General features: G+C 45.8%; 40 protein-coding genes (1 of these 40 running past the window's edge). 18 read left to right on the top strand and 22 right to left on the bottom strand.

Features of this window, described 5'->3' with window-relative positions; translation table 11 throughout:
• The first annotated feature begins 354 nt into the window (after positions 1-354).
• The 3 genes from HQ39_RS08490 to HQ39_RS08480 all read left to right on the top strand — a co-directional run bounded on the left by HQ39_RS08490 (position 355) and on the right by HQ39_RS08480 (position 1,867).
• Positions 355-582 carry a hypothetical protein gene (locus tag HQ39_RS08490; protein WP_152565548.1) on the top strand — a complete coding sequence of 76 codons (228 nt, stop codon included), beginning with the start codon at positions 355-357 and terminating at the stop codon, positions 580-582.
• A 242-nt stretch (positions 583-824) separates the two neighbouring features.
• Positions 825-1,172 carry a hypothetical protein gene (locus HQ39_RS08485; RefSeq protein ID WP_036865406.1) on the top strand — a complete coding sequence of 116 codons (348 nt, stop codon included), beginning with the start codon at positions 825-827 and terminating at the stop codon, positions 1,170-1,172.
• 131 nt (positions 1,173-1,303) lie between these two features.
• Entirely contained in the window at positions 1,304-1,867 is a 564-nt protein-coding gene (locus HQ39_RS08480) for an NADPH-dependent FMN reductase (protein ID WP_200879172.1), read from the top strand.
• 454 nt (positions 1,868-2,321) lie between these two features.
• On the opposite strand, the gene HQ39_RS08475 is transcribed toward HQ39_RS08480, so the two are convergent.
• Positions 2,322-3,206: a pirin family protein gene (locus HQ39_RS08475; protein ID WP_036788141.1), complete on the bottom strand. Its 885-nt coding sequence runs from the start codon at positions 3,204-3,206 to the stop codon at positions 2,322-2,324.
• Positions 3,207-3,316: 110 nt separating this feature from the next.
• A complete protein-coding gene (locus HQ39_RS08470) occupies positions 3,317-3,901 on the bottom strand; it encodes a Crp/Fnr family transcriptional regulator (RefSeq protein ID WP_036788143.1) in 585 nt (194 codons plus the stop codon).
• A gap of 721 nt (positions 3,902-4,622) precedes the next feature.
• Between HQ39_RS08470 and HQ39_RS08465 the strand changes: the two genes are divergently transcribed.
• On the top strand, positions 4,623-5,027 hold the full coding sequence (locus HQ39_RS08465) for a hypothetical protein (protein WP_036865404.1): 405 nt from the start codon (positions 4,623-4,625) through the stop codon (positions 5,025-5,027).
• 546 nt (positions 5,028-5,573) lie between these two features.
• Here HQ39_RS08465 and recA read toward each other — a convergent pair.
• From recA to HQ39_RS08440, 5 genes are read right to left on the bottom strand one after another with little or no spacing between them, the layout of a single operon-like run.
• Positions 5,574-6,638: a recombinase RecA gene (gene recA, locus HQ39_RS08460; protein WP_036788147.1), complete on the bottom strand. Its 1,065-nt coding sequence runs from the start codon at positions 6,636-6,638 to the stop codon at positions 5,574-5,576.
• 20 nt (positions 6,639-6,658) lie between these two features.
• The gene (gene bcp, locus HQ39_RS08455; RefSeq protein WP_036865403.1) at positions 6,659-7,126 is read right to left on the bottom strand and encodes a thioredoxin-dependent thiol peroxidase; all 468 of its coding nucleotides are present in this window, start codon (positions 7,124-7,126) and stop codon (positions 6,659-6,661) included.
• A complete protein-coding gene (locus HQ39_RS08450; RefSeq protein WP_036788151.1) occupies positions 7,123-8,319 on the bottom strand; it encodes a saccharopine dehydrogenase family protein in 1,197 nt (398 codons plus the stop codon). Before HQ39_RS08450 ends, bcp begins: the two co-directional genes overlap by 4 nt.
• A gap of 55 nt (positions 8,320-8,374) precedes the next feature.
• Entirely contained in the window at positions 8,375-9,319 is a 945-nt protein-coding gene (locus HQ39_RS08445; RefSeq protein WP_081965425.1) for a DUF4249 domain-containing protein, read from the bottom strand.
• 6 nt (positions 9,320-9,325) lie between these two features.
• The gene (locus HQ39_RS08440; protein WP_052079563.1) at positions 9,326-11,800 is read right to left on the bottom strand and encodes a TonB-dependent receptor plug domain-containing protein; all 2,475 of its coding nucleotides are present in this window, start codon (positions 11,798-11,800) and stop codon (positions 9,326-9,328) included.
• 346 nt (positions 11,801-12,146) lie between these two features.
• On the opposite strand from HQ39_RS08440, the gene HQ39_RS08435 reads away from it, so the two are divergent.
• Positions 12,147-13,418 carry a transglutaminase domain-containing protein gene (locus HQ39_RS08435; RefSeq protein WP_160216121.1) on the top strand — a complete coding sequence of 424 codons (1,272 nt, stop codon included), beginning with the start codon at positions 12,147-12,149 and terminating at the stop codon, positions 13,416-13,418.
• 669 nt (positions 13,419-14,087) lie between these two features.
• Here HQ39_RS08435 and crcB read toward each other — a convergent pair.
• From crcB to nrfH, 5 genes are all read right to left on the bottom strand, one after another.
• The gene (gene crcB, locus HQ39_RS08430) at positions 14,088-14,465 is read right to left on the bottom strand and encodes a fluoride efflux transporter CrcB (RefSeq protein ID WP_036865440.1); all 378 of its coding nucleotides are present in this window, start codon (positions 14,463-14,465) and stop codon (positions 14,088-14,090) included.
• A 29-nt stretch (positions 14,466-14,494) separates the two neighbouring features.
• On the bottom strand, positions 14,495-15,292 hold the full coding sequence (locus tag HQ39_RS08425; protein WP_036865398.1) for a cytochrome c biogenesis protein: 798 nt from the start codon (positions 15,290-15,292) through the stop codon (positions 14,495-14,497).
• Positions 15,289-16,587, bottom strand: a complete 1,299-nt coding sequence (locus tag HQ39_RS08420; protein ID WP_036865396.1) for a cytochrome c biogenesis protein ResB — start codon at positions 16,585-16,587, stop codon at positions 15,289-15,291. Before HQ39_RS08420 ends, HQ39_RS08425 begins: the two co-directional genes overlap by 4 nt.
• 140 nt (positions 16,588-16,727) lie before the next feature.
• Complete coding sequence (gene nrfA, locus HQ39_RS08415; RefSeq protein ID WP_036865395.1) at positions 16,728-18,209, bottom strand: ammonia-forming cytochrome c nitrite reductase; 1,482 nt, start codon at positions 18,207-18,209, stop codon at positions 16,728-16,730.
• 36 nt (positions 18,210-18,245) lie between these two features.
• Positions 18,246-18,875, bottom strand: coding sequence for a cytochrome c nitrite reductase small subunit (gene nrfH, locus HQ39_RS08410; RefSeq protein ID WP_036865394.1), 630 nt, complete (start codon positions 18,873-18,875; stop codon positions 18,246-18,248).
• Between the two features lie 542 nt (positions 18,876-19,417).
• On the opposite strand from nrfH, the gene HQ39_RS08405 reads away from it, so the two are divergent.
• On the top strand, positions 19,418-19,828 hold the full coding sequence (locus HQ39_RS08405) for a DUF4332 domain-containing protein (protein WP_036847514.1): 411 nt from the start codon (positions 19,418-19,420) through the stop codon (positions 19,826-19,828).
• 149 nt (positions 19,829-19,977) lie between these two features.
• Here HQ39_RS08405 and HQ39_RS09305 read toward each other — a convergent pair whose 3' ends face one another.
• A complete protein-coding gene (locus tag HQ39_RS09305) occupies positions 19,978-21,528 on the bottom strand; it encodes an Ig-like domain-containing protein (RefSeq protein WP_052079562.1) in 1,551 nt (516 codons plus the stop codon).
• A gap of 520 nt (positions 21,529-22,048) precedes the next feature.
• On the opposite strand from HQ39_RS09305, the gene HQ39_RS08395 reads away from it, so the two are divergent.
• Both HQ39_RS08395 and nrdG read left to right on the top strand, forming a co-directional pair.
• Complete coding sequence (locus HQ39_RS08395; protein WP_410524600.1) at positions 22,049-24,484, top strand: anaerobic ribonucleoside triphosphate reductase; 2,436 nt, start codon at positions 22,049-22,051, stop codon at positions 24,482-24,484.
• Positions 24,485-24,500: 16 nt separating this feature from the next.
• A complete protein-coding gene (nrdG, locus tag HQ39_RS08390) occupies positions 24,501-24,989 on the top strand; it encodes an anaerobic ribonucleoside-triphosphate reductase activating protein (protein ID WP_036865393.1) in 489 nt (162 codons plus the stop codon).
• A gap of 132 nt (positions 24,990-25,121) precedes the next feature.
• Here the strand turns inward: nrdG and HQ39_RS08385 are convergent, their stop codons facing one another.
• The 3 genes from HQ39_RS08385 to HQ39_RS09625 form a co-directional block, all read right to left on the bottom strand.
• Positions 25,122-26,828, bottom strand: coding sequence for a tetratricopeptide repeat protein (locus tag HQ39_RS08385; RefSeq protein WP_036865391.1), 1,707 nt, complete (start codon positions 26,826-26,828; stop codon positions 25,122-25,124).
• A 177-nt stretch (positions 26,829-27,005) separates the two neighbouring features.
• Positions 27,006-29,165: an elongation factor G gene (locus HQ39_RS08380; protein ID WP_036865389.1), complete on the bottom strand. Its 2,160-nt coding sequence runs from the start codon at positions 29,163-29,165 to the stop codon at positions 27,006-27,008.
• A gap of 534 nt (positions 29,166-29,699) precedes the next feature.
• The gene (locus HQ39_RS09625) at positions 29,700-29,843 is read right to left on the bottom strand and encodes a hypothetical protein (protein WP_160216120.1); all 144 of its coding nucleotides are present in this window, start codon (positions 29,841-29,843) and stop codon (positions 29,700-29,702) included.
• Between HQ39_RS09625 and HQ39_RS08375 the strand changes: the two genes are divergently transcribed.
• The 10 genes from HQ39_RS08375 (at position 29,835) to HQ39_RS08330 (ending at position 38,932) form a co-directional block, all read left to right on the top strand.
• Positions 29,835-32,168, top strand: a complete 2,334-nt coding sequence (locus tag HQ39_RS08375; RefSeq protein ID WP_036865387.1) for a GH92 family glycosyl hydrolase — start codon at positions 29,835-29,837, stop codon at positions 32,166-32,168. The genes HQ39_RS09625 and HQ39_RS08375 overlap by 9 nt on opposite strands.
• A 55-nt stretch (positions 32,169-32,223) precedes the next feature.
• Positions 32,224-32,838, top strand: a complete 615-nt coding sequence (locus HQ39_RS08370; protein WP_036788179.1) for an SIS domain-containing protein — start codon at positions 32,224-32,226, stop codon at positions 32,836-32,838.
• 15 nt (positions 32,839-32,853) lie between these two features.
• Positions 32,854-34,038: a glycosyltransferase gene (locus tag HQ39_RS08365; protein ID WP_036865385.1), complete on the top strand. Its 1,185-nt coding sequence runs from the start codon at positions 32,854-32,856 to the stop codon at positions 34,036-34,038.
• Between the two features lie 73 nt (positions 34,039-34,111).
• Positions 34,112-35,359, top strand: coding sequence for a uracil-xanthine permease family protein (locus tag HQ39_RS08360; RefSeq protein WP_052079561.1), 1,248 nt, complete (start codon positions 34,112-34,114; stop codon positions 35,357-35,359).
• A gap of 4 nt (positions 35,360-35,363) precedes the next feature.
• Positions 35,364-36,116, top strand: coding sequence for a tRNA pseudouridine(38-40) synthase TruA (truA, locus tag HQ39_RS08355; RefSeq protein WP_152565547.1), 753 nt, complete (start codon positions 35,364-35,366; stop codon positions 36,114-36,116).
• Positions 36,117-36,125: 9 nt separating this feature from the next.
• Positions 36,126-36,602 (top strand): pantetheine-phosphate adenylyltransferase, encoded by a 477-nt coding sequence (gene coaD / locus HQ39_RS08350; protein WP_036865384.1) that lies wholly within the window; start codon positions 36,126-36,128, stop codon positions 36,600-36,602.
• Positions 36,603-36,701: 99 nt separating this feature from the next.
• Complete coding sequence (locus tag HQ39_RS08345) at positions 36,702-37,064, top strand: hypothetical protein (protein WP_036865382.1); 363 nt, start codon at positions 36,702-36,704, stop codon at positions 37,062-37,064.
• Positions 37,065-37,100: 36 nt separating this feature from the next.
• Positions 37,101-37,481: a hypothetical protein gene (locus HQ39_RS08340; RefSeq protein WP_036788190.1), complete on the top strand. Its 381-nt coding sequence runs from the start codon at positions 37,101-37,103 to the stop codon at positions 37,479-37,481.
• 24 nt (positions 37,482-37,505) lie between these two features.
• Positions 37,506-37,694, top strand: coding sequence for a hypothetical protein (locus HQ39_RS08335; RefSeq protein ID WP_036788192.1), 189 nt, complete (start codon positions 37,506-37,508; stop codon positions 37,692-37,694).
• Between the two features lie 671 nt (positions 37,695-38,365).
• A complete protein-coding gene (locus HQ39_RS08330; protein WP_036865380.1) occupies positions 38,366-38,932 on the top strand; it encodes a DUF4924 family protein in 567 nt (188 codons plus the stop codon).
• On the opposite strand, the gene HQ39_RS08325 is transcribed toward HQ39_RS08330, so the two are convergent.
• The 6 genes in view from HQ39_RS08325 to HQ39_RS08300 are tightly spaced (at most 60 nt apart) and all read right to left on the bottom strand, a layout consistent with a single transcriptional unit that may run on beyond the window.
• Positions 38,919-40,427: a TolC family protein gene (locus HQ39_RS08325; RefSeq protein ID WP_052079560.1), complete on the bottom strand. Its 1,509-nt coding sequence runs from the start codon at positions 40,425-40,427 to the stop codon at positions 38,919-38,921. The genes HQ39_RS08330 and HQ39_RS08325 overlap by 14 nt on opposite strands.
• 23 nt (positions 40,428-40,450) lie before the next feature.
• Entirely contained in the window at positions 40,451-41,713 is a 1,263-nt protein-coding gene (locus HQ39_RS08320; RefSeq protein WP_036865378.1) for an FtsX-like permease family protein, read from the bottom strand.
• Positions 41,714-41,715: 2 nt separating this feature from the next.
• Positions 41,716-43,005 carry an ABC transporter permease gene (locus HQ39_RS08315; protein ID WP_036865376.1) on the bottom strand — a complete coding sequence of 430 codons (1,290 nt, stop codon included), beginning with the start codon at positions 43,003-43,005 and terminating at the stop codon, positions 41,716-41,718.
• Between the two features lie 24 nt (positions 43,006-43,029).
• The gene (locus HQ39_RS08310; protein WP_036788401.1) at positions 43,030-43,698 is read right to left on the bottom strand and encodes an ABC transporter ATP-binding protein; all 669 of its coding nucleotides are present in this window, start codon (positions 43,696-43,698) and stop codon (positions 43,030-43,032) included.
• A gap of 60 nt (positions 43,699-43,758) precedes the next feature.
• Positions 43,759-45,030 (bottom strand): ABC transporter permease, encoded by a 1,272-nt coding sequence (locus HQ39_RS08305; RefSeq protein WP_036865374.1) that lies wholly within the window; start codon positions 45,028-45,030, stop codon positions 43,759-43,761.
• A 15-nt stretch (positions 45,031-45,045) separates the two neighbouring features.
• Positions 45,046-45,931, bottom strand: partial view of an ABC transporter permease gene (locus HQ39_RS08300; RefSeq protein ID WP_036865373.1) — the 3' portion only. 389 nt of this gene lie beyond the right edge of the window; the window shows 886 of its 1,275 coding nt (coding positions 390-1,275); its start codon lies beyond the right edge, outside the window — the gene reads right to left on this strand; its stop codon occupies positions 45,046-45,048.

Here is a 45,931-nt window from a genome sequence, read left to right as displayed (position 1 = left end):
TTTCGCAGCTTATCACGTCCTTCATCGCCTCTTAGAGCCAAGGCATCCACCGTCTGCCCTTCTTTTGCTTATATTTTTTTGCTCTCGCATATCATACCAATTACGGTACAATACGGCTATTGTAGTTTTATATCATCCCATACTTGAGTACAGGACAATCCTACTATATTCTTCTCTTCCGATATGTCTATGATCTCGTATTCCTCACAGGAGATCTGCTCTCCCGTTTCGTGGGTGCAAAGTTAGAAAGAGTTTTTCATTCTACCAAACTTTACTAACAAAAGATACAGAATTGATTCTTTCAGCGTGGGAGTATCAAGCACCCTTATATCATCAGCATTGTGGTTGCATCGGTTGAAACGATTACAACTGGGGGGGGATCTTCTTTCGATGAATCCTGCGACACCTCATATCGACCTCATTACTACCGATGGTTATCTTTATCTGAATGCTGAGTTCAAAAGTTTGAATCTTATGGCATCCCTTTTCATAATAGCTTCCCCAAAAGTTACCATACTGTTCGTCTCTCCAGCTCCTTTCCTGCTGTCAAAGTGGCACATCAAGCTGTTATTAAAGCCCTAACACACGGCATTCCAAGACTCGAACTCTTTCTTCACACGCTATGTCGATCTCTTAGAGGAAGAAGCTCGCTATCTCTTCCGGGGCTGACTTTCCATACATTCATCTCTTAGCATTTCCTAAAATCGGTATAATATCCGCCCATTACGTTCGTCAAAGAAGAATTCATCTTCTTATCATAGATCAATGTACACCTTTGGGCAGTACCGTATCTTTGCATCACAATAACAAGAAAGGGAAAAATTATGATGAAATTTGACGTTCTACTTGTAGGAGAAGATTTTAAAGCCCATATTAGTCTTTTGGAGCGTATCACAGAGGTCAGGTATACTGTTGCTTCAACCGCCGAAGAAGCTGTGGAAAAGATGCAGGGCATCCTCTTTGACATCGTTGTCATAGATCCAGATATCAATAATTCTGATCGTGCACTCATCCGAAAAATGCTCGAGATCCAACAGCCCGAAGCTCTTCTCTTGGATGTGGATACGATAGAGCCGGATGCTCTCGGCTCCCTACTCAGCAACCATATCAAAAGCCTCAAATCTCAACTGAAAGCAACTTATGTCGTCAAAGACGATGTCTTTTCGTTTTAAGAACAGCCTCTTTCTATGACTCCAATGATGTTGTGGGAAAGGACTTCGGGGATAGACCATGTGTAAGCTCGTAGAGCAAAATATCACTTTCCTCTCTATAATCAGTTCAAACACAAAAAAAAGATTTTATTATGAATGAAGTATCTACAAAAAGACCGATTAAGATTGTTGCATTTTCCGGCAGCACTTCAAGCACTTCAATCAACCGACATCTCGTTACATCTGTATTGAATCAGATGTTCGGACACGAAGTCCGGTTTCTCGATCTCAACGATTATGAGATGCCGATCTTCTCTGAAGACAGAGAAAAAGCCGGCTATCCTCCTCAAATAAAAGCATTTCTCGAAGCCATGGATGAAGCTGATGCCATAGTATGCTCATTGGCTGAACACAACGGCTCATATAGTGCTGCTTTCAAGAATATATTCGACTGGTCTTCTCGCGTTCGTCGTGAGGTATTTGCACAGAAACCCATGCTCCTCATGAGTACCTCACCCGGTCGACTTGGCGGAGCAAATGTCCTTGCTGCTGCCAAAAGTACATTTCCTCTCTACGGAGCAGATGTCGTTGCTACTTTTTCGCTTCCGAGTTTCGGGCACAACTTCGACATCGAGAGTCTCAGCATCACGGACCATACCCTAAAGGCTCAATGCTCCGAAGCTGTCAGTACACTTCTGGCACGTTTGGAAAAATAATAAAGTCCAATAAAAAAAGAGGGTGTGTCAAAACTTTCATTTTGACACACCCTCTTTTCATGTACACTAATACATCCGATGGAGCAGAGCGGAAGTTTTGTATCGGACACCGTAGTTTACTTACTTCTCATTGGATTTTCTCCAACAAAGCCTGAGAAGAACTTTCCGAAAAAGAATTCTAAATACGAGTAATAGGAATCGTTGTTATCATCCGAATTTAAGAAGAAGCCAGACATCTCTCCATATCGTTACAATAAGTTTATTGGGGGGGGACCTCACGACACAAACGTTCAAAACAACACAAGATAGAGTTCAAAACTGATAACTTTGGCTCTCATTATATAGGAGAGTAAGCTATGCCATTAAACAACCAAAGACTAAAAAAAACAGCCCACTTGGAGTATATCCTCCGAGTGAGCTGTCAGAAATTGGCAAAAGTGTGTGTACAGGAAAATTATCGTTTAGTGTCAAGGTGTCCGAAGCGACCGTTGTTAAAGTCCTCGAAAGCCTGTAAAAGCTCAGCCTTGGAATTCATCACAAATGGCCCATAGGCTGCTATCGGTTCTCGAAGAGGTTCGCCGCTCATCAAGAGAACCACCGTATCGGGGCGAGTAGCCTTGATGGCGAAATCCTCTCCATTGTGAGCGAACTTGATAAAGGTATCTGTGTCTATATCTCGATCTCCTATGCGGATAGCTCCACGGATCACAAGAAGTGCCGTATTATGAGAAGCCGGGAAGGAAAAGTCCGCCCGACCACCTTCTCTAAGTTTGGCATTCATAAGATATATAGGGGAGTGGGTAGTTGCAGGTCCTACTGTCCCTTGATATTCGCCGGCGATCACTTCGACCATCCCGGCATCATCGGGAAGGATATGCTTACCCATAGATGCGTTGGTTATGGACTGATACTTGGGAGGAGACATTTTGTCTTTGGCAGGAAGGTTTGTCCAAAGCTGCACCATCTGAAACGGTCCACCCTTTTTCGCCCATTCCGTACCGTGAAACTCTCGATGCAAGACTCCCTTGGCAGCTGTCATCCACTGTACATCTCCACGCCCTATGAGCCCACCGTGTCCCGCACTATCAGCGTGTTCAACTTCACCTTCATAGGCAATGGTTACCGTCTCAAATCCTCTATGCGGATGGACATCCACTCCCCCGGGTAGATCTGTTGGAGCAACCTCACGAAGGGCATTATAGTCAAGGAGGATGAAAGGATCCATCTCCTGCATGGAGAGTCCTTTGACAGAAGGGATAAAGTTGTGGACAAAGAAGCCGTCGCCTACCCAGTGTGAAGATTGCGGCGTTGTCACAAGTGCAATATCTTTCGTTCTCATAATTTTAGTCCTTTCTTTGCTATTGTTACTATCAACTTTATTTTACATCGCAAAGTTAGTCCCTGTTGATCTCTCCGACATTGACCTATGTTAAGAAGCAATGGAGACCCTTATCTCCCTTTTGCGATTGCTCTTCGGACACGGCTCAGGCTCTCCGGAGTGATCCCCAGATATGATGCAATCATTGTCTGAGGCACCCTCATAGGGATTTCGGGGAAATCCTTGATGAACCGCAAGTAACGCTCCTCCGCTGAAGCACTCTGAAGAAGCGTGATACGTCGATGAAGCATCTGTATATGCTCGTATAGCAACTGTCTGTCAAGCTCTGCGAAAGCAGGATCCTCACGGACGAGCTTTTGGAGTTGATTTTCATTGATCAAGAGCAGTCGGGTCGGCTCTATGGCTTGGATAAAGTGATTAGACGGCTGGTTGAAAAACACACTGTCTACATTCATCAAAAACCATCCCTCGACAGCAAAAAACAGCAAGTGTTCCTTTCCTTTGGGGTCTATCGAATACTCTCGTATCGCTCCTCTTTCGATAAAAAATCGATGGACACAAGTCTCCCCGGCATTCAGGATAAAGTCTCCTCGATCGTACTCTTTCACCATACTGTGCTTGAAGAGCATACTCCTCTGCTCATCGGTTAGTGGGACATTAGAGCGAAGAAAGTCATCAAAGAAATATTCTCTCATACTACATTCTTTTTTAAAAGGCAGACCATTATATATTCAAAGATATACATATTTGAAGAAAACACCCTGAAAAGATGCTCCGAAACAAGATTTAATGCACTTATTATCAGCCCCCAAAAAAGGATATGCATTTTATCAAAAAGCTCTCTGCTTTCTCCTAATGGTTCTTGTCCATGTATACTAATAATGCATCCCTACTTTCAGTCGGACTCACTTCGGCAGAAAAAGTCATTTTTATATATTCCATACCAATATTTCCGGCTTAACGTGTTTAATTTTTCAATGAACACGTTTACCGATTTCATTAAACACGTTTACCGGATTCGATTAACGTGTTTAGCCAAAATCATTAAAATACTAACAACCAAACATATACATGTTTTTGCCCTAAAATGCACCCCAAAAGGCAAATTTCTTTATTAGGAAACATTTACAGGTAAAGGTGTTAAATTTCACACCTATTAACGCAAAAAAGCCCCATCAAACGGACTGAGAAAATTTTTTCTCCGAATTTCGCCTGATTTTTAATCCGCTTATATACAGCAAGTTGAGATTATCATCCTTTTTCTTACTCAAAGAAAAAAGTTTCCGGAGGGCTTTTAAGGGGCAATTTTGGGAAGATCGTTTTTGTATAAAAATCCTGCTCTAAGTGGTACTTTTCCTATTTTCTCTGCTTTCTTTTGAGGAAGAAAATAGGTAATTTTGCAGCTCAAAAAAAAGAATGAACATGCAAGAAAATCATCGAAATCTGCTTCGAGTTGTATCCTATCCACTATTTTACGCCATCACTTTTACGGCATGCCTTTTCTTGTTTTCGGACAGAAAAAGCCATTACATCTGTATGGGAGTTCTTTTAGCCGTGATGCTTATGGCCGCTCTCATTGAGCACTTTCTAAAGAAGAAGGTTGAAAAAGAGGAGAAGAAGAGGGTGAGCAAAGAGATACAGAAGCTGAAAAAGAGTCATTTGCTGTACAGGATACCTTTCTTTTACTCTGTTCTGCTGAGCTTTTACATCATTTCAACGTGGAGCAATGACACTGTTTTCTCTTATGTTATCGTTTCTCTCGTAATAGCCATAGCTGTTCCCGTCTTCGAGAGAATATGGAACAGAATAAAGAGAGCATAAGATTTTTCCGTCCGCTTGAAGTATAATTCCGACAAAAATTTCCCGAACAAAGAAAGAGGAAAGGCACACTCCCCCCACCTTAAAGCAGCCCCTCAGCAGGGGTTTCCCAAGCAGTAGAGATAGAAGGAGGTCCCGTCCAATCTCTTAAAGCACACCTTTAAAGAAGTTTACCGGAAAGATAACTCAGAAAGAAAGACAGATCGCCCGGCTCTTAAAGCAGATCACCGAGAAGCGTTTCCCGGATGGGGAAATATGAAGAATCATCTTACCTTATTATCTAAAAACATGCCTCAATAAAAGTTTTCCGAAAAGAGTATAAAAAAAATAACGCAGGCCGTGCTCTCGCACAGCCTACGTTCAACTATTGTCGTATGTTCCACAAAAGATTTAGATATGAGGTAAGAAAGATTGATTAGGTTCTACTTTCTAATGCAAATTTCGTCCATTTTACCTCTTGAAGCAATTTAGTATATATGTCGTACGTCATATTTTTAACCGCTATATCCTTAATCTTTTAAAGTCTCAATACCTGAAAGCGCCCAAATTTTACTTATCAGTGCCATTTATGGCCTCTAATACTGCAACTTCTATCGCTTCTCGCAGATCCGGGTCATTCTTGAGTGTCTCTTTCGTTGCATCTCTTCCCTGTCCGATGTTGGTACCTTCGTACTTGAACCATGAACCTGCTTTTGCAATGATGTTATGCTCTACACCGAGGTCGATGAGCTCGCCCACGCGGTCTATTCCTTCGCCAAAGATGACATCGAACTCCGCTTTGCGGAATGGAGGAGCCACTTTGTTCTTGGCAACCTTTACCTTTAGAGGATAACCATAAACCTCTTCCCCATCTTTATATGGTGTGCCTTTGCGTATCTCCAAACGTACGGAAGCATAGTACTTCAAAGCATTACCTCCGGTTGTGGTCTCGCTTGGTCCGTAAACCACGCCAATCTTATCTCGAAGCTGATTGATGAAAATACAGCAGGTACGGCTCTTAGAGATTGCTCCCGTAAGTTTTCTCAGCGCCTGAGACATAAGTCTGGCATGAAGCCCCATCTTGGCATCACCCATTGCTCCGTCTATTTCGGCTTTAGGGGTAAGTGCCGCTACGGAGTCGATGACAACAATGTCTACCGCAGAAGAGCGGATGAGCTGCTCTGCTATCTGGAGTGCTTGCTCGCCGTTGTCGGGTTGAGAGATCCAGAGGTTGTTGATGTCAACGCCCAGTTTTTCGGCATAAAATCTGTCGAAAGCGTGTTCGGCGTCAATGATGGCTGCCAGTCCGCCCTGCTTTTGAGCCTCAGCAATGGCATAGATGGCAAGGGTCGTTTTACCGGAAGACTCCGGTCCGTAGATTTCCACTATACGTCCACGAGGATAGCCACCAATACCGAGAGCCAAGTCGAGAGTAAGAGAACCGGAAGGGATAGCCTCGACATCGTCCACGACATCCTCAGCCATGTTCATGATGGCTCCCTTACCGAAGTCTTTCTGTATCTTTTCCATGGCAGCGAGCAGGGCTTTTCTCTTGTTGGCTTCAAGAGTTGCTTTTTCGTCCGATTTCTGTCCTGCTTCTACCGTTGGGTCATTTATATCGCTTTTTTTTGCCATGTTTTTAGAAGTTTTGAGTGTTAATTGTTCTTGAGTATCTCCAATATTTGGTCTGCATGATCCTTTGTGCGTACCTCTTTACCGGATATGATGTGTGTTACCTTGCCCTCTGCATCTATGATGAAAGAGGTGCGTTGGGTACCCATGTACTTTCTACCATACATGCTTTTCTCGACCCAAACGCCGAATGTCTCTTGCAGAACATGTTCGGTATCTGCTATGAGGGTGAAAGGGAGATCGTACTTTTCGATGAAAGATTTATGGCTCTTGGCAGAGTCTTTGCTGATCCCGATAACCCGGATACCTACTCTCTTCAGCTCTTCGATGCCGTCTCTCAAGCTGCATGCCTGTGCTGTACAGCCGGAAGTATTGTCTTTAGGGTAGAAATAGAGAAGAGAAGGCTGCCCCAATAGGTCGGCAGCCTTGATCTCTTTTCCGTCTTGATCCAATCCGAGAGACTCGGGTATTTTATCTCCGACAGCTATCATAGTTCCAAGTCAATATCAAATTGTTCATGCCATGGCAAGCCTTGTTTGTTGAGCTCTTCCATGAACGGATCCGGATCAAACTCTTCCACGTTATATACACCCGGTTTACGCCAGATGCCTTTGAAGAACATCATCGCACCTATTGTCGCAGGTACTCCGGTGGTATAGCTTACTCCTTGTGCTCCGGTTTCCTTATATGCTGCTTCGTGGCTACAGTTGTTGTACACGTAGTAAGTGCGTTCCTTACCATCCTTTATACCTCTTATGCGACAGCCGATAGAGGTCTGTCCGGTATAGTTTTCACCCAACTCTTTCGGGTCAGGAAGCACTGCTTTAAGGAATTGAATCGGAACGATTTCACGACCTTCGTACATGATGGGTTCGATGCTCGCCATTCCGATGTTTTGGATAACGCGAAGGTGTGTGAGATATTCCTGCCCGAAAGTCATCCAGAAACGTGCTCGCTTAATGGTCGGGAAGTTTTTAGTAAGAGACTCCAGCTCTTCATGGTAAAGAAGATAAGACTCTCTCGGACCCACTTCAGGGTAAGTGATAGGCTGATGAATCTCTTGCGGTTCGGTCTCTACCCACTGACCATTCTCCCAATATTTACCTTTCTGAGTGATTTCGCGAATGTTGATCTCCGGGTTGAAATTGGTTGCAAAGGGTCGTTTGTGATCTCCGGCATTGCAGTCAACAATATCGAGGTAATGGATTTCATCGAAATGATGCTTGGCTGCATACGCTGTGAATACGCCGGTAACACCCGGATCGAAACCGCAACCAAGTATCGCAGTAAGCCCTGCTTGCTCAAATCTCTCTTTGTATGCCCATTGCCAATGGTACTCGAACTTCGCTTCGTCTATCGGCTCATAGTTTGCAGTGTCGAGATAGTTCACGCCACACTCAAGACATGCATCCATAATGGTGAGATCCTGATAAGGAAGAGCAACATTGATGACAAGCTCCGGCTGGAATTCCTTAAACAGCTTTACCAACTCCTCTACGCTATCCGCATCTACCTGAGCCGTTTTGATCTTTGCTTCTTTAATGTTTGCAGCGATGGCATCACACTTCGATTTTGTGCGACTTGCCAGCATAATGTCCGTAAAGACATCGCTGTTCATTGCTACTTTCTTGGCGACAACGGTACCGACACCGCCTGCACCTATAATGAGAACACGTCCTTTCATTCGTTCTATTTCTTTTAATGTTTTTGATGGATGATATAGATACCAAAGATACGCATTATTTTTTTGAAAACTGAATGCGTTCGGTGGCAACCCCTGCTACATATCCCTTTCCCCCTTTAACGTTGCTGGGCAATATGATAGGTGTGGTGAGCCCTTCGATGAAATCGTCCGACTCCAACGTATTTATAGCTCTAAGATAGAAGTAGAATCCTTCGGTGATAGAGGATAGAAGCACATAATATTCTGCTTCGGGTCTGATCTGTGCCACTCTTACTCCGGACTTTAGAGTGTATGTACCATTCAGCCATTTATCGTAAAACACACCCATGTTATTGTTTGGAGAGCTAAAGTAAGAGTCTTCATCACTTGTGGTTGTGGTGCTCTTCCCGTCATTCATGACCGGTTCTTGCGAATGGTTCAGACTTAAAATCCTTCGATAAGGCTTGTCTTCAAAGACTCCCTCTTCGGCAAAACGCAGCTGATAGAAGTTTTTCTCGTCTTTAGGATCCGTCATTGTAGTGTACAGCGTACCGTATTGCTTGCCTACTACCGGCTCTTCCCAGCTTATCTTATCTATGCCGACGCTTTTCGGGATGGCGGTTTCCGCCACAGTCTGATGCTTTCCATCCTTTGTTGCTACCTCCAATCTGATACGATCTCCCGGCTTAAACTTTTCTGTACTTAGGAAACAAGGGCGATATGCCTGCTTATGATACACGCGGTAAGCCGTGTGTGGCACCGGGTCTTTTACTTGGACATCGTTAATGAACAGCTTTACATCTGCTTCTTTTTCCGGGATTGGATTCAAAAGTCCCGTACGAGATACATATATATAGTGGTTGCTCAAAGAAGTATCGAATATGGCATTTACTATCAGCTCTTCCTTATAACCGGAAATATCCATAGGGACTTCATCCACGCATCTGCTGAATAGCACTACTGAAAGAAGGATTAGAGCCGCAACTTTGAGCTTATTGAAATGATAATATATACTTTTCATGACGAATTAGAATTTATACGTATAAGATATGGATGGAAGAATTGGCAGAATGGAGACTCTCTTTAACATCGGAACCGCAGTCTTTTCTCTCTCTATTCTTCCTGCTCCTGTCTGGAGCAATAAAAAGGTTGGATTGCGTCTATTATAGACATTGTACACAGAGAAATTCCACTGACTCTTGCCTCTCTTATGCTTAACGTAGTAGTTGAGCGAAAGGTTCAACAGGTGAGTCGAAGGCATTTGATAGTTGTTTCTTGATGTTACCAGAGGTGTTTGGCTAATACGACTTCCCCCGTTATCCATGTGATTTATATAGTACTCCCCATAATGTCCGGTCGATTGATTCGCTATATATTCCGTCATTCCTATACCTACCGTAGCTCTTCCGCCGGATCTATACTCCCATGTAGCCGTTAAGTCCAGAGCTTTCGAGAAAGCATACGTTGCAACGATATTGAAATTGTGTCTGCGGTCAAACTGCACCGGGAACCAGGCTCCCTGGTTTATTCCATTGGGACTGAATCTTCTTTCACTCTTGGCATAAGTGTAGCTTGCCCAGCCTGTAAGATTTCCTTCTGTCTTTTGTGCCATCACCTCTACACCATAAGAGCGTCCTTCGCCTTGCTCTACCTTCTCTTGCCAACCCGAAGAGAAGCCCATGAACATTGCTCCATCCTTGTACTCTATTGCATTGTCGATGGTCTTGTAATACCCTTCGGCGGATAGTCTCCATCCGTTTATCGCATCGGAGTAGAGTCCCAACGCATATTGATTTGCACTCATCGGACTTATCCGTTCCGTTGCAGGCACCCAGAGATCCGTAGGCATGCTGAGACCGAAAGAGCTTAGCAGGTGAATGTTCTGGCTCATCTTCGTATAAGAGAGCTTGACATCGAATATATCCGTCGGTGCTATCCTTACGGAAGCGCGAGGTTCTAAGGAGTGATAAAGCTTTCCGTTCACTCCAAACATAGAGTAACGCACGCCCACATTACCGTCCAACCATGGCAGCAGCCTCATCTCATCCTCTGCATAGAAAGACACATCGTGCGCTTGTATAGGCTTTGCACTCTGATTAAGAGCTTTCAAAACATCGGCATCTTCCGGGTCTTGTTGCTTTACGGGGTCAAACGACAACGCCTCCGGTTTGAAAGTATGATAGATATACTCCCCTCCAAACTTAATGGTGTGGTTATGCACGGGGTAATACTCCATATCCATACGGGCAGAAAGGTCCTCTATACCCGAAGTAAACTGCAGATGATATCCGTTGGTCAGCTCAGATTTCCCATCTGTTATCACATACTCATTCTCTTTATTTGACGTCCTGAGTTTGTATCTGGAGTAGGCTATTGTGGTATTGGAGAAGAGTCGGGAAGAGAATATATGATTCCATCTAAGCGAAGAGACGATATTTCCCCAAGACATTTCACTGTCTGACTTCGACTGATACCTGTTCATGCTATGCTCGAAGTGTGTATAGAGATTATCGTCTCCGCCGTACAGACTCAGGAATAGTCTGTCTCTGTCTCCGAATCTATGGTTCAGCTTCAACGTGAAGTCCTGGAAGTAGTATCCGCCTTTCTCGTCTTGAGTCATGAATGGACGTGCCAAAATATCCGCATAAGTCCGGCGATAAGAAGCATGAATAGAGGTTTTATCTTTAACGATAGGCCCTTCAAAATGCAGCTTGGAGGAGATCAGTCCGATGCTTGCCGTACCGTGATACTCTCTCATATTCCCATCATTTGTTCTGATGTCCACAACGCTCGAAAGCCTTCCCCCGAATCTCGAAGGGAAGCTACCCTTGTAGAGATCCACTCTCTTGATCGCTTCCGGAGTGAATACGGAGAAGAATCCAAGCAGGTGATTTACATTGTAAAGCGGCACTCCGTCAAGCAAAAAAAGGTTTTCGTCCTGACCGCCACCACGTACAAAGATGCCGGCACTACCGTCTATCCCGGCTTGTACACCCGGTAGAAGCTGTATAGTTTTCAGGGGATCCGCCTCTCCGAGAAGCGCAGGAGCTCTGCGGATAATCTCAAGAGGCACTTCCATGCTTCCCATTCGTGAGCCGGTCAGCTCGGAGTCGTTTTTTCTTCCGACCACCACAACCTCATCCAGCTCTTGTGGTGCGAGATAGACGTTGATGACGGTATCTTTTCCCGTCAGTCGGATCGTCTGAGGCTGACAGCCGGCAGAATAAACCTCTACTTCTTGAGAACTGCAAGGGAGTTCCAGGCTGAAAAAACCATACGAATTGGTCAATGTTCCGGTCTTTAGCTGTGGTTCTTTTATTCTTGCCCTGATGATGATCTCTTGCGAGCCCTTTTCATAAACATAACCGCTTATCCTCTGTTTGCAGTTTTTACTCTGTGCCGCGATGGGTTCAAAGCAACACAGAGATAGAAGAAACAGACTTAGAGAAAAGAGTATGCCTCTCTTACCGAAAGCCGTTCCGAGAAAGTGTCGATGCTTCATGCCAACATGGAGATTTAAGATCCGAAGATCTGTGAATAATATTTTACTTCAATGTTAATAGATTCAGACTTTTGCAAAAGGTTAACTTTTGACTCCGATCGCCAAAGATATGAAATAAATCTATTAAAGAAGAGTGTATTACGGCTTGCTTTTGCTCTCAAACTTCTCTCTTTAAGCATTGTTGTGTCCCGAATGATATTCTTGTGTGTATGAACTATAATTTTTATTTTCGCACCCGATATTATTCTTGTCTTTTTCTACAACACACATGATTGAAGAAGACAAGACTTTAACAATATATAAAGAACTGTTCCTCAAAAAGATAAATAAAAATAATATGACATTTATGCACAAAACAAGACTACTTTTACTCCTGATACTGGGCACACTTGTTGTTACAGCCTGCCGGAAAGATCCCCTTCGCCCGAACGAGAAGAAGGATCCGGAAGTAGAGCAACCGGAAAAACCGAAAGAGAATGACCCTCCGGCGCAGACAGATCTCTTCCCAAAACCGGATGGTTCACGCATTCTTACGGGTTCTCCGGCGGAGAGAGTTTTTGCTCTGCTCTCAAATATGACATTCGATGAGCCTCTTCCTCTCGGAGAGACCCGGATTACAGAGGCTCAGCTGAACGAGATAAAGGCTTTTGCCGATAAGCTCGTGGCAGAAAAGCAACCTAAAAACCAAAGAGAAATGCACGATCTTCTGTTTGGCTGGATTCGGAAAAACGTCAAGTATGGCAATACTTTCGATCCCTCCATACCGGACTACAATAGTGCCTATACGACATTCAAGCACAAAGTGGCTATCTGTCAGGGATACTCCAATCTCCTTAAAGTGTTCTGCCATACTCAGAAGATCTCCGCTCCCATAGTGAACGGGCTGGCACGCTTCAACACTCTCGGAAATCCATTGGGGCATGCGTGGAACTATGTCTTGCTTGATGGCAAATGGTTTGTATCAGATGCAACCAATGGCATTTTCTACGATGCAAACGATCCCAAAAGGTTCGACTTTCTTTTACCGGAACGCTTGGACTTTCCTCTCTTCCGGGATGAGAAGTTCGTGTGTACCTATGAAAAAAGGGAGCTTACTATAAGTAGCGTTCAAGATTCATTTACGGGAGAAAAACTTGTTGTGCCCTATGGCGTGGGAGGATTTCAGATAGGAAGTTTCAATCCGACCCATCTGCCGAAATCTGTAAAAGAGATCTACCTTGGTCGCAACATCAAAATGCTCGGCACCTCAGACCAACTCAATCTCAAGGAGTCCGGCAAAAATGTAGAGAAGATACTCGTAGATCCGGAAAACCCTCACCTTGAGGAGTATAAAGGCACTATTTATATCAAAGGAGACAAGTCCAATCTGCCTTTTTTCATTCCGGATCGTCTGAAAGTGGTTAAGATGAAACCCATGAAGAGTGTCGGTAAAAACGTTATCTTCGGACACGAAGGAATGGAAGAGCTATACTTTGAAGAGGGAACGGAAACTATCGAAGACTATGCGGTGGAAGCGTGTCCCAATCTCCGTAAGGTCTACCTTCCCAAGTCTGTCAAGAGTGTTGCCGACCGGGCTTTCTTCCGATGCCATTCCGAACTAAAAGTCGTACGTCTGTAGACCGGTTGGGTTTGGCAAAATTGTTTTAGAAAAAAGGCAGAAGACCGATGTGTTTTTAGAGGAGCACATCGGTCTTTTTATATAAAAATGGAGAGCTGGAAATCGAGAGCAAGAGAGAAGATTTTTGGCGTAGAGAGGGTAAATTCGCCAAGTCGTTTTAGAGTAAAACGCTAAGAATAAAAGCGATACGATAAAATCTCATTCTCGGAGAAAAAATTTTATCAGTGCTTTTCATGGGCTGTTTTCGCGTTAATAGGCGTAAATTTTAACACCCTTCTCTGTAAACAATCCCTAATAGAGAAATTAGCCTTTTCAGGTGCATTTTAGGACAAAAACACATAGTCTGCTGATTTTGAGGGTTTTAATGGTTTCAGCTAAACACGTTAAGCGAATCCGGTAAACGTGTTTAATGAAATCGGTAAACGTGTTCACTGAAAAATTAAACACGTTAAGCTGAAACAATATGCTCGTTTACCATTTTTGCTGAACAGGCATCAAAATTTACGTTAATAAAACGGGCTGATTTAACAAATCCGGTACCCCTCTAAAAACACTTCCTCCGATCAAAATAGAGAGCCGAAAAAAAGTGAGCATTTTTGGGGATGGAATATATAAAATCAAGAACGAGAAGAGAAGGGTAACGGGTAGACAAAAGTCGCTCTTGCCATTTCAAAACTGCCTTATAAGAGTATAGCCCAAAAAGAAAAGCAGGACACCTCCTACCACACTCACGGCAAGATAGCCAAGTAAAGGAAGAAGACTCTCCCACTTTAGCAGCATAAAACCATCCATGGCAAAGGTCGAAAATGTGGTGAAACCGCCACACACTCCCACCGTAAGGAAGAGGCGAAGATTCTCATCGCCTATATTCCCTCGCTCCATCGTGCCGTAGAGCAGTCCCATCAGGAGACATCCTATAAGATTGACAGCCAGCGTTCCCCAAGGGAAAGTTCCGGCGATGCCATCCTGCACATATCGGGAAAGAAGAAAGCGCATCACTCCCCCGATGAAGCTGCCACAGCCGATATAAAGAATTGTCTTAAGCATTGTGCATTCCGTATCGCATAAACCTCTCATCACCCATAGGTGTGAATACTTATGCCTTGTGCCGATGGAAGAAAATTGACTCCATACCAGCAGATCTGCAAACACAAGAAAGAGAAAAGCAGTAGCCACAGCGCGGTAGCCACCTTACGAGGTCTGCTAAGCCGGTAATGGATATAGAGCAGATAGGCAAGCATCGTTATGGCAGCCCATGTCTCTTTCGGATCCCAACTCCAATAGTGTCCCCATGCAAGCTTTGCCCAAAAAGCTCCTAACAGAAGACCGATCATCAGAAAGGCAAGCCCGGTGTAAGCCAACCCGTCCGATACGGACATCAGTCGGAGTGCGTGATCCGCTTCTCCTTTTTTCTTCTCTATCCATAAGGCATAGAGAGCAACCAGAAGTCCCGCCCCCAGCATGCCGTAAGAGAACATATAGGAGATGACATGTGGTACAAAGAACGGACTTTCCAGTGCCGGCATCATACTCTTGTTGTGGATCTCCGGACGCACCAGATTGATCACAATAAAAACAGAAGCAAGAATGGTGGAAAATCCCAATATCCACTTGTAGTGCCATCGCAGGTAAACGATAACGCCGGCAAGCAATGCGAAGAACGAATACCACAGACGCGTCTCCCCCATGGTACGCATAGGCGGACGTTCAAGAGAGTGCCACATGAGTCCGATATAGGCTCCGAACAGCATGAGAGCCAGTATGGAGAGGGCTACCGATCCGTTTCTTTTCTCCTTAAAAGCCATCCACGCACCGCAGGCAGCCAGCAACACGGTTGGGAGAGCGTAGTATATCATATCGTTCCAAGTAGTCATAGCTCGTTCTCTTTAGATGAAGGTACATAAGTGGGCTGGGGCAGGATGAAGAGACATACCGCTCCGAGCAGCATCAATAGCAGTCCGACATAGACGAAAGGCATCCACGGATCTTTTACAAGCTCGAATACAGAGACATTGCTCCACCTTCCCATCTCTTGATCATAGCTTAGCTGATAGATGTGCCAGCCTTCAAACTTTATGGGATGATTCACTGAAATCTCGCCTTTGACATATCCGCCTCCGGGGCTGTAAATAGAGACTTTGGAGCGGAACTGCTTTGGCTCCGGATCCGGCATAACGATACTCAAGCTGTCCGGCAGGGATAGCCCTCTGAACGGAATGAGATAACTGCCGGACGTAACCCATCCGTTCACCTCCTCACCCGTGCTGCTGTTCGTTGCGCGTACTTTAACGCCATGCACCGCTCCCGTACTGCCAAACTCCACAAAGTGAATACTGTCTTTCGAGACCACGGGTGAGCTGTAAGGGAGATACTCCAACGCTTCCACCTTCCACGCTCCCATTCTTCCGGAAGATGGTGTCTCCTCTACCGACAGATGCCATGGATGACCCGAGGGAAGTGTCTCTCCGGTTCTGCTGTCTATGATCATCAGCTTGGGAGGATACTCTTCCAGCTCGAAAGATTCCAGCTCAATCGCCAGAGGAAGCTCGTAAAGCTCGGAAGAGAAATCTTTTGTTCCTCTCCATTCGGGCATATTGGTCGAAGCATCCACCTGCATTCGGAATCTTTTCAGATCATGAGCACCTAACACTCCGGCAAAGAGCGCAATGTAGAGTCCTAAGTGATTCAGCAGGAAAGAGACGTATCTGCGCCATGTCATATTCCTTTTCCGCCCTCGAAACAGAAACGCAAAGGTTGCACCGCCAAGCAGTATCAGCAGAAGCAGATAGCTTACCAGGAAGTACCACGTAGAGAGTATATGGCTGAAGCCGAGAGTGTGTACCAGCATCTTCAAATCCTCTCCGGAGGCTGCCGAAAGCTCTATCTGCCTCGTCAGACCCATGATGATAGAGACTGCCATGAGGGTTGCAATGGCGGCAATAGACATTTTATATCCGGTCAGAAACGTGGCTATCCGAACCTTTTTACGTGCAAGAACGGCAAGAAGAACGGAGAGGAAAAAGACCCAGATGCCTCCTATCAGATTGAAAGGATAGGCAAAGCCTTGAGCAGGTATAGGTCCGAGTATGAAATGAAACAGCACACCGATGACAACAAGAGCCACAGAAATAGCAAATGCTTCACGATATCCCCAAGGTTGTTTCCACATAATATTATATATATAGGTATCCGTGTGTAACACTAACAGATAGAGACCGCATAGAAGATGCTACATCTGCCATACGATCTCTACTCTATACTTTTTGTAAACAGATCTTGCTCTTGCGAGAGAGAGGATCTGTCTTATTTTCAGATGCGTTTTTGCTGCTTCGCTTTCTCTATCCACTCAGGAACCACAACGTCCAAGAACTTCTTCTTATTGGCATGAAGCTCTTCAGGATTAAGCCCTATATAACGCTGTGCTTTCTCTTTGGTAGAGATGTCAGGCATAGGAACGTCTCCGGTAAAGCCGAGATTGGCAAGCACTTTGGAGATTGCGAGCCTTGCTTGAAGCGCTCTCTCCAATCCGTTGGACAATATACGGGTTACCTCTTGAGGCGCATGGAACGAAGCACCATGCGAAGCCACACCATAGTCCCAACGCCATTGCGCCTGACGGATATACTGCAACACCGGTTTCATGATCTCTTCGGTTGCTCCCTTATCCCAGGCAAACTTCGCCTCTATATGAGCTGCGGCAAGCTCTTTTTCGAGCTTATTCCGGATTTCGTTTGCCATACGCTGACGATCGTAGACATTTTGGCGAAGCACCTCTTCGCTTTCACGATGGCAGGTCTGACACGTTCTGTCTATATAGTTGAGCGGACTCTGTATGTGGTGGTCGCTGAACTTCACACCACCCTGACTCATATACGGCATATGACAGTCGGCACAAGCCACACCTCTTTGAGCGTGTATGCCGAGCTGCGCTATCTCATAGTCGGGGTGCTGAGCCTTCAAGATAGGAGCTTTACTTATGGCATGGATGTAGTCGTAGTACTCTATTTCGTCGAAATACTTCTCTACATCTTCCATTGTTGTGCCTTTATCCCAAGGGAAAGTGAGGTATTTGTTCTCCTTGTAGAAGTAGTATTCCACGTGGCACTGTGCGCATACCAAAGAGCGCATCTCCTGATGAGTGGCTTTGGTAATATCTTTTCCCATTCTCTCGAAAGCCTCTATGAGTGCAGGGCGAGAGATACGAAGATCCATTGTTTCGGTATCATGACAGTCGGCACAGCCTATCGGATTGACGATTTCACTGCCCATCTCGCTCCACTTCTTCTGGTAAAACTCCCCGATGCCTATCGCTTGCATCATTCTCGGAACATCAGGACTTTTACATACCCAGCAGGTCGACGGCTGTATATCATCCATTCCGTTCACTCCCGGACTGCCTGTACGCAACGTGTGGAGCATATCATGGATGGCATAGTAGTGCCCTCGCGGACTCCCGTACTCCCTTGAAAATGCGTATCCTGCCCAAAATACCACCATCTCCGGACGTTGTGCCAGCACATCCACAAACTTATTTCCGTTGAACTCGGAAACAAACGATGTATCTGCTGTCTGCAACCATGTTTCGTACTCACGAGGATAGTTGGATTGGAAGAGTGCATTCCGAGCTTCCATCGGAGCGATCTCCACTTTCTTATTGGCAAAGATCGACCGGACCTCTGCACGACGTTCCGTAATGGATGCAGCCAATAAACCTAAACAGAAAACCGCAACCATGGCAGATATAAACAGAACCCAACCCTGCCAGCTTTTCAGTCTTTTTCTTTCTTTCATGGGTGTATCTTTTTTTCTTATTCTATCCGTTTGTTATTATCTCTTGTTTTTCTCTTCGTCCATCTTGCTTCTCAACCACTCCGGAACAGGAGATTCCGGATAAGGTACAAGGGCTGAAGGGGTAGATGAAAGACTGTTCTTCCCTCCGTGAGGCACGTCTCTATGACAGTCCCAACAAGCTCTGCCATCGCCATGGTTCAGCTCTTTACGGGTCATCCGTCCGGTCTTGACAAACTCCTGGTTGAGCTGCATGTGACAGCGGATACAGTTGTCATATATCACTTCACGGCTTGCGGTGATGGCTTGCATAGCTTGCGGCTCTTGTCTCATAGTGAACACGTAAGAGTGCCTCAAGCCATCTTTCGCCTTGAAATAGTACTTGTTCAGAATGTTGTTATGGGGGACATGGCAGTCGTTACACGTAGCCACAAGCATGTGCGAAGAGTGTTGCCATGTAGCATAATAGGGGCCCATGACGTGGCAGTTGACGCACACCTTCGGGTCGTCTAAGAGGTAGCTGTAAGCTTTGGAAGCATAAACCAGGTATGCTCCCAACCCAAACGTTACGCCAAGAAGGAGTATTGCCACCACCTTGGAGCCATAAGCAGGAAGTAAACTCTGTATCAGAGAGCGTACTCGGTAAGATAGAGATTGCTTGCTGCACATAAGCCGTTAAGTTTTTTGAACCACAAATAGTAGTGATTAAATGAAGTAAATTTTATGATTAAACCATACAATATCACTACCTAATACCACAAAATTATATATTAGATTTATTATTTCCAAATCCAAGATGATTTTAGATCATAAAATGAACACGTTAACAACTTAGGTTTAACACTATCTTTTTTCTCGCTGAACAGATTCACAACTCAAAATCGAGGTTGGAATGGCACTGTTCAAGCCTTGATTGTTGCATTTCAAGCCTTGATTTGCACGGATCGAGGCTTGATTTTTAATATTATAAAGGTTAAGATACTCTTCTGTTACCGATAAACTCTTTTAGTGAATACGTATAAATGAGTTTTGATACTCTATCCGGCATTTCATTCAAAGATGAGAGGATAATGCTCATAACCAAACATTTCTCAACGAGTTAGTTTCCTATAATTTGAGAAAGAAGAGAAAATAATAGTTTGAATATTGACAAGTAGTAGTTATATTTGTAATCCCTTGAATATTAACAAATCAAAAAAGAACCGCATCCTATGGTAAACTACAAGTTGGAACAGATTAAAGCCATAGAGCCTGCTTGTAAACAGAAACTGATCAAGGCAGGCATCGAAAATACTATGGCTCTCTCCAGGGCGAGTAAAACCAGAGTAATGAGAAAAAAGCTCTCGGAACAGACCAAAATAGATGAGAGACGCATCCTTAAATGGGCGAACATGGTGGATCTCCTACGCGTGAACGGCATAGGAGCAGACTATGTTTCTATTTTAGTCATAATAGGCATCGGTTCCATGAAAAACCTAAGCTGTGCAGATCCGGAATATATCGTGCAGAAGATGGCAGAGGTAAACGACAAAAAAAATATCGTCAAACGCACTCCTCTTGTTACCGTTGTGAACAAATGGATAGAGCAGGCAAAGGTGTTGCCCAGAGGATTGGAGCCTTAGTACGAAAGGAGAGTAAAAGGAAAAGAAAATCGGCAGAAGATCCATTCCGGAGATCTTCCGCCGATTCTCTTTTTATATTTCTTTCCAATCAGGACAACTATTATTAAAAGTGTTCTTACCTGAAAAGAGAGATTAAATTCTGTTTGTCATTAGAAGGCAAAGATAGGACGAGCCTTAAGAAGAGCATCCTTTGCAGGCCCCTGCAAGGAAGAGTTGTAGAACAATACGCCTTGAGAAATATTGTTATTGCGTTCTGCGCTGGAACGATAAGTATTCTCTGTAAGTTTTTGAACTCCCACTGCTCCAATTTTATCAAGAGCTGCATTGATCTTCTTCATTACTTCTTTGTCTTTATTGGCCAAGAACCTGATATTTCCACTGAATGGACCGTGACACATCAGAGTAAGCTCTTTAGGAGATGGAAGATACCATCCTGTTGTAGTTGCAGGAACAGGATTTGCCGCAGCAAATTCTTTGAGCCTAACAATTGCTGTTACAGGCCATGCAGAATTTTCCGGAGCATTGTTGAATGCTTCCAAAGCTTTAGAGTTATTGTACCCAACAGTCTTATTAAGATTGGTCGAAACATCGTCTTCTGCTGTCACGGGAGTTTCATATTGCTTGGCATTTGCTTCGACCCAAGCCCCCACAGTATTGTTATAGGTCTTGTAATTCTCTTGCCATTGACATTGTAGTATTTCTGTTAGGGATACAACCAACCCGTTGGTACACTTAGGGAAGTCTCTCTTCATCGCTTTATCTTGCTTGGTAGCATCACCAATCCAGAATACAATGCCGATAATCTTCTTGGCATTATCTATCTGATCGGATGTAGAGCCGTCTTCATAGTAAAAGTCTCCCACTCTTGGAGGTCTTACCGGAAGCTCTACGATAACGATACACTTGGCTGTCTTGCCTCCGGCTGCTGCTGTAATCTCTGCAGTACCAGCTGCCACTGCGGTCACAAGACCTGCTTCTGTAACGGTAGCAACACTCTTATTGGAAGAAGTCCAAGTAACTGTCTTGTGCGTTGCATTCTCCGGTAGGACCGTTGCACTAAGTTTCAATCTTTCTCCTACAACCAACTCTAGAGAGGTCTTACTGATAGTAACGCTCTCCACTAAGATAGGATTGACCTTGACTCTGCACTGAGCACTCTTATCGCCGGTCTTTGCTGTAATAGTGGCTTCTCCTTCTCCTTTTGCAACCACTTTACCATTGTTATCCACGGTAGCCACCGCCTTGTCGGAAGAATCCCATGTTACGGTTTTGTCTTCTGCGTTATCCGGAGTCACGGTAGCCTTAAGCACCACCTCCTCACCAATAGTCATCTCGTGATTTTCCTTATCCAAGGTAATACCCGATACAGGCACTGCTGCCACAACGACCTTACATATCGCAAACTTTCCACCTGCTGTTGCTTTCACTTCTGCCTCACCCAATCCAATGGCTGTTACCTTACCGGTCTTGTCCACAGATACGATATCCGTTTTTGAAGATGTCCATGTAAGCTCCTTGTTTTCTGCATCCGCAGGAGTGATGGTTGCAGTAAGCTGTTCCGTGTCTCCCTTAAAGAGCTGGAGAGATGTCTTGTTCAACGCAACATTGGTAACCAAAATCGGATCTTTCTTACATGATGTAAGAGCAAAAATCGACAAAAAAACCAAAGTCAACAGACCATTGATGTGAATTCTTTTCATAGCTTTCTTTGTTGTCATGAATAAAAAAGGTTAAACATTAATATTTATAATCGCGTTTTCAAACTTAAGGATATGTGTGGTCGCCGGCCCCAAAATTAAAGATTTATTCCGGATAGACAAATATTTATTTCACAATTAACCAACTAAAATCCTCTTCTCTACTCTTTCCTCTAAAGATTTTAGAAAAATCACAACCCTTTTATGCTTTTCCGGCGAAAGAGAAAAGACCGAAAATAATCCTGCTTTCATCTTTCCGCATATCTATAAAAAGGGAAATAATCCATATAAAAGCAGCTATAAATAGAAGTAGATATTTTTATACCAGAGCCATAATGCCGGTATTTCTGATAACGGCTCAGAAAAGGAATTTTTATCCTTACTTACGGCTTGTTTTCCTCTAATATTTTTTCTAAATTTGGAAAGCCTTCAGAAAGAATAAATCCGAAGGCTGAGGGCAAAACCTTTATAACGAAAGAGACAAAATTATCACATACACCAAAAAGAGCGTCCGTGCATTTATATGAACGGCTCTCTCATTAAATCACGTACTTATACCCAATATAACATGGCATCTGCAACATTGTTCATCACTAAGAGAGATGGAAAGAAGGAACCCTTTTCACCACAAAAGATAGAGGAGGCTATCGTAAAGGCTTACCGTGCATGCGGCCTCTGCGAAAACAGAGATCTTATCCGTAATATAGTGGATCAGGTCTGTATGAAAATCACTAAAGAGGATCCGGGAGTAGAAGAGATACAAGACCTTGTAGAGCATGAGCTGATGGTGCATAACCCTTTCGTGGCTAAGAAATATATCATCTACCGAGAGTGGAGAAACGTCGAGCGCGATAAACGAACCGGAATGAAGCAAATCATGGACGGCATTGTTAAGATTGAGAAGAACGATATCAATCTGAGCAATGCGAATATGTCCGCTCATACACCCGCAGGTCAGATGATGACTTTTGCTTCTGAGGTTACCAAAGATTATACCAACAAATATCTGTTGGGCGTGAAATATGCACGCGCTCACAGGAATGGAGACATTCATATTCACGACTTGGACTACTACCCGACCAAGACCACAACATGCTTGCAGTACGACTTGGAGGATCTCTATGAGAGAGGATTCCGAACCAAAAACGGCAGTATCCGAACTCCACAAAGCATCCAAAGCTATGCGACACTCGCAACGATCATCTTCCAAACCAATCAAAACGAACAACATGGAGGGCAATCCATCCCGGCTTTTGACTATTTCATGGCACCAGGAGTACGGAAGTCTTTCCAAAAGCATCTTGCAGAGACATTGAAGCTGATAGTCTCTTTGGAAAGTGGGAAGGAGATCGAACGCAAAGAGATACAGCAAAAGCTTGCAGAACAGCACATTTCCGTTCAGGAGAAGAAAGAGGAGCAAGAGAAAGCTATTGCCTCCATACTTTCCATGATTGAGGGTATAGACGAAAAAGGAGTAAGGAAAGCGTGGCAACATGCCATGGATAAGACCATACGTGAAACCCATCAAGCGATGGAGGCATTCATACATAACCTTAACACGATGCATTCTCGTGGAGGAAATCAAGTGGTCTTCAGCTCCATCAACTACGGCACAGACACCTCTCCGGAAGCGCGTTTGCTGATGAGAGAACTGCTCTCCGCAACAATGGAAGGGCTTGGACATGGAGAGGTACCGATATTCCCGATACAGATCTTTAAGGTTAAAGATGGTGTCTCTTACTCTGAAAAAGACTGCGCGAAGGCTTTGGCTGACTTTCCAAAAGCTCTCAGCGGAGAAATGGAGTTTGAAGCTCCGAACTTTGACCTGCTTATTGAGGCATGTCGTACTACTTCAAAGGCTCTCTTCCCTAACTTCGTATTCTTGGATGCTCCGTTTAATAAACATGAGAAGTGGAATGCCGATGATCCCAAACGCTATCTCTACGAGGTGGCAACAATGGGATGTAGAACAAGAGTATTTGAAAATCTCCATGGAGAGAAGAGTTCCGTCGGACGCGGGAACCTATCTTTTACTTCTCTCAATATGCCTCGTTTGGCAATAGAGGCGATAAGGGAAGCGGAAGAAAATAATCCGGGAGCGGATAAACACACCATCCGCAGAGAGGCAAAAGAGATATTCCTCGAAGGAGTACGAAAGACTTCCGAAATGATAGCCGAACAGCTGTACGACAGATATAAATATCAGAAAAGCTCATTGGCAAGACAGTATCCGTTCATGATGGGTAATGATGTCTGGAAAGGCGGTGGCAGCTTAGATCCTAACGATGAAGTGGGAGAAGTAATAAAGAGCGGTACTCTCGGTATAGGGTTCATTGGCGGACACAATGCCATGATCGCAATATATGGAGAGGGGCATGCGCACAATCAGGAGGCTTGGCAGACTCTATATGATGCTGTCTTGGTGATGAATGAAGTGGTAGAAGAGTACAAAAAGAAGTATGGACTCAACTATTCTGTACTGGCTACTCCGGCAGAAGGACTCTCCGGTAGATTTACTCGTATGGATAAAAAGAAATATGGAGTAATAGCCGGAGTAAATGACAGAGACTATTACGTGAACTCTTTCCACATAGATGTCAAAGAGCCTGTAACCATCTTTGAAAAGATAAAGAAAGAAGCACCTTTCCATGCCATCACGAGAGGAGGACACATTACTTACGTAGAGCTCGACGGCGAAGCAAAGAAAAACATTTCCGGCATCCTTAAAATCGTCAAGGCAATGCACGATGAGGGTATCGGCTATGGCTCTATCAACCACCCGGTGGATACATGTAACAAGTGCGGCTATAAGGGTGTGATATATGCAAAATGCCCTGTATGCAGTGGCGAGAACATTTCAAGACTAAGACGCATCACGGGATATCTTACCGGATCATTGGATAGCTGGAACTCTGCTAAGCAGGCAGAAGAACATGACAGAGTGAAACACTCCAAATAAGCATAAGCCTGAAGAGATGCCTTGTCCGATAGAAGAATACAACCTTCACCTTCTGAATAGATACAAAGAGACTATTTCAGATGGTGAAGGTATTCGTTTTTCTATCTATTTGGCTGGCTGCTCTCACCGCTGTAAAGGCTGCCACAATCCGGCGAGCTGGGATCCCAACAATGGGGTACTGCTTACAGACTCCATTCTTACCGATATTATTGCAGAGATCAAAGAGAATCCTCTCCTTGACGGTATCACTATAAGCGGAGGAGATCCGTTCCATAATCCGGTCGGATTGGAGGCTCTCCTGTCCCGTCTGAAAGAGGAGACAGGAATGAATATCTGGGTTTACACCGGATATACATTGGAACAGCTCTCCAATGATCCTCTGCTATCACTTCCATTAAAATACATAGATATACTAGTGGATGGACCTTTTGTCCAAGAGGAGTTCGATCCCACGTTGCGTTTTAGGGGAAGCAAGAATCAACGCATCATTTACCTTAAGAAATAAAACCTGTACGAGAAGTACATTTTTCCTTAACACCAACATTGAGAAAAGCAAATAAAAATCGCCCCGATGTATCTAACGAATACATCGGGGCGATTCTGTATATCAAGAAATCTGTTTCCCTATCTTGTTCTATTATCTGAGAATGGACTTGAAGAACGGATTAGCCGCATATTTAGAGAACTCACGATCCATTGCGATTGTCTTCACGATGGAAGGATCAAGCTTAACAGCTTCCTTTAGAGCCTCTTCCACAACAGAAGCATTATCTGTACGAGCAGCAACAAGAGCTTTCAAGTAGAAAGTCTTCGCATCCGGATTGGAAATCTTAGCGATAAGTTCGGCAGCCTTATTGTAGTCGTTTGCAAGGATTTGAGCTACCACTGCATTGTTTGTAGCGTATCCCGAAAGTGTTTTGGCAGCTTCGGCATATTTACCTTGACGGATCTGCATCAATCCCATCACTTCTGCCATTTCCGGTACATTGGTTGCCGCGCTGAACAAGCTGTTTGCCTGATCCACGTTTCCGCTTCTCAAAGCAAGAAGACCGGTATTAAGCTGAGCTTCTGCAAGATCTTTTCCATTCACTTTAGCCACTGCCAATGCTCTGTTGAAGTATTCCGCAGCATTTGCATACTCTTTAGAAGCATACAGGATAGTACCTATATTATTCCATGCACGAGCATCATTAGGGAAAAGTTCAGTAGCTTTTTTGTAGATATTCATCTTTTCTGCAGCAGTCGGAACAAGAGTAGCAGAGTAAAGCAACTCTTCCACATTCAAAGCAGCCGGATTCTTTTGAGAAAGAGAAAGGATCTCCTCATCGCTCTTTCCGATAATCTCAACATTCGCTATCAAGCGAGAACGGCGAAGTTGAGGCAGGATATCGTCTGCAAGTTGGCGGAACACAGCAGAAATATTCTTGATTTCCTGTTCGCGCTGGATAGGGTCTGTGTACATGGAAAGAACACGAAGGACAAGATCTTTATCCTGAATTTCGCTCTTCTCTACAAGTTCCTTAAAGCCTTCCCAGTCTTCAGCCGTATAGTGAGCAGCTACCGGAGCATTGATGCGTTGCTTCTTCAACTCTCTGTTAAGGTAGTTGGTCGTATTTTTCTCACGTTGACCCGCAAGTCTTTCGTTCAAATCGAAAGCTCCATCAGGAGAAGCGTAAGCACGTACCTCTACATTTACATTCTTGTTTGCTGCATCATTGGCATTCTTTACGATGCTCTTCCACTCCTTCATTTCCGCTTTTGCCAACTCCGTAGGACGAAGACCGGCTTGTTGGATAAGGAAGAGGATGTTTGCATTATGTGCTTCCTTGATGATGCGTTGGAATCCATCGGGAGCGATGGCAGGAGTAACATACTCCGTAGAAGCCAATGCTTCTGTTGCTATAACGCCTTCGCCCACTTTTACATCCGGAAGACGCACCTCTTTCTTGCCTACCTTTGCACGGAATGTAAGGAAAAGATCACTCTTTTGCATCTCCGGCTTGTAGTCAAATTCCATATGAAACACCACTCTTTCCGCAGAAGCGTAAGGCACTACGGTAGCATTGCCACGCACCTTTTCACCTTGATAGGTTACGGGAGCCGCCGCCATCTCTCCTCCTTGATACCTTAATACAGGAATGATGCTCACTTGTGCTTTCTTCGCAAACCATTTCTTTGGGAAAGAGATATTAACCTGAGCAGGTACCTTTCCGGCTGTCAGTTCCAGTGGTTGTGGATCCACATTGACGTACTGAGCTTGAAGAGGCTTTAGCTTCGCACACGATGAAGCCAAAAGAGATACTACGGCAAGAGTAGTAACAGATAGAATAATTCTTTTTGTCATATCAATTTACTGTGTTAGATAAATTTCGATCATGGTACTGCTGTATTCCGATAGGAACGAACACAACAAGACAAAGATAGCGTATTTTTATGATTTTCTTTACATTCACTTTGGCAAACAAAGAAAGAGCTGCTCTTGTCAGAGCAGCTCCCTCTCAAAAATCATAGCAAACTTCTATTATTCGTCTTTTTCCTTCTCTGCAGCATAATCTGCAAGAAGTTTTTCTTGTACATCTGTCGGAACAAGCTCATATCCGGCAAACTTCATTGTGAAGCTTGCACGTCCTCCGGTTATGGAGCTTAACGATGTCGAATAGCTGGAAAGCTCTTTAAGAGGAACTTTCGCTTGGATCTTTTCATATCCGGCAGCACTGTTCATACCCATGATAATGGCTCTCCGAGTCTGAAGATCACTCATAACATCTCCCATATAGTCTGCAGGAACAGAGACCGTAACGTCATAGATCGGCTCCAATACCTTCGGGTTGGCATTGCGGAACGCTTCACTGAATGCGTTACGTCCTGCAAGCATAAAGGATATTTCATTACTGTCCACCGGGTGCATCTTACCATCATATACCACGACCCTTACATCGCGGGCGTAAGAACCGGTAAGAGGACCTTGCTCCAAGCGAGACATAATACCCTTTAATATGGCAGGAAGGAATCGGGCATCTATGGCTCCACCAACGATCGAGTTCACAAAGACGAGCTTTCCACCCCAATCCAAAGAGATCTCTTGAGTATCTCTTGCTGTGATCTTAAACTCTTGACCGCCGAACTTATAGCTTTGAGGCAGAGGAGATCCCTCTTCGTATGGCTCTACGATAAGATGCACTTCGCCAAACTGACCTGCTCCACCCGACTGTTTCTTGTGTCTGTAGTCTGCGCGAGCGGCTTTGGTGATGGTTTCTCTGTATGGAATCTTTGGTTCATAAAACTCCACAGGAATTTTGTCGTTGTTTTCGAGTCTCCACTTCAATGTTCTCAAGTGGAACTCTCCCTGTCCGTGCACGATAAGTTGCTTCAACTCTTTGGACTGTTCCACTATCCATGTCGGATCTTCAGAGTGCATACGGGTGAGCGCTTCCGAAAGTTTTTCCGCATCGCTGCTGTTCACAGCCTTGATTGCTCTGCGATACTTCGGCTCCGGATACTGAACTTCGGGATAAGTGTAAGAGCAGCCCTTTTCGTTCAAGCTGTGTCCCACTTTCACGTCTTTCAGTTTAACGGTAGCGCCAATATCTCCGGCTTTCATCTCTGCCACTTTCTCACGAGTTGCTCCCGCTGCCACATAAAGTTGAGTGATGCGTTCTTTGCTCTCTTTATTTGCGTTAATGAGGTCATCGCCCTCTTTCACCGTACCACTCATAACCTTGAAGTAGTCCACTTCTCCAATATGAGGCTCTATGGCACTCTTGAAAAAGAGAAGGCTTACAGGACCTGCAGAGTCGGCTTTTACCTCTTCACCCTCATTGGTAAGGGCAGGTTCCATCTTATCTGTACATGGAACGATATTTCCAAGAAACTCCAAAGTACGTCTCACGCACATATCTTTAAGAGCACTTACGCAGAATATCGGGAAGATGCTGCGAGACACAAGACCCAATCTGATACCTTCTCTCATCTCCTCTTCCGATAATGTGCCTTGATCAAAAAACTTCTCCATCAACGCATCATCGTTTTCTGCTGCTGCTTCCACCAATGCCTGGTGATAAGCCATAGCCTTTTCCTGCTCCTGTTCGGGTATGTCGAGCACATCGGGTACACCGCCTTCCGGTTTCCAGCGGTACATTTTCATCTTAAGGACGTCCACGATCTCGTTAAAGCCTGTACCCACGGTTACCGGATATTGTACCGGAACGGCTTTGGAACCGTATCTTTCTTGCAGCTGGGCTACGCTGTTATCAAAGTCGGCTTTTTCATGATCAAGCTGATTGATGATGAAGATCACCGGTTTCTTAAACTGCTCTGTATAACGGAACTGATTGATCAGCCCCACTTCTATACCGTACTGAGCATTTACGACCATCAGAGCCGTATCTGTAACACTAAGAGAAGAAACCGCTGCACCTACGAAGTCATCGGATCCGGGGCAGTCGAGAAAGTTGAGCTTTCTACCTTGCCATTCTACTGAAAACAGCGTAGAGAACACAGAGTATCCATAGTCTTTTTCTACCGGGAAGTAGTCCGAAACAGTATTTCCTGCTTCCACTGTTCCTCTACGCTTAATGACACCGCCTTCAAATAGCATTGCTTCCGCAAGCGTGGTTTTACCTGAGCCTGAACTGCCCAGTATAGAGATATTTTTAATCTCTTCGGTTTGGTACACTTTCATAACGTCCTTATGTAAGATGGTTTGAAATTATAATAGCTTATTTTATATGTCTCAGAGCCAAAATGCCCTCTTCTGTCGGGCAAAACTCTGCGACTTTCTCCGAAAATTAGTACTAATATTTCAGAAAAACAACATTTTGTCCGTTTTTGTACCGATGGAGAGATTATTGCTTCGTATCAAAGAGACAGACTCCTCTATTACAATAAGTTAGAGAGACATACCTGCTTTTCGGTAATTCTCTTGCTCCACTCCGCCAGAAGCCTTCCGGAAAGAAAGCGATAGCCCGAAAGAGCCACGAAAAGACGGATAAAACTCTTTTGATAAAGCCGTCCAAAAGTTCTCCCAAACCTGTTTGTTTCTTTCTCCAAACGCATTAAAATTTACAAATCAGGAGCTGAATATTGAAAGTCAAACCTTGAGAAGCAGGACTCAAGTTTTGATTTGCAAACATCAAGCCTTGATTTCAAAATTTATAAAGCATCAACCCTCTTTTTTAACACGATAAAAAGAACTATCGAACAGCTTAAAAGCAAATCACATACACGCCCTTACACATGAAAAGAGGGCATAAGCCGTTGTAACCTGTTCACTTACAGAAGAGTTGGAGAGAACTCCGATGTTGCTTTTTTCGTCAAACTCCTCTACCTTTAGGGGAGATATTTTACAGACATGAAGCATTCCAAAGCGTTTTTTGCCACTCTGGCACTTCTCCTTTTCCACATAGCCGGTTACGATCTTTCGGCACAATCTCCCGTAGACTATGTATCTCCCCTCATCGGGACACAGAGTAGTTTTGAACTCAGTTCGGGGAACACCTATCCGGTTATAGGCAGACCTTGGGGCATGAACAGCTGGACACCGATGACCGGAAAGCCCGGAGACGGCTGGCAGTACACCTATACGGCTCACAAGATAAGAGGCTTCAAACAGACCCATCAACCCAGTCCCTGGATCAACGACTACGGGCAGTTTTTCATCATGCCCCTGATGGCTCCTCCTGCTCCACACGGAGAGAGTGCGGAAGATATGAAGAAGTGGTACTCGCTTTTCGATACCGAGCATTCCGCCTCATGGTTTTCGCACAAGGCAGAGAGCGTTACACCCTATTATTATAGCGTATATCTTGCCTCCCATGACACCTTTGTGGAACTGACCCCAACGGAACGAGCCGTGATATTCAGAGTAGCTTATCCGAAAAAGAGCAGGGCAGAACAGCTCCGTTGGTTGCTGCTGGATGCTTTCGACTCCGGCTCTCTCATAGAGCAGAAAGATGCTTACACGCTGCAAGGGATCTCACGAAAAAACAGCGGAGGCGTGCCCGAAAATTTTGCCTGCTACTTTACCCTGAAGTTTTCCACACCGATAAAGAGCATTCGCAAGATAGAGCCGGATGTCGCGGGACACGCCAGAGTGGCTGTGGAGATAAAGTCTCCGGAGGTGGAGATCAGGATAGCCTCCTCGTTCATCAGCGCACGACAGGCAGAGCAGAACCTTTTGGAGGTGGCAGACAAGAGCTTCGAGCAGGTGCGAGACAGTGGCAGAGCGGAGTGGAACAGGTTATTGGGCCGCATAGAGATAGAGGGCGGCAGCACCGACCAACGGCGCACATTTTACTCCGCACTCTACCGCTCTCTCCTCTTTCCGCGAAGATTTTACGAGATAGACCCGAAAGGAAAGATCGTCCATTACAGTCCGTTCAACGGACAGGTGCTTCCGGGCTATCTCTACACCGATACCGGCTTTTGGGATACATTCCGCTCTCTCTTTCCGCTACTTAATCTCCTCTATCCGGAAGAGAATATCAAGATACAGGAAGGTCTGCTCAACAGCTACCGCGAAAGCGGATTCTTTCCGGAGTGGTCAAGTCCCGGACATAGAGACTGCATGGTGGGCAACAACTCTGCATCCGTTCTTGCCGATGCTTATCTCAAAGGAGTCATGGTGAAAGATACCGCCACACTCCGAGCCGGACTGCTACACGGAGCCAACGCTGTGCATCCGTCTGTGTCGTCCACAGGTCGCAAAGGTTGGGAAGCATACAATGAGCTGGGATACGTTCCGTGCGATATTGGGATAAAGGAGAGTGCCGCACGCACGCTGGAATATGCGTACAATGACTGGTGTATATGGCAGCTGGGAAGAAAACTAAAGTGGGAAGCGTCTCTTCTGAACACGTTTGCACAGAGAGCCATGAACTATCGCAATCTGTTCGACCCCGAAACATCCCTTATGAGAGGCAGGAAAAGCGATGGCACTTTTCAGACACCGTTCTCCCCTTTGAAGTGGGGAGACGCTTTCACGGAAGGGAATGCGTGGCACTATACATGGTCTGTATTTCACGACCCGAAAGGTCTCGCTTCTCTGATGGGCGGAGACAGAAATATGAGTCTTATGCTCGACTCCGTGTTCTCTACGCCTCCCGTCTTCGATGAGAGCTATTATGGCTTTGTGATTCATGAGATTCGGGAGATGCAGATAGCCAATATGGGCAACTATGCGCACGGTAATCAGCCCATACAACACATGATATATCTCTACAACTATATAGGCGAACCGTGGAAGGCGCAAAGCCGTTTGCGTGAAGTGATGGATAAGCTTTACAAGCCCACACCGGACGGTTACTGCGGTGATGAAGACAATGGTCAGACTTCTGCCTGGTACGTTTTCTCCGCACTCGGATTCTATCCGGTTGCTCCTGCATCCGAGCAGTATGTGTTGGGCTCTCCGCTTTTCCCGAAAGTGAAGCTCTCTCTCCCCAATGGCAGGAAACTGCTTCTGAATGCAAAAGGCAATACGTCCGACACACCTTATATATATGGTATGACGGTGGACGGGAAAGTATGGAGCAAAAACTTCCTGACCTATTCGCAGCTGCTGAAAGGCGGTGAGATCTCTTTCGAGATGAGCAACAAGCCCAACAGAGAAAGGGGAACAACGGAAGAAGACAAGCCTTACTCCTTCTCGAACGAATACGGAAGAGCCGTAAGCGGAAACAAGCTATGAGAAAAATGGCGTATCTTTGACTCTTGTTAATAAATGCAATAGAAGAATAACCGCTATGCTTACAATAGAAAACCTTTCCGAGATACTCGAACAGGAAGCTCGTGCTGTACGAAACATTCCTTTGGGTTCGTGCTATCAGGAGGCAATAGATCTTATACTTAAACATGTGCATACCAATGGAGGTAAACTGGTTACATCCGGTATGGGTAAGGCAGGACAGATCGCGGCAAACATGGCTACGACATTCAGCAGCACCGGTACTCCCGCCTTTTTTCTGCATCCGAGCGAAGCACAGCATGGAGATCTTGGAATAGTCTGCCCCAATGACCTGATGCTTCTTATCTCCAACTCCGGCAAGACAAGAGAGATACTCGAACTCGTGGAGCTGTCTCGCAGACTTGTTCCGGGTATTCCGTACATCTGTATTACAAGTGATACGGAGAGCGTATTGGCTCAAAATGCCAACATCGTCCTCCATACGGGATCGCCTAAAGAGGTCTGTCCGCTCGGACTGACTCCCACGACCAGCACAACGGTAATGACCGTCATGGGCGATCTTCTCGTTGTGGGCGTGATGGAAGCCATCGGATTTTCCTACTCGGAGTATTCCAAGCGTCATCATGGCGGCTATCTGGGATCGAAGAGCAGGGCTAAAAGCGAAGAGCTGTAACGACGCTTCGAAACCGTGAATATCCTCATCGTAAATACGCATCTCTCAGGTGGTGGAGCGGCAATAGCTGCACGCCGTCTGAGAGATGCTCTTTCTATGATGCCGGATGTGGATGTGGCATTTCTCTTTTTGGAGAAAAAAAGCGTTGCAGACCGGTTCAACTTTATGACGGAACGTGCAGAGATCTATCTGCACAACGGTTTCCGCAGAGATAAGATCTTCCATATCTCCACGGCTTTATGGGGTAGAGACATTTCGTCGCACCCTTTGGTGAAGTGGGCGGATGTGATTCATCTGCACTGGATAAACCATGGAATGCTCTCCCTGAAAGGATTGGAACGGCTCGCGAGTACGGGGAAGCCGCTCTTTTGGACCACTCACGATATGTGGCCATTCACCGCAGTGTCTCCCCATTTATCCGATCCGAACAGCTACGAATCGCCTTGGAGCGGCAAGGAGAACTCTCTTGTGAATCGTGTATGGCGCCGGAAGCAGAGGATATACCCCGTTCTCCGCCCCTCTTTTATCTGTTGCAGCGAATGGATTGCCGGGAAAGCAAGAGCTTCCGAACTCACAAAAGGTCTCGACATAACCACCATACCGAATGCGATAGACACGGACAGCTTCTCCCCTCCTGCCTCTTTCTCTTTGGAGCAGAAGCGTATAGTGGTGGGCGCAGTGCAGACAGACGACCCCCGAAAAGGGTTCGACGAACTGCTCTCTGCTCTTCATCGCCTGCCCCTAAAGGAGATGAACGTGGTGGTGGATGTTTTTGGAAAGCTCTCTCCTCACGCTTCCGCTCTTCTGGAAACCCTTCCGGTGGTTCTTCATGGATACATCGGCTCGGAAGAGGAGATGATTAAGCTTTACCGTTCTGCCTGTATGCTGGTGGTTCCGTCTCTGTTTGAGAATCTCCCCTGCACTATCATGGAGAGCCTGAGTTGCGGTACACCTGTTGTGGCATTCGAGACCGGAGGAATACCCGAAATGATACAGCCGGGAAAGAGTGGCTTTTTGGCAGAGTATGCCAACCCTTCGGATCTGGCAAAGAAGATAGAACAGATGCTTCTGCTACCACCTTCGGAGTATCTGGCAATGCGTTCCGCCGCAAGAGAGAAAGCCGTGTCGTGCTACTCGTACACAAGGGTCGCCGAACAACACTTACGGCTCTATGCGTCCCGACTGCAAGGGCAGGGCTGAACGAGTGTCATATTGCAGAGTATGGCTAATTGACTAATTTTGTAAACATCTATATTAAAAACCTGTAAACAGAATGAACCAACCCACAGAACCCATCGTACTCAGCACTCCGCGCAAGTGCATTGTCGGTGTTCAGTTTCTATTCGTAGCTTTCGGAGCTACTGTTTTAGTTCCTCTTCTTGTAGGGCTTGATCCCTCCACGGCACTCTTTTCTGCCGGGATAGGAACGCTCATCTTCCACCTCGTTACCAAGGGGATGGTGCCTATTTTTCTCGGTAGCAGTTTTGCCTTTATCGCTCCCATCATCAAAGCCACCGAGCTTTATGGATTGAGCGGTACTATCTCCGGCATCGTCGGAGTAGGAGCGGTCTATCTCATTATGAGTGCTCTGGTCAAGTGGCAAGGGCTTAAAGTGATCCGCCGACTCTTTCCTCCCGTCGTGATAGGTCCGGTAATCATTCTCATCGGACTGAGTCTCTCCTCTGCCGGAGTGAATATGGCGAGTCAAGACTGGCTGTTGGCAATAGTCTCTTTAGCCGTTGCGGTGTTTGTTACAATCTATACACGAGGTCTTCTGAAGCTGATTCCCATCTTCTGTGGTATCCTTGTCGGCTACCTCTTAGCCCTCTCTCTCGGAAGAGTGGATCTGTCTGCCGTTGCAACAGCCCCATGGTTCGGACTTCCTCAATTCATTCCTTACGAAGGTTTTGCATGGGAACCCATTCTGTTTATGATTCCTGTTGCGATAGCTCCCGTTATCGAACACATCGGCGATGTATATGTGGTGAATACGGTAACCGGTAAAGACTTCGTCAAGAACCCCGGACTTCACCGCACTCTACTCGGAGACGGATTGGCTTGTATAGCTGCAAGCTTTATCGGAGGCCCGCCCGTAACAACCTATTCAGAGGTTACCGGTGCGATGTCATTGACCAAAGTAACAGACCCGGTAGTGATCCGCATAGCAGCTGTTACCGGTATCGTCTTCTCGATGATAGGTAAAGTGAGTGCGCTGCTCAAGAGCATTCCTCCGGCTGTACTGGGCGGTATCATGCTGTTACTCTTTGGAACCATTGCAAGTGCCGGCATCGTCAATCTGATGCAACATAAACTGGACATGACCAATACCCGTAACGTGGTGATCATCTCCATTACCCTCACCATCGGTATAGGCGGTGCGGTGTTCTCTTATGGCGATTTCTCTCTCTCCGGCATCGGGCTTTCTGCCGTAGTTGCCGTGCTGCTCAACCTCATTTTGCCTTTAAGCAAAGAGGAAAAAGAGAAAGAAAAGCGTCGCCGGGAAGAGTACGAACAAGCATAACAAGATGAAAGAGCAACCGGTTATAAAGCGATACTTCATGGAGTTGGGCTATGACGGCAGCTCCTTTTCGGGTTGGCAGATACAGCCCAACGGCATCACCGTGCAGGAGAGCATCGAAAAAGCGATGAGTACGATAGCACAAAAGCCAGTAAGCATCGTTGGTGCCGGACGCACGGATGCCGGAGTTCATGCCGCCCGAATGGTGGTACACTTCGACTTTGAGGGGGATACCCTCCCGTTCGATGCGCATAAGATCAACCGCTTGCTCCCAAGAACCATTACAATCTACCGGATATACGAAGTTGCCACAGACGCTCACGCCCGCTTCGATGCCGTCGAGCGCACCTATCACTACCGTATCCACTTCAACAGAGACCCGTTCCTGAGACACTTCTCCACGTTTGTACACCACTCTTTGGATATAGAAGCGATGAACCGAGCGGCTCTGTTTCTGTTGGGAAAGCAGGATTTTACCTCCTTCAGCAAGCTCCACACGGACGTTAAGACCAATATCTGCTCCGTCAAACGTGCAGAGTGGGTACGTGAAGAGGGCGAAGGCTACCGTTTCGAGATTACCGCAGACCGTTTTTTAAGGGATATGGTACGAGCCATCGTGGGTACACTCTTCTTGATAGGGCGTGGCAAGATGGCGCCGGAGGCAATACGAAATATTTTAGAACAGAAAGACCGCTCGGCAGCAGGGATGTCCGCACCTGCCGAAGGGCTTTCGCTTGTGGATGTCAAATATAACTTTTAACCAACGGATATGGATACAGCACTCTCTACACCGCATCCCCGAACAGGGATATACGCCGGAAGCTTCGACCCCTATACCATCGGACACCACGACATAGCCTTACGGGCACTGGAGATAGTAGACCGGCTCATCATTGTCGTAGGCATCAACCGCAACAAGCAGCCTTTTCTCTCCGTAGAGGAGAGGGTCGAGACCCTGCGTCGCATCTATGCAAAAGTTCCGGCCATCTCTATCGTGGCTTATGAAGGACTCACCGGTGCTTTTGCCCAAGCGCATGGGGCTTCTCTGCTGATACGTGGAATACGCAACGTGGCGGATATGGAGTATGAGAGAAACATGGCAGAGTTCAACCGCAAGCACTTCAACCTCGAAACCGTACTGCTTCTCTCCGCCCCCGAACTCTGTTCCGTCAGCTCCTCTCTCGTTAGGGAGTTGGCATCATTCGGAGAACCTTATGAGCAATATCTGCCTCAGCCGGAAGAGTAAAAGGCTTGTTTCTCTGTCTGCTTTTATCTAAATTTGCTTCGACCCCTGTTTACATGGGGGATTTTAATAAAAACCATAAGACACAGAGAGGAGCAAACCATGAACCGAAAAGTTATTTTGATGGCACTGATTGCCGTTGTTGCGCTTCTGTTGAGCGGCTGTTCCATGATGAGAGCATACAGAGATCTTCAAGATCTACCGCCCGGAATCACCAAGCAAGAAGCTCAAAGGCGTCTGCGTCCCATAAGCGTGATGTTCGATAACCAGGAGTTTTACCGGGACGACAACGGAGACATGATAGAGATTCTCACTTATAAAGACAATCAGGGAGATACTCCCTTCTCCGTGCAGTATATACATCTCATCTTCAAGAACAACATCCTCGTGGAGAAGCAGGTATCCCGTCCCGGAATGTTTATACCAAGACGTCCGATACCTCCCGAACATCCCCGCAGGAGATAATCCCAAAGCACAGAAGAGAAAACAAACACTATATATATGAAGAAGAAAAAAACTTTTTTTGCAGCGGCTCTGCTTGCCTGCACGTTGGGTCTGAGCGGTTGCGGAATATTCGGACCCTCTTACGCCAGCAAGATGGATGCCATCTCTTACGGAGCCAAGAAGAATGACGTACTGCGCCAGCTGCGCTCCATGAAGAGCAGTCTTCAAGGCACAGAGTTCTACAAAGATAAAGAGGGCAAAGTGATAGAGACATTGGTGTACAGACACACCCAGTATGAGGGTTCCAATCTACTCATCACCTACACCTATCTCATCTTCCAAGACGGCTTGTTGGTAGAGAAGAAGATCATGTCGGACACCGCTTCTCAAGGCTATAAGCCGGCAGTGCCGACACCGGAAGTGCAAACCACCAAGTAGTCTCACACTTCACACTCTGCAGGTATGACACTCTATTTGGCAGGCATACTCATCATTGCCATTCTGTTGGTTATTCTTTCCATTTCGGACATTTCCAGGCTCAAAAAGCAAAATCTCGGAAATAAAAAGGGAAACACTCGTTTTGTATGGCCTATTATCAAACTCTGTATAGGTATCATCGGAATCATTTCGGTCATATTAAGGGTGATTTGAGAGCCATATTCAACCCATAAAAACAGCGTGTACGGAGACCGTTTCGTACACGCTGTTTTTATATATTCCATACCGAAAAATGCTCCCTTTTTTCTTGCTCTCTATTTTGATCGAAGGGGTCGTTTTCAGAGGGGTACCGGATTTGTTAAATCAGCCCATTTTATTAACACTATTTTCGATACCTGTTAAGCAAAAACGCTAAACGAGCATATTCTTCCGGCTTAACGTGTTTAATTTTTCAACGAACACGTTTAGTGATTTCATTAAACACGTTTACCGGATTCGATTAACGTGTTTAGCCAAAATGGTTAAGGTGTTAATAATCAGACCGCTACATATTTTTGCCCTAAAATACACCTGAAAAGGCAAATTTCTTCATTAGGAAACGTTTACAGACACGGGTGTTAAAATTTACACCTATTAACGCGAAAAAGCCCCATCAAACGGACTGAGAAAAAAATTTTTCCAAATTCGCGCTGATTTATATTTCACTCTATTTCAAACCATTACAACAGAGGACAGAAAATTTTACTCCAAAAAGAGAGAAAGCGGAGCAGTTTCGGAGCAGAGCGTGAGCACTCCGTTTTTATATAAAAGTGCACTTGAAACCGGCTCTTATCTCTGACATATTTTCTCTACATTTGCACCGAGACCAACCGTTATCCATACCCATGATAGTAGCTCGAAAGAAACGAAAAGAAAATATCTCCGAATACCTCCTCTACATGTGGCAGGTAGAAGATATTCTGCGCGCACTGAAGCTCGACACGGAGGCGATCACCTCCTATGTCAAGACCCAATACCGGCTGGAAGAGCCGTTGCAGTCCGAGACGCTCCAATGGTATCTCTCTCTGCGCGATGAGCTTATAGCGTCCGGAGCTACTACGGAAGGACACCTGCCTCAGCTCTCCAAGCTGATAGAGCACCTCGGCTCACTCCATAAGGCATTGCTGGAAGATCCCTCTCAAGGGATCTACTCAGCACTCTTCTACAAAACCCTTCCCCACTTGGTTCATCTGCGTACAAAGCAGAAGTCGTCCAAGCCTGTCGGAGAGATAGAGACCGCTTATATCGCCGTCTATGGCTACATGACCCTTCGGCTGAAAGGGGACGACGTCTCCTCTTCTACGATGGAAGCCATCAGGCAGATCTCTCTGTTCCTTGCCATGTTGGCGGACAGGTTCCATGCCGTAGAAGAAGGAGAAATCTCTCTGTCCCACTTTCCTACAAACGCTTAAACAGGTCTGCGTCGTAAGATATTTCGCTCTCTTTGATATAGTCGAAGAGGGTCAGGCTGCGCACTTGGTAGAAGTAGTACCAATAGAAGAAGAGTTCGGAGATATGTTTCTGCCGTGCTTCGTCTCTGGCTTTCTGTGCATCGTTCAGCTCCAGAGTGCTTATCTTACCTATCATGAAGGTCTCTATACCGGTCTTGTACCGCTTTTCGGCGATGCGGTCGGCACTGCGTGCAATGTGGAGTTGTTGTGCTTGGTTGTTGAGCTGTTCTACCAAAAGGAACAGATCTTGGTCGAACTGCTGAGTCTCTTGCTTGATTTGCGAGCGCATCACATCACGGGCACTCTCCGCCATCTTCACTCTTGCTTTTCGTTTGCCCCAGTCGAGCAGAGGTATCCTAACGCCTACCTGTACGATCTGATTCTCTTGAAGATTGCCGTAAGCCTCTCTCCACTGTTCGTGTTGTCCGGTATATCCGAGCGAAGCAAAGAGATCCACCTTGTAGCGTTCGCCTTTGGCGCGTGCCACTTCGCTGTCCACTTCGAGCTGTTTACGGCGGATGCGATGCACGAAAGAGTTGTTTTTGTGAGCCTTAGCCAGTACATCGCCATAGTGGATGCGCTTGGCATCTACCGATGCAGGCACTACGGGGAGGATGTCTCCGTCTGTGGTGATGCCGAGAAAAGACTTCAAGCGGAACAGCTTGCCGTTTCTGAGCGAGCGTGCTTCCGTCTCTTTCCCGTTGGCTTGAAGCAGATTCAGCTCCAGTTGTAGCAGTTCGTTCTCCGAGATCTGCCCCATCTCCCGTTTTGCTTTAGCCACTTCGTGCAGCTTTTTGGCATTCTCTCTGTTTTGGATTGCGATGCGCAGATTTTCGTCCGCAAGCAGCAACTCGAAGAAGTGGCTGATAGTCCGCATCGTGGTTTTCTCCCGTTCTTCGAGATAAGCAGCCTTGGCTTCTTCATACTTTACCGGCTGTATCTTGGTCTGCCAACGGAGTGCATTGTAGCCGAGAATGGGCTGAACCAGCGTGATGGTTGCCGGAATGGTGAGGAAGTGATTGGCTTTCGTGAACGGACGAACATACTCCAACGAGGAGACCACCGAGATGCGACCGCCGGTGAGAGGGATGTTCTGATCTATGGAGAGCGATCCGCTCGCCTGCAAAAGGCGGGAGCGGACGAACTTGTAGCTGCCGTCTCCCTCCTGATAGAGGTTATAGCCGCTCTTGTAGTTGGGCAGCTCTCCCGTAAAGTTCACTTCCGGCAGCAGCTCTGCACGGTATGTGCGGTACTGCCAGTAGGCTGTACGCAGACGGTCAAGCGCCACTACGGCATCCACACTTTGGGCTTGTGCCATCTCTATGGCTTGTTCGAGTGTGAGGGTTTGCGCTATCGAGTCCGACTGTGCTTGCACATCCTGCCCGGAAGCAGGCAGGATGGCGCATAGCACAATACAAACGCAAATGAAAAAGTTATGATAGAAGTATTGTTTCATTACTGCGTATTTTGAGGTTGTTATTACTCTTCTTTCAACACGACGGATGGCGGAATGTTTACTGCTTTACGGGCAGGAATCCAGATGCCAAGTATTACCATCAGCATCATGAGCAGGTAAGCCGACCCGAATCCCCATAGGAAACGCTCTAAAGTCATGGTATCCCACCGGAAGGCAAATCCCAGCTTCGAGATGCCGTAAGAGAGTGGAAGAGCAAAAGGAATGGTGAAAAGCAAAAGCAGAAGCCCTTCTCCGATGTAGCGGCGAAGCAGTGCCGCCGCACGATCTCCGAGTGCCATCCGAACGCCCATCTCATGTTTGCGCTGGTCTGTACGGTACCAGAATACACCGATGACACCAAGCAGAACATTGATGGCAAAGAATATGACGATGGAAGCATAGTTTTTCATCTGCTTTATATACGGAGCATCGAAGCTGCTTTTCATTTCTGCAAAACTCCTTATATCGGAAACGATCAGGTTACAATTGTGCAGGGTGGGAGCAATATCCTTGAGGAAACGCTCCTTGAAAGCGTGATCGGCAGAAGGTTTGATGCGCATGGAGATCTCCAGATACGGGAGATTCGGATGGTCTCCATAGGAGATAAACTCCTCCTCAGTAGGATAAAGCAGCTCAAAAAGAGAGGTATTCCACCGGTCAAAAGTATTCTGCTTGAGTTCTCCGGCTACTCCTCCGACAGTGCTAAAGATACTTCCGTCACTCTTTTTCAACTCCAGACCTATCGGATTGACGTTATTCGGGACTAAAGATTCGTTCAGACCTTTGGAGATGACCAGCTTATTATCTCGAAGCGTTCTCTTGAAGGCCTCCGTACTGCCTTGTTCGTCCATAATCCTGAAGATGTCCAAGAACTCCGGTTCCACGCCACGCACCATAACCCAATCTTGTACATGCAGAGAATCGGAAGATAAAGTTGTTATACGGTTACTACCCATGTGAGGCGTAGAGTGCATCGAGAAGGCAACGGCTTCAACTTCGGGCAACTTCTTCAAGCGGTTTTTGACCTCCAGCATACTGGCTGCATAGGTACGATAACCGTCGCTCTCCGGAGCGATATAAAGCGGAGAAGTGTTGGGTAAGATGTTATGGAAAATGCGATAAGTGTGGGCAATATCGAATCCGGTCGGTTTTACTGCTTCCGAAATCCTGTTGTAAAATATATTCGTAATGCCCCAAAAGCAGAGTAGAACCAGAAGAAGTTCGAGGAAGATGGCAATATTCTGTCTGCGCTCATTCCACATTATTTTAAGTTGATGCTTTATCATGACTATTTCTTGAGTGATAAGGATTCTACAATAGGCTTCTTAGTGGCTCTCCATGCCGGTATGAAAGTGGAAATGAAGTTGATCACAAAGCAGCACAACAGTACCATCAGGAATGCTTGTACGGATATGATGTTCCAAACAGGTAGCGCCAAGCTATTGGAATAAGTACTATAATTGGCTTGAAACAACGTATTGCTTGAGAGATAAACAAAGATTACGGCAAGGACAAATCCAAGGATACCGCCTAAAAGGGACTGCACAAAGCTCTCCGAAAGAACCTGATTGAGCAATGCTCCTTTCGTTGCTCCAAAAGATCTTCTAAGCCCTAACTCCGCATATCGTTTCTGCATACGGGAAGAGGTCATCGCCGCAAGATTGATCGCCGGAATAAGCAAAAAGATCAGGATGGATACGATGTTTGTCCGGTTTACCTCCTTCATATCGGGAGGGAAATTAGCAGCAGACCTGTTGAAGTGTACCCAAAAGTCATCCGGTTGCTCCATTAAACTTACTCTGTGAGTGCGGCTCTTATCGGCATTGAACTGCTCTATCCGTTTCTCTACCTCTGCTCTTATCTCCGGAAAGTCCGCTTTGCTCTTTGCCATAACGGCAACCATCACATTTCCGGAAGGATCTGTTGTCTCAGGGAAATCTTCTACGGAGTAGGGATACCAGGCATTGGCATGCGCATCTTGCGCCAACTCGAATGCGTTTTCCACCACTCCCACAATAGTGTAAGGGCTAAAATTGATAAGGATTTCGCGTCCGACCACATCGGTAGTCTGGAACACCTTACGAGCCATATCTTCATCTATCACCGCCTTAGCGAGCCTGCTGTCGAAATCTTCTTGCGTAAAGGGCGATCCGCTGATGAACTTAAAGCGGAAAACATCCCAGAACTGCGCATCGGTTCCCCGTCTTGCGCCTTGAGCATTATTCTTGGAACCGGGAGCGGAGAACGGTGTCCCGTCCTGTCTGAAAAGGTACGATGCCACAACCTCTGCACTTTCGACAGGTTTGAGAATCTCTTCAACGAAAAATCTTGCTATACCTCCGTTGCTCTCATTTTCTATTTTACCCTCCGGATCTTTGTAGATAGACTTAATATAAGAGATGTATAGTGTGCGATCTCTATTCACTTCGGGGTAGACCGAACCGGTTTCCACGCTGTGCACCATAAACTTTATCATGAGCATGCAAACGGCAAGAGCCGTTCCAAGAATCATGATGGTGCTGAGCACAGGAGCCTCTTTTATCAGGCGGAAAGCGTGCTTAATATATTGCTTGATCATTGTCTCTGGATTTAATGGTTAGGCTTACTGTATCTGTCTACCGTCGAAGAAACGAACGATCCGATGGGTTTGTTCTGCCTGCTTTTCGGAGTGCGTTACCATGACAATAGTACGTCCGTCTTCTCTGTTAAGCTCTTGAAGAAGCGACATCACCTCTGCGCCCATCTTGGAGTCGAGATTACCGGTCGGCTCATCCGCAAGCAGAATGGTGGGATTGCCTATCAATGCACGAGCTATGGCTACACGCTGACACTGTCCGCCCGATAGCTGACTTGGGAGATGCTTCATACGGCTGCTGAGACCAACTCTCTCCAAAACCTCTTTAGCCAATCGTGTGCGTTCCGAACCGGATACGCCTCCACGATAAAGGAGAGGAAGCTCTACGTTGTCCAGCACATTGAGGGAGTTGATAAGGTGAAAACTTTGGAAGACAAAGCCAAGATGTTGGTTGCGGAAGCGGGCAAGCTCTTTGTCCGAAAGCCCGTCGGTTTTCTTTCCGACCAGTTCCACCGTTCCGGCAGTAGGCTTATCGAGCAGACCTATCACGTTCAAAAGCGTGGACTTACCGCATCCCGAAGGTCCCATAATGGATAAAAACTCTCCTTTTTCTATTTCCAAGTTCACATTGTCCAGTGCCAATGTTTCAATCTCTTCTGTTCTGTAAATTTTGTTGATGCCTGTAAGACGGATCATTGTGTTTGTTTCCATGTTGTTTTTAGTTTTATAGTTTGTTATTCTGTATTTGTTTTACATTTACTCTTTCTCCTTAAGAGCATCTATCGGAAGTATTCTCATCGCCCTTGTAGCGGGAATAGCTGCGGCAATAATAGAAATAATCAAAAATGCCACTAAGGTCAGAACGATAGCCATACCGAATCTTCCGATGCTATTATCCATAAGATCGTTTATGGTGATGATAATATCATTGTAGGACAAAAAGGCACAAACCACTATGGCAGGCAGGGCTGCGAAGAGCAGGATATACACTACCTCTGCCATCACTTCGAGGACAATGCTCGCATTGGTAGCCCCCATCGCTTTCTTTACACCTATCTCCTTCACTCGCCCTTGCATACGGAACCAAAAGATTCCACCTATTCCGAGAAATATGTTGAGGAGGAAAAAGATCATCACAGACAGCACCCCACGCATCACCAACGTGCTCCCGTTAGAGAGGTTATAAGTATCTCGTGTCTGTTTCAGTGCCTCCACGTTGTTGAGATAAGAGGGTCCCTGACTCAACTCACGCCTGTACTCGTTCATGAAGTCCTCGACAAAGTGATCGCTGTCCACTTTTGAACGTACTCGGATAAAGAAGTCGGCAGACGGCATATACATATACAGCGGCATGGGTGCTATCACAAAAGGCTCGAAACGTTCAAACTCTTCCAGCCTCATCGAAGGGATCACGCTTCCCACCGTAAACTTGTTCATCTCACGATATTCGTCTGTAGGGCTGTATTGCACACTGTAAAAGTCTTTGAATAGACGTCCTTTTACATCCACTTCTCCCCATACACCATGAGCCAGTTCGGGAGTTACTGCAGCATATCTCGGTGCTATTTCTCCCCAATGTTCGAGCATCTCTTTATCCACTTCTACTCCGAACGTATCGAAGTAGCCCTTTGTCGCATAGATCACTTTAGCTTCCGTAAGCATGGTATCCTGCTCCAAAGCATAGGCTTGGAACATATTTCCCGTGTAGGGAGTAGTCCCCATTATGAGCGTTGCAGCCTCTACGCCATTGATGTTTTGCAGTCTGGAGAGTATCCTTTCCGCATTCTCACGGTTTATCTCATTGATCTGCTCCATATCCATTCCCTCATAAGAGAATGTCCTATTGGCTCTCATCTCCACTCTGTATACGTGATCTATATTGTATCCGCTACTTTTAAGCAGGGAGTTCATCGAGACATAAAATATGTCCATACAGTACCACATCAGAATGAATGTAATAAACAACCCTGCGACCGGAGCCACATTGGAGCGACGCTCATTCCACATTTTATGTATCAGTTGTCTCATAACTGTGTCAGATTTCTATTTAATGGTTTGTATGATTTCGGCTTTAGCATAACGATATGCCGGATATACCACGGAGAGTAAGCTCAACAGGAGGCAAACCCCAAAGAGGACCAGCAACACGCTCGGACTCAAAATGGCACTTACCGGAATCTGTAAAGCATCGACATCCATCGTACCTGCCATACCTGCCAAAAGCCAGTTTTTGGAAAGATAGACCAAAATAAAAGAGAGGATGATGCCTATAATGCCGGCAAACATGGTCATCAGGAGATTTTCCCAAATGAGCATCTTCACGATTTTCACCACTGTTGCGCCGTAGGTTTTACGCACACCGATCTCTCCTCTGCGCTTCTCCACCAGCGTGGAAACCATACTGCTCATTGTCAGAGCAGGGACAAGCACAAGAATACCCAGCAGTAGCGCTACTATCAGTCTGGCTGTACCATTTTCTCCGAAAGACAACATCTTTCCCTTGATATCTTTCAGTCCCACTTCCACAGCATACTCGGAAAGAGTCGCATTATGCTTTGCCAAACGATCTTCAACAATATCCGTTACCTGCTTGATAGATGCCCCCTTTTCCAGAAGTAGCACTGCCAAACAACGACCACGTGTCCCTTCTGCACTTCTTTCGGGACTGAGCCGCCGATGAACCGCAGGCAAATAAACCTCTGCATAAGCATTGGAGAAGAGTGCACCAACTTGCTCTACTACGCCGGACACCTTAATCTCTTTTCCCATATTGAGTCGGATATATTTCCCAACAGCATCTTCCGAACCGAACAGATGCTTTGCCAACTTATCGGAGATCACAGCATCGTTATCTTCGTACTTATTGCGCTCTGCATCAAAAGGCTTTCCGCTCAAAAATATGAACTCATACATTCGGAAAAAGGTTGGA

Source organism: Porphyromonas sp. COT-108 OH2963, from assembly GCF_000768895.1.
In the GTDB taxonomy this organism is placed as follows: Bacteria; Bacteroidota; Bacteroidia; order Bacteroidales; family Porphyromonadaceae; genus Porphyromonas_A; species Porphyromonas_A canoris.
Note: the sequence above shows the minus strand (reverse complement) of the source record. Positions and strands in the feature narration are given on the sequence as shown.

Bases quoted from the DNA above. Each gene is read 5' to 3' on its own strand.
- HQ39_RS08485 (WP_036865406.1), top strand. From the start codon at position 825: ATGATGAAATTTGACGTTCTACTTGTAGGAGAAGATTTTAAAGCCCAT.
- HQ39_RS08480 (WP_200879172.1), top strand. From the start codon at position 1,304: ATGAATGAAGTATCTACAAAAAGACCGATTAAGATTGTTGCATTTTCC.
- HQ39_RS08475 (WP_036788141.1), bottom strand. From the start codon at position 3,206: ATGAGAACGAAAGATATTGCACTTGTGACAACGCCGCAATCTTCACAC.
- HQ39_RS08470 (WP_036788143.1), bottom strand. From the start codon at position 3,901: ATGAGAGAATATTTCTTTGATGACTTTCTTCGCTCTAATGTCCCACTA.
- HQ39_RS08465 (WP_036865404.1), top strand. From the start codon at position 4,623: ATGAACATGCAAGAAAATCATCGAAATCTGCTTCGAGTTGTATCCTAT.
- recA (WP_036788147.1), bottom strand. From the start codon at position 6,638: ATGGCAAAAAAAAGCGATATAAATGACCCAACGGTAGAAGCAGGACAG.
- bcp (WP_036865403.1), bottom strand. From the start codon at position 7,126: ATGATAGCTGTCGGAGATAAAATACCCGAGTCTCTCGGATTGGATCAA.
- HQ39_RS08450 (WP_036788151.1), bottom strand. From the start codon at position 8,319: ATGAAAGGACGTGTTCTCATTATAGGTGCAGGCGGTGTCGGTACCGTT.
- HQ39_RS08445 (WP_081965425.1), bottom strand. From the start codon at position 9,319: ATGAAAAGTATATATTATCATTTCAATAAGCTCAAAGTTGCGGCTCTA.
- HQ39_RS08440 (WP_052079563.1), bottom strand. From the start codon at position 11,800: ATGAAGCATCGACACTTTCTCGGAACGGCTTTCGGTAAGAGAGGCATA.
- HQ39_RS08435 (WP_160216121.1), top strand. From the start codon at position 12,147: ATGCACAAAACAAGACTACTTTTACTCCTGATACTGGGCACACTTGTT.
- crcB (WP_036865440.1), bottom strand. From the start codon at position 14,465: ATGCTTAAGACAATTCTTTATATCGGCTGTGGCAGCTTCATCGGGGGA.
- HQ39_RS08425 (WP_036865398.1), bottom strand. From the start codon at position 15,292: ATGACTACTTGGAACGATATGATATACTACGCTCTCCCAACCGTGTTG.
- HQ39_RS08420 (WP_036865396.1), bottom strand. From the start codon at position 16,587: ATGTGGAAACAACCTTGGGGATATCGTGAAGCATTTGCTATTTCTGTG.
- nrfA (WP_036865395.1), bottom strand. From the start codon at position 18,209: ATGAAAGAAAGAAAAAGACTGAAAAGCTGGCAGGGTTGGGTTCTGTTT.
- nrfH (WP_036865394.1), bottom strand. From the start codon at position 18,875: ATGTGCAGCAAGCAATCTCTATCTTACCGAGTACGCTCTCTGATACAG.
- HQ39_RS08405 (WP_036847514.1), top strand. From the start codon at position 19,418: ATGGTAAACTACAAGTTGGAACAGATTAAAGCCATAGAGCCTGCTTGT.
- HQ39_RS09305 (WP_052079562.1), bottom strand. From the start codon at position 21,528: ATGAAAAGAATTCACATCAATGGTCTGTTGACTTTGGTTTTTTTGTCG.
- HQ39_RS08395 (WP_410524600.1), top strand. From the start codon at position 22,049: ATGAACGGCTCTCTCATTAAATCACGTACTTATACCCAATATAACATG.
- nrdG (WP_036865393.1), top strand. From the start codon at position 24,501: ATGCCTTGTCCGATAGAAGAATACAACCTTCACCTTCTGAATAGATAC.
- HQ39_RS08385 (WP_036865391.1), bottom strand. From the start codon at position 26,828: ATGACAAAAAGAATTATTCTATCTGTTACTACTCTTGCCGTAGTATCT.
- HQ39_RS08380 (WP_036865389.1), bottom strand. From the start codon at position 29,165: ATGAAAGTGTACCAAACCGAAGAGATTAAAAATATCTCTATACTGGGC.
- HQ39_RS08375 (WP_036865387.1), top strand. From the start codon at position 29,835: ATGAAGCATTCCAAAGCGTTTTTTGCCACTCTGGCACTTCTCCTTTTC.
- HQ39_RS09625 (WP_160216120.1), bottom strand. From the start codon at position 29,843: ATGCTTCATGTCTGTAAAATATCTCCCCTAAAGGTAGAGGAGTTTGAC.
- HQ39_RS08370 (WP_036788179.1), top strand. From the start codon at position 32,224: ATGCTTACAATAGAAAACCTTTCCGAGATACTCGAACAGGAAGCTCGT.
- HQ39_RS08360 (WP_052079561.1), top strand. From the start codon at position 34,112: ATGAACCAACCCACAGAACCCATCGTACTCAGCACTCCGCGCAAGTGC.
- truA (WP_152565547.1), top strand. From the start codon at position 35,364: ATGAAAGAGCAACCGGTTATAAAGCGATACTTCATGGAGTTGGGCTAT.
- coaD (WP_036865384.1), top strand. From the start codon at position 36,126: ATGGATACAGCACTCTCTACACCGCATCCCCGAACAGGGATATACGCC.
- HQ39_RS08345 (WP_036865382.1), top strand. From the start codon at position 36,702: ATGAACCGAAAAGTTATTTTGATGGCACTGATTGCCGTTGTTGCGCTT.
- HQ39_RS08340 (WP_036788190.1), top strand. From the start codon at position 37,101: ATGAAGAAGAAAAAAACTTTTTTTGCAGCGGCTCTGCTTGCCTGCACG.
- HQ39_RS08335 (WP_036788192.1), top strand. From the start codon at position 37,506: ATGACACTCTATTTGGCAGGCATACTCATCATTGCCATTCTGTTGGTT.
- HQ39_RS08330 (WP_036865380.1), top strand. From the start codon at position 38,366: ATGATAGTAGCTCGAAAGAAACGAAAAGAAAATATCTCCGAATACCTC.
- HQ39_RS08325 (WP_052079560.1), bottom strand. From the start codon at position 40,427: ATGAAACAATACTTCTATCATAACTTTTTCATTTGCGTTTGTATTGTG.
- HQ39_RS08320 (WP_036865378.1), bottom strand. From the start codon at position 41,713: ATGATAAAGCATCAACTTAAAATAATGTGGAATGAGCGCAGACAGAAT.
- HQ39_RS08315 (WP_036865376.1), bottom strand. From the start codon at position 43,005: ATGATCAAGCAATATATTAAGCACGCTTTCCGCCTGATAAAAGAGGCT.
- HQ39_RS08310 (WP_036788401.1), bottom strand. From the start codon at position 43,698: ATGATCCGTCTTACAGGCATCAACAAAATTTACAGAACAGAAGAGATT.
- HQ39_RS08305 (WP_036865374.1), bottom strand. From the start codon at position 45,030: ATGAGACAACTGATACATAAAATGTGGAATGAGCGTCGCTCCAATGTG.